This is a genomic window from Acinetobacter legionensis, assembly GCF_048552295.1.
Taxonomy (GTDB): domain Bacteria; phylum Pseudomonadota; class Gammaproteobacteria; order Pseudomonadales; family Moraxellaceae; genus Acinetobacter.
In genome coordinates, this window is record NZ_JBIMCW010000005.1 from 115,343 (window position 1) to 173,013 (window position 57,671).

Here is a 57,671-nt window from a genome sequence, read left to right on the forward strand (position 1 = left end):
TCAATACGGCTCCTCAAGGCTTTAGCTATCTTGAAGATATTCGTCGCATTTGTAATCAACATAATTGGTTGATGATGCTGGATGAGGTCCAAACAGGTAATGGCCGTACTGGTAAATACTTTGCCTATCAACATACCAATATTATTCCAGATGTTTTAACCACAGCAAAAGGTTTGGGAAATGGTTTTCCAATTGGTGCTGTGATGACACAGGGTCGTGGTGTTGGTGTTCTTGCTGCTGGGAATCATGGGTCTACTTATAGCGGCACACATTTAGGCTCACGTGTCGTCTACACTGTGATTGATTTGATCCAAAAAGAAAATATTGTCGCAAATGCTGCAGAAATTGGAACCTATTTAGTCGATCAGTTCCGTGCTCAACTTGCAGATCATGATGTGGTTGTGCGTGGTTTCGGTATGATGATTGGTATCGAACTATCAAAAGACTGTGCTGAATTGGTGAACATAGCACGTGATAAGTATCATTTAATCATTAATGTTACTTCAGGTAATGTGATCCGCTTACTTCCTGCGTTAAATATGAATCATGAGCAGGCAGATGACTTATTGAAACGTTTAGTGCCTGCAATTAAAGCATTTCTTGCTTAAACATTAACCAATACTTTAAGAGCTCAACCTGTTAATCTCTTTTAGTTTTATCGTCATTGCTTATAAAGTTAAAAATATAGAAAAGCCGCTTTAAAGCGGCTTTTTTATTAGAACTTATTAGAGTTAGAACTTTGGCTTTATGAGGCTTCTTGGAAAATTCTACCACCAGGTAACTGGCTAAAATATTGTTTCAAAGCGTCTAGACAACGATGAATTTTCATCGGTTGCTGTTCACGCTTTAAGGTCACAGCACTTAAAGTGAAAGTTGGTAACTTCCACTCTGGTAATACTTCAACCAACGTTCCATTCATCAATTCTTTTTGCACATCTAAATAAAGAATCCGAGCAATACCATGTCCATGTTGGCACAATGATTTTGCAACAAATACATTATTTGTCTGAAGACGATGCTTCATTTCTAAATTAACGACTTCACCTGTTGCACCATGCTGAAATGAAAAATGTTGAGAATTTTTCATGATATTTATCGGAATCAAATCATGATTCTGTAAATCTTCAGGTCGTGAAATAGGCGCTGTTTGATTTAAATAACTTGGCGATGCAACTAAGATTTGATCTACTCTTGCAAGAGGCGTACAACTCAAGTTATTCACATCTTCGATTTTTGAAGACATACGAATAGCAATATCTATACGTTCTTGGATCAAGTCGATATATTGGTTATCTGCTTCAAAATGAACCATCAAACCTCGATGTGCAGACATCCAATGCGATAAAGCAGGCACAACATGTGTTGCTCCTATTTCTGGGGTTGTCGCAATACGCAAATCCCCAACTAAATCATCGCGCAACTCATTAATGCGGATTTTTCCACGCTCTGCGGCAGCGAGCATTTCTTGACAACTGTGGAAAAAAGCTTGACCAGCCTCAGTTAAACTCAGCTTTCGTGTAGAACGATGTAGAAGCGTAACTTCCATTTCATGTTCTAAAGATCTAATTTGCTGACTAACCGCACTAGTCGTAATGCCAAGGTCACGCGCGGCACCACTAAAAGAACTTTTTTCAACAACACAAGCAAATACACCCATTGCCCGAAGTTGATCTAACATAAATTTCCCTCTGAAATTATGAGCTGTTTCACACTTTTTTGTTCAAAACAACTCATTGTATTATACGAAGAAAATTACACTTTGCATTAAAATATTTAATTTATTGGTAAAATATTTGCTGGGTTAATTGGTTTTCCATCTAAACGTACCTGAAACTCCAGCATAGTACTGGTGGCGCCTGAAGATCCCATCTCTGCAATCTTCTGTCCTGCTGTCACCGTTTGACCACTTTTCACCAACATTTTGCTGTTATGAGCATATGCAGTAATGTAACCATCAATATGTTTTACTAAGACAAGATTACCATATTCTTTTAATCCATCTGCAGCATAAACCACTTGACCATCCGCTGCGGCAAAAATTGGATCACCTTGATTCCCTCCGAAACGTATTCCTTTTATATTATTCGCAACATTATAATTTGCAATAACAGGCCCATTTGATGGTTTTACCCATCTCAATTGTGTTGATTGTACTGTCGTCGTCGTTTGCACAGGCGGCGTTGCTGGCTGAGCAGTTATTGTCCCAGTTGGTGGTGTTGGCTGCTGTGTTGGTAACTTAATCGTTTGACGTTGAATTTGCGGTTCATTGTTAGTTAACGCTTTCGTCGTAGATCGAGTGACATTGCCACTACCCTTTTTCAAACGTAATGACTGCCCCACATAAATTCGATAAGGCGCAGCGATATCATTCATTTCAGCAACACTGAGATAACTCAAACCATAACGCATTGAGATTGCACTTAAGGTATCACCAGAACGAACTGTGTAATAGTCAGGTGCAACAGCATAGCGTGTAGGATTATTTATTTGAGGCTTCGATGCACACCCAGTCACCAATATTGTAGAGGTGATTGCTATTGTGGACAAAATGATTTTTATCCATCGTTTAGGCATTTGAATTGGAAGTGTTGATCGAGCCAAAAGCATTGATTTCCCTCTCTACAATCTTAAAATTTAAAAATATTTGCTTAAGATTAGCAAAAAACACACGCATTTCACTGTTTAACAGTGCTTTTTCACAAAGTTATAACACTCAAACATCAAAATGACTATGTGAGAGTTGTGATTGTAGTGTTTCAAGAATCGTATAATTAGTCGCGTCCATTTGAATTGGTGTAATACTGACATACCCATTGGCAATTGCAAAAAAGTCAGATTGCAGGTTTTTTGAATTCTTTTTGGGGTCTGTCACTGCTTCACCCGCCAAACCAATCCAATAGACTTGACGACCACGAGGATCGACCTGACTGGTAATCGGTTTTGATTGTATTCGACGACCCTGATAAGTAATTTGAGCACCTAAAATATCTTCTACATCAGGAATATTGATATTTAAAATATGTCGTGGAGGCAGTTCAGGTAAGCCTTTGGCAATAAACGTATAAACCCAATTTGCGGCTTGCGCATAATCTTCAGGATTGTCATATGAACGCACATTACTGCCCGCTAATGAAACTGCGATGGCAGGTTGTTTCATCAAACGCCCTTCAAATGCCGCCCCTACTGTTCCAGAATAAAGTACATCGTCTCCTAAATTTGCCCCACTATTGATTCCGCTCACAACTAAATCAAATTCGAAATCGAACAAACCATTCATGGACAAATAGACACAATCTGCAGGTGTACCGTTTACTGCCCACATATCTGTTGCAATTTGAATTGGTCGAAGTGGTCGATCTAGAGTTAATGCACTTGAAAAACCACTGCGCTCACTTTCTGGCGCAACAATAACAACTCGACCTAATGGTCGCAACGCTTTTGCTAAAGCTTGAATACCTGGTGCAAAAACACCATCATCATTTGCAATTAAAATATTCACTAACGGGTTCTCTGATTAAAATTTATTAAATGACTACTGAGTTATTTAATTCAAATTTATTTAACAATTATATATAGTTACTTACTCAATTTTAAATCTAATTTGTGACTATAAAGATGATTACACGTTCTCTTACTCATACTATTTCTATTGCTCTCATCACACTTTGTGCACAATCTGCATTTTCAGAAACATTAACTTCACAAGAGTCTGATCGAATTGCGAAAGAAGATATTGCAGCAACCCAAGTGCTTGCCGAAGTTTGTCCAGTATTAATCGGTAACAATCCTGCATTTCAAACTAAAATTGAGAATTTAACCCAAATCTTATTAAAGGATCTCTCGAAAACTACAACATTAGTGCAGCTTCAACAAGATCCAGAATACCAAACTGTACTGAAAGAAGCACAAATAAGTGCCAAAGAAGTGGATCAAGCTGAACACAAAGCAGTATGTGCAGATGTACTTGAACTTTCACACTAGAACAGCATAAGAACCTCACGACCAATGCGATGTTAAAAAATACTTTTTTGACATCTTTTGCATTGTTAAGTTTGCGAAAATTTCAAATAAATCTACAACATCGATACACTTTCTCTATATTTTTCACAGTTTTTACGTTTAATCTATGCAAATTCTCAAATTAAAAATTGATTAGGTTATTTATGCGTATGACGTTAAAAATGCTGACATTAAGCCTTGTATCAGCAAGTAGTTTATTTATGACACATGCTTTTGCCGCATCTGACAAAATCGAAGTTACTCAGCAACAAGTATCTAAAGAAGAATTGGCTGCAATTTATGTATTGTCGGATATCTGCCCGAGTCTAATTAAAACAGATGCTGCGTTTAACAAAGGTTTTGATCATCTGCTTAAAGACTATATGCCAAATGACAAAGATCCTAAAGCAACCTTAAAATCACTTACCAAGCAAAAGGATTTCCAAAGAGCGTTAAAAGAAGCAAAAAGTGATGCAAAAAAAGCAGGTGATGCTGAAAATACAGCGATTTGTAATGACATTAGTCACTATCAGTCATAACGATTTGTACGATATATTCAACAAATATTGAATTAGTTACAATAAGTAAGAAATAAGCCGACTTTCCTTGTAGAAGTCGGCTTTGCTTTGCCCTAAAATGCTAGCCTGTTTGTGCTCATATAACGATTGGAACGACCTAGAATGACTCGAAAAAGCGCCATTGCTGCATTATTACTTTTACCTTCATTTTCTTATGCAGCAACCGTCTTAACAACTCCGCCAGAATTAAATAATAAATCGTATGTCTTAATGGACTATGAGACAGGTCAAATTCTTGCATCGAAGAATGAAAATGAAAAATTAGCACCTGCTTCGATGACTAAAATGATGACGAGTTACATCATTGAGCAAAAACTTCTTAAAGGTGAACTGACCGAAAGTGAAAAAGTTCGCATGAATGAGTCTGCATGGTGCCGTGGTAGCAGTACTGAATCTTGTATGTACGTACCTTTAAATGGTACTGCAACAGTTTTAGAAATGTTACGAGGCATTATTATCCAGTCAGGTAATGATGCATCTAAAGCTATGGCTGAACATATTTCCGGTAATGAGGGTTCATTTGCTTATGCGATGAACCAAGAAGCCAAACGTGTGGGCATGGTCAATACGCATTTTATCAATGCAACAGGTATGCCTGCTGAAGGTCATTACTCAACCGCAAAAGATATGGCGGTACTTGCTAAACATATCATTCATGACAGTTCAAAATATTATCCTATTTATTCGGAAAAAGAATTTACTTTTAACGGCATCAAACAAGGTAATCGTAATGCCTTACTTTATACTGACCCAAGTGTTGATGGCTTAAAAACAGGTCATACAGATGAAGCGGGTTATTGCTTAACTACCTCCTCAAAACGTGGTCCAATGCGTTTGATTTCTGTGATTTTTGGTGCGCCGTCTATGAATGAACGTGCGAGTCAAACACGTTCATTATTAGCATGGGGTTACTCAAACTTTGAAACTGTCAGTGTGCAACCTGCAAATCAAGTTCTTGCTAAAGCAAAGGTTTATTTTGGTAAAGAAAGTGACGTACAAATTGGTTTAGCTGAAAACTTCAATGTGACGATGCCTAAAGGTCAGGCTAATGCCATTAAAACTCAAGTTACTGTTCAACCCAACTTAAATGCACCATTAAAACAAGGTCAGGTTGTAGGTAAACTTACTGCAACTTTAGACGGTAAAGTCATTGCTGAAAAACCATTAGTGGCGTTAAAAGCTGTAGAAGAAGCAGGCTTCTTCTCTCGCTTGATCGATCATATCAAAATGTTCTTTAGCAACTTGTTCTAAATTATTCGCTTAAACCTAATATTGAGTTTATTAGACTAAAGCACAGGCATCCTGATCACAGATTTGGATGCCTTTTTAATTTATACTCGGTAAAAACACATTGGTTAAATTTTGCTTTTGACATGGAAGCCAACATGAAAAAAAATATTCGTTCGTATTTAGACCATCATCCTAAAATTGATTCAAGCTGTTATATCGATGATCTCTCGGTTGTAATCGGTGAAGTAACTTTGGCGGAAAATGTATCTGTTTGGCCTTTTGCGGTGATTCGTGCTGATGTCAATCACATTAAAATTGGGCGTTATTCTAATGTACAAGACCATTGCATGTTACATGTTAGTCATAAAAATGATGCTAAACCCAATGGTTCACCTTTAGTAATTGGGGAAGATGTGACGATCGGGCACCATGTCACTTTACATGGTTGTACCATTGGCAACCGTGTTTTAATTGGAATTAATACCATTGTTCTTGATGATGTGGTAATTGAAGATGATGTCATGATTGGTGCAGGCTCTCTAGTTCCACCAAGAAAGCGCTTGGAAAGTGGTTACCTCTATGTAGGAAGCCCTGTACAAAAAGTTCGCCCTTTAACCGATAAAGAAAAAGAATTTCTACCTTATTCAGCAAGACATTATGTCAAAGTGGCGAATCATCATTTAGAGACACACGATTAATCATAGGATTAAAGCAAATATCTAAGCATGCTTAAAAGCGTATTTTTTATTTGAATACATGTTGCTCAAGTAAATCTAATTCCACTAAACTACAGTGGAATTAGGCATTACATTTTGGATCAAACCGCTATTCAGAGACTTTGTAGTATTTGGTTAATTCTTCAAATACGGGTGCTTTGACATTGTCTTTTAAGATATAGCGGGTAATCACACCTTGATCTGTATGTATTTCCATAAAGATATTTTGCGAGCCTTTGAAGTCCCCCATTAGGTTGACTGGAATAAGCACACTGTTACGAGAACGATTTGCTTTAAATGCAAAATCAATTTCAGTTGGCCCAATCACATTAAATGAGTGACTTTTTGCACCATCACTAAATACAACTTTTTCAATATTATATTTGGTATAGGCGCTATTTAAGCTGAGTTTCACCTTTAAAAAGTCTTTATGTGTCTCATTCCACACCACAGTGACGATTTGACAAAGTTCACTTGGCTGGCAAATTAATAATCCCTGTGTACCTACATTTGAAGTGGCATCATTAGGATTTGAAGCACACCCAGTGATCAGTAATACACCTAAAGGTATACATAATAATTTCTTTATCATACTTTTTAAATCCTATTGTATGCCCAAGAATTGGAATGGCTAAGCGATCTTAAAACAAGAACTGGCTTTACCTGTATAAAACGTTGCTTGATCAAGCCCCAATTCAAGCTTTTTTGATTTGACTATCTCTTATAGTCAATGTCTTATAATTCTATCCAAAAAACATTCGACGATACAGTAGATTCAAACAAATAAAGTCTTTTATGTTTTAGTGGGGTACACCCGTAAATAGCGAATGTATCTAATTCTGTGTTCGGTATTAAGTCGAATAATCATACAGACATATTGCGTATTACACTTAACACATCTACACATGAATATTCCAGCGGTCTATTGAGTTAGATCGATAGAGCCAAATACATCAGTTTATATAGTAATTTTTATGTGAAACATTCTGACCTACAACAAGTTGGTATAAAATAATGGATTAATCAGTTAAAGCGCTGAGATTTCAGCTCCAAATGCAAGATAAGCAAACTTGCCCAGAAGTATTTTAAGCATATTATGGATACATGTCCGCTTAGGATGATCAAAGAAAATCCGCATGAACATAGCCACCACGTGCTAAATTTTGTAGAATAATGCTTTATCTCCCTTGGTGCTGGTCATGACCGCTTGGACACCCCACGTTACTGTTGCGACAGTTGTAGAAAAAGATGGAAAATTTCTTTTTGTAGAAGAATATACCGAAGGTGTAAGCCATACTGTGTTCAATCAACCCGCTGGGCATGTTGAATATGGTGAAACTATTATTCAAGCAGCGTTACGTGAAACCATGGAAGAGACAGGATATGCAGTAGAAATCAATTCATTACTGGGGATCTATACCTATACCCCACCCATGTTTCCAGACCGCACTTATTTTAGATTTTGCTTTTTAGCGCATGTGACTGAATACTTTCCAGACGCACAGCTGGATACAGATATCATTGGACCACAATGGATGACGCTTGAAGAACTGCTTGAATCTGCTCGCGCAAGAAGTCCTTTGGTCATTAAAGCTGTACAAGATGCACTTTCTGGGCAAAAATACCCACTTTCGCTCATCTATGAGCACCAAAACTCTCCTTTAATTTCAAATTTGGATGCCTAATCCTATGCAACAACGTGTCATCGTCGGTATGTCGGGTGGTGTAGATTCATCTGTTTCTGCTGCACTTTTACTTCAACAAGGATATCAAGTTGAAGGGCTTTTCATGAAAAACTGGGAAGAAGATGATGGCACGGAATATTGTACCGCAATGGATGACCTTGCTGACGCACAAGCGGTGTGTGACAAAATTGGGATCAAACTCCATACTGCAAATTTTGCAATGGAATATTGGGATCGCGTATTTGAACATTTCTTAGCAGAATATGCCGCTGGGCGTACACCAAACCCAGATATTCTGTGTAATAAAGAAATTAAATTCCGTGCATTCTTAGATCATGCTGTCAATTTAGGCGCTGATTTTATTGCAACTGGACATTATTGTCGTCGTGGTGAAACAACCACAAACTCAAAAGGTGATCAATATGCGCCTTTATTGCGTGGTGTAGACAATAACAAAGACCAAACCTATTTTCTTCACGCAGTCCATGGTCGTGAAATCAATAAGACCTTGTTCCCTGTTGGTGAAATCGAAAAACCACAAGTACGTAAAATTGCGGAAGAATTGGGTTTAGCCACTGCCAAGAAAAAAGATTCAACAGGAATCTGCTTTATTGGTGAGCGCCGTTTTAATGACTTCTTAAAACAATATTTACCGGCACAACCTGGAAAAATTGTCTTAGATACTGGAAAAGAGGTTGGTGATCATCACGGCTTAATGTACTATACGCTCGGTCAGCGTGGTGGTATTGGTTTAGGCGGTCTCAAAGGTGCTGAAGAAGGTGCTTGGTTTGTTCTACATAAAGACATTGAATCTAATCGTCTTGTAGTTGGGCAAGGTCATGAACATCCACTGATGCAGAGTACCATTTTATGGTCTGAAACTATTGACTGGGTTGCGGGTGAACAAGCAATTCCAGACACTGGTTTCCGATGCACGGCAAAAACTCGTTACCGTCAGCCTGATCAAGCATGTACAATTTATAAAGATACAAACACTCCGAATGGTGTTCGTGTCGAATTTGATGAAGCACAGCGTGCCGTTACTCCGGGACAAAGTGTTGTTTTCTATGTCGATGAAGTATGTTTAGGTGGTGGTGTGATTCATCATACCAACGCACCAAAACCAGATTTTATTGAGTAATGATTAAAAATTATTTAAAGGAATTTAGGCATGGTTGAGTTGCCCTTTCAACAGCCTCAGACTTTGAATCAACGCCAAAATCGAGCTTTGGCGTTAGCAGCTGTGTTTCAAGCAACACAGCTGACGCATATGACTGCAATGTCAGGACGTCAAAGTATTGGTGAAAGTGGTAATTTCTATTTTGAACAGCTCATCAAAGCTAGCCTCAATATTCGTCCTTCTGCCAATCTATCCGGTCAAACTTTAGATTTTTTCAATCAATTGGCAGACATTTCTTTAGGTTTAAAAGCTTTAGAAAGTAGTATTACACAACCTTTCTCGACATCACCGAAATCTAGAATTCCTAAAATTGCCAATGCAAAACTACCAATGACTTATGCAATGTCGTTATTGGCCTTGGAAAAAAAAGTCTATAGCAATTCAAAATTTGTTGAAATTATTGAACAATCTCAACAAAAAATATTAAAACAGCTGTCTTTTTTTGATAATAACTATTTACATCCAAGTATCATTGCCAATTTAGCACAAACCTATGTCGACACTGCTGGTCAAATTAATCCTCGAATTCTAGTTCGCGGCAATGCAGAGGCCTTTAAAGACTCTGCCCATACCAATCGTATCCGCGCCAGTTTATTCACAGGCTTACAAATGGCACACCTATGGCGTCAATTAGGTGGTAGTTCATGGAATATGATCTTTAGCAAACGCAAACTTCTTCAAGATATTCAAGATCTGGCTCGATTACAATATCAGGTTGTTTAATTTGATACTGTTCGGGTTACGCCATTCGCTCTAATTCCAAAATTTAAGGAATCTTTATGAACGCTTTAACCGCCCTTTCTCCACTAGACGGACGCTATGCAAGCAAATGCGATGCATTACGCCCTTACCTCTCTGAGTTTGGTCTCATCCATGCTCGTGTGACTGTTGAAGTGCGTTGGTTACAAGCGCTTGCAAATCGTCCTGAAATTACAGAAGTGCCCGCTTTTTCTGTTGCAACCAATACTGCTTTAGATGCGATTGTTACTCAATTTTCTGAAGATGATGCTAACCGTATTAAAGAGATTGAGCGTACCACTAACCATGATGTAAAAGCGGTTGAATATTTCTTAAAAGAAAAAATTGCACATATTGATGAGCTTAAAAATGCAGGTGAATTTATTCACTTCGCATGCACTTCAGAAGACATCAACAACCTTTCTCACGCTTTAATGTTGAAAAGTGGTCGTGAAGTATTAGTTGTTGCTATGCAACAAATTGTTGATTCTATTGTGGCTTTATCTGAAACACATGCTGAACAACCGATGCTATCACGTACCCATGGCCAAACTGCTAGCCCAACGACTTTGGGTAAAGAAATGGCCAATGTTGCATATCGTTTAGCACGTCAAATCAAACAGTTTAAACAAGTTGAATTATTGGGCAAAATTAATGGTGCAGTGGGTAACTACAACGCACACTACTCTGCTTATCCTGAAATCAACTGGCCTGCTCACTCGCAAGCATTTGTTGAATCACTCGGTTTAACCTTCAACCCTTATACAACTCAGATCGAACCACACGATTACATCGCTGAATTGTTCGATGCTCTACGTCGTTTTAATACAATTTTAATCGACTTTAACCGTGATGTTTGGGGCTATATCTCTTTAGGCTTCTTTAAACAACGTCTAAAAGAAGGTGAAGTCGGTTCTTCGACAATGCCACACAAAGTCAATCCGATTGATTTTGAAAACTCAGAAGGTAACTTGGGCATTGCAAATGCAGTATTAGCGCACTTAGGTGAAAAATTGCCAATTTCCCGTTGGCAACGTGACCTCACGGACTCTACCGTATTACGTAACATGGGTGTTGGCTTGGCACAAAGTTTAATTGCTTTTGAAGCATGTTCAAAAGGTATTGGAAAACTTGAACTTAATGCGACACGTATTCTTGAAGACCTTGATCATGCACAAGAAGTATTGGCTGAACCAATTCAAACTGTAATGCGTCGTTATGCAGTTGAAAAACCATATGAAAAATTAAAAGCATTGACTCGTGGTCAAGCGATGACACGTGACATGATGGTTGATTTTGTCAATGGTACTGAGCTTGAAGCTGTACCTGCTGCTGATCGTGCACGTTTGGCTGAAATGACTCCTGCTACTTACACAGGTAATGCTGCGGATCAAGCCAAAAAAATTAAAGATTTGATTGCTAAAATCTAAGCTTTTAATCATCTAAAAGACCTAAAAAATGCGAAGCCGATGCTTCGCATTTTTTTGCATTTTGATTACAATGCGCAGTAATAATTTTTAGAAAATACCATAATGATTTATCATGCCTTAACAAAAAAACATTGGCTTGTTCTTGCTTTGCTTGCAATCGCAATCATTCTTGCCAGTATCAATCCCTTAGAATACCCATCTTACATGCTGCATCAGATTGGCACCTTACTCATGCTGATTGTTCTATTTTTCTGTCTAAAGAAAATAGGACTGACATTTTCATCATTTTTATTGTACATCCTCTTCTTGGTGATTCATGTCATTGCTGCACATTATCTTTATTCTTATGTGCCTTATAATGATTGGTCAATCAAATACTTAAACTTTGATCTCAATCAAGCAATGGGGTGGACACGTAACATGTTTGACCGCTTTGTACACTTATTCTATGGCTTATTTCTTTACCCATTTTTCTACCGAATTTTCCAAGTGTGGTTACCAAACTTAAAGCCTAAAACCTTATTTTTATTAGTCATTCAATTTGTTATGGCAACCAGTTTATTTTATGAATGGATTGAATGGTGGATTGCCATTGGCCTATCTCCAGAAGAAGCTGAAAACTATAATGGACAACAAGGTGATATATGGGATGCGCATAAGGATATGTTCTTAGCCACCATTGGTGCAATCATGACAGGACTAGTCTCTTTAAAAGCTGCGGCAAAAGGGAATCATCCTCAATAATACGGACTTTCCTCTCAATATACTCACTCAGCGATCAAGTTGTTGGTGAGTATAGAATCCACTGAGTTTTACTTTTGCAATCTTTGTTTATTCTCTAAGATATCGGGCAAACTGCGCTCGATCCAACCAATCAAATAGTTTAATTTTTCAGCCGCTTGTGCACCTAAAATCGTCAATTGGTACTCTACTTTCGGTGGTACTTCAGGGTAAACCGTTCTCAATATAAAGCCATCTTGCTCAAGCACTTTTAATGTCTGTGCCAGCATTTTTTCGCTGATCCCCTCAATTCGATTGCGCAGTTCACTAAAACGTTGCACACCATCATTTAAACAACGTAAAACCAATACAGACCATTTGCTGGTTAAATGCTCCAATATTTCTCTAGATGGGCACTGACTGGATAAAACTTGACCAATTAAATCACTTGAAGCATAGATGCTCATAAATTCTCTCTACACAGTAATTAGCTTACTTTTAGGTACGTACTTACATATAGTAAGTTTAATGATTATGATAATAACATCAAGTTTAAAAAACATCCAATTTAAATCATATTTAAAGGTGAATTTATGAAAATCGCAATTACAGGCGCAACGGGTCAACTTGGACAATTGGTGATCCAAGCCTTACTTCAACATACTGCTGCTGAAAATATTGTGGCGCTGGTTCGAAATCTAGATAAAGCACAGTCGCTCAAACAACAAGGGATCGAAGTTCGTCTATTTAACTATGATCAACCTGAAACATTAATACCTGCTTTACACAATGTAGATAAATTACTTTTAATTTCAGCCAATGAAATTGGTCGTCGTACCCCACAACATAAAGCAGTTATAGATGCCGCAGTCGCAGCCAAAGTTGAACACATTGCCTATACCAGCTTACTCAATGCAACAGATAACCTACTCGGTTTAGCGCAAGAACATCGTGAAACAGAAGAACTTATTCTGCAAAGTGGTTTGAAATATACGTTTTTACGCAACAATTGGTATAGCGAAAATTATCTTGGTAACGTTAAGCATACTGCGGAAACAGGAACGCTTTACGGCAGTGCTCAAAATGGAAAAATCAGTTCAGCTTCTCGTTTAGATTATGCCGAAGCTGCTGCTAAAGTCCTTACTTCCTCAGATCATGAAAATAAAACTTATGAGCTTGCAGGTTCAAATCATTTTACCCTTGCAGATTTAGCCTCTTATATCACTTTGGCATCAGGTCAAACTGTACAGTATCAAGATATCAGCTCGGAAGATTATACTCAGTCACTTCTTACGGCAGGGTTACCCCATGCACTAGTAGCGGTTATTGTTGACGCAGATGTACAGACTGTAAATGGTGCAATGTATAGTGAAAGTAAAGACTTGGAACATTTAATTGGTCGTAAAACAACGCATATTCAGGATCAGGTTAGAGCTTTATTTTAGGCATTTTTAAAGATAAGCATGGGCTTAATACAAAATTTAAGCCCATGCTATACTGAGCAATTAAGGATGAATATTTTTGATAGGAAAATCGATATTCATCTCCAGATCTGCTAGGGACTGTCTTTCTGTGTTGTACATGGTTGCACGGAACACCGCAATTTTTCTCATCGTCATTGGATCATTAATATTCAGTATTGGCTTAAGTTTATGCTTCACATACAAATGAATCACTTCATCAAAATCTAAATAAACAGGTCCATCAAACATAATTTTGATTGGAACTTGATAACGTCGTTTTAACTTAAATGGCACCGAAAGTTTAATCGGAATATCCACTTTTAAAGGAAATTGAGGCAGTAGTTTATTTTGATAAACCAAATCCGTGGTTGTTTCTAATGGCATTAGCGTTTCAATCTGAATATCAGTCTCATAATCAAGCTCAACCTCAATCGGCGTTGTTACAACAAAACTTAAATTAGCCAAATATTTGCCTTTTAAAGGTAAAGCCAACTCACGGTCAATCGTCAACTCAGTATCTAAAGCACCTTGTGCATGTGTTTGTAAATAATTCCCCACATGGATTTTTGTCGGTAAAGATTCCGACAATTGAATTTGTGCCCTTTGCGCAGAAACCTGCATTGAGGCATGAATATTCAAATACAACCAAACGCACAGCGCAATGAGCAATACGACGCTCATAAAAGTGAACAACAAATTTCGTATAGATTTAAAGATCCACATTTCCATACCACCCTATTTTAAAGCTTCGGACTGTGGTTGTTGTGGTTTTACTGGCGGATGATCGCGGCGTGATAGCCTTAAACTATTGAGCGGAATTTTAAGTTGCCCTTTTTCAATTTTTACCGGTAATGTATTTTGAACATCTACTGTTGCTTGAAGTGCTGATTTAATTGGAACATTGAGGTGGCCCTGAATTGGAATATTGGTTTTTAATGTCGCATCAAGTGGCACATGTAAATTTTCTTTAAGTAACACCTTTACTGGGGCATCAAACTTTAAATGAATATTTTGGTTGAGTGGCACTTGTAAATTAATCGGCACATCCATATGAATCGGGATGTTCCCTTTTAATGGTAAAGTAATATCTTTACCTAACACAGTGACTTTAACCTTGGTATCAATCGGCATATCCTGATTGATTTTGATCACTTCATTCACAGGAATTGTGGTTTGAATAGGGACTTCATTATCAAAATACACATGTGGGGTTAAGGTTTGTGTAATCGGTAAGTTTAGCTTTTCATGAATAGGAATTTCAGCTTTCACTTTTCCTTTGACATCCACATCTAATGCGTCATGAATTTGTACTTTGGCTTGTAAAGGTTCTTTTAAATCGATACGCACAGCTTGATTTTCAAGTGGAATATAAATATTAAAATGTTTAAATACCCAGATTGCAATCAATACACCACACACCGTAGCAATAAGAATAAAGGCAACTCCCGCCATAACTTGCTTCAACTGCAAAATCCTGTCCTTAATTTTTATCCTTAATTATTTTTTATTTTAAATACTTATGTGAATTAATATGCGTTTTTATGTATAAAAGTCGAAGAATTTTGTTTAATTATTAAACAATTGATATCTAATCTACGGATTATTTCGAAAAATCAGCTAACCAATAGCACTGCACAATTGCTGTATTATTTTTATACTCAACACTCACATCGCCTTTTTCATGATTTTGATTGAATTTTAGAGTTTTAAATCGCTGCTTTGCTGTTGTAGCACTCAGATCAAAATATAAATATTGATTGTATTGTTGCGCGGGACGACCAAAACTAAATTCTATTTTGCGAATAGGAATGCCAGCATAAATGACATTTTTTAATTTATACGTGGTTGAGTCATAAACCTGTTTATCCACATATTTTACATCAATCGTATAGTGTTCAAGTGGTGCAATCAGTTCTGAATTTTCATTATGAAAATCGTATTGCTGCCGAATTGCACAGTTTTGTTCGAAGCGATCTTTTAATAAAGGACGTAGTTCTAAGGATTTGGCATGTGTAGCTCCCGTTAGCAGTAACATCATGCTCAGTAATATCTTTTTCTTCATGTGATTTTCCTTTGTTGCAAATTACTTTATATAAAATAGCTTTTATTAGACTTCTTGCGTTAGTCAAAAATGAGCATTTAATACTTGTATCGTTTTAAATAATGATGAAACCATAGATGGTCTTTCTATCGTAAGGCATCACCTAAGCAAAGCAATTTAAACTTTAAATGTGGCATTGCAAACTTGCTTTTCATACACCTATTTCTATGTGATAGTAAAAAGTTTCATCACTTTTAGAAATCATCCCAAAACTTAATTCACAATAACACTATTGAAGTCCATTTTTATCAGACCATAAACAGATAGCAATTGCATCACTCTTGCCCTTTCCAGCCATCACAAAATTTGCAGCTTTAGTTGGTTGCTGTATATTGCTTTTAATCTTATTAAATTGCTGTTTGGCTGAAGCCATTGGAAGATCAAAGTACAACGTCTCACTCAAAGTCAAACCGCCCCCATCAAAATTCAATTTTATTTACGACTAATCCCCTGTAAGTCGTATTTTTAAACTAAAATTTTTGCTGACGTAAGCCGCTTGCTCTTCTACTTCATCCTTAACTACCTGATTCATTAAAATTACCTGCATCTCATCATGAATATAAAAATCGAATTGTTGACCAATCGCACAATTTTGTTCAAAACGATCCTGCAATATAGGAGTTAAATCAAGACTTGTATGCGGAGTTGCGTGAATCATTGTTGATAAATTCAGCAAACTTAAAGCAAAAATTGATAATTTTTTCTTTATTTTTAATATTCTCTAAGTTTTAATTAGAATCATAAATTAAAACTTAAATAGAACCATAACTTTATAATATAAAAAAAGGAGCTCCATTTGAAGCTCCTTTTCGACGACTCTTAGAAATTATGCATTTGTTTCAGCTGGTACTTTTGGATAGCTTACACCACATACTTGTTCAGCAATACGCAATACTTGGCAGCTATAACCAACTTCGTTATCGTACCAAACGTAAGCTGTTAAACGGTTACCAGAAGTAATTGTTGCTTGTGCGTCAAATACACCCGCTGTACGCGAACCAATAAAGTCAGACGATACAACTTCTGTAGAGTTAGTATAGCCAATTTGACCTTGAAGGTTAGAGTTGATCGAGATTTGACGAATATATTCGTTCACTTCTTCACGATCTACTTCTTTCTCAAGTGTTAAGTTAAGAATAGCAAGTGAAACGTTTGGTGTTGGAACACGTACTGAATTACCTGTTAATTTACCTTGTAACTGAGGTAATGCTTTCGCAACAGCTTTTGCAGCACCTGTTTCTGTAATAACCATATTCAGTGTTGCAGCACGGCCACGGCGATCTGCTTTGTGATAGTTGTCAATCAAGTTCTGGTCATTAGTAAATGAGTGAACAGTTTCCACATGACCATTGATCACTTTGTATTTGTCTTCTAACACTTTTAAAACTGGTGTGATTGCATTAGTAGTACAGCTTGCAGCAGAAATGATTTTGTCTGAATCAATGATGTCCGCTTGGTTAACACCAAACACCACATTCTTCATATCACCTTTACCAGGTGCTGTAAGTACAACACGACTTACGCCAGGGCATTTAAGATGCTGAGATAAACCATCGATATCACGCCATTTACCAGTATTATCAATCACTAATGCATTGTCGATACCATAAGCTGTGTAATCAACTTCAGCAGGACTAGATGCATAGATCACTTTGATAAAGTTACCATTTGCAATGATTGCTTCATTTTCTTCATCCACAGAAATCGTTCCTGCAAATGGACCATGAATTGAATCACGACGTAACAATGAAGCACGTTTTTCTAAATCACCATCAGATGATTTACGTACAACGATCGCTTTAAGGCTTAAACCACGACCAAGACCTGATTGGCTAATGATCAGACGCGCTAAAATACGACCAATACGACCAAAACCATAAAGAACAACATCTTTAGGCTCAACTTGTGCGGGACGACCTTCTAAAGATTGAACAGCTTGAGCAACAAATGCATCAATATCGCCGCCCTTTTCTTTATATTCAACTGCAAGTTTACCTAAATCAACTTCAGCAGAACCGATATTATCTAATTTCGCTAAAGCTTCTAAAATAGGGAAAGTATGTACAACAGAAAGCTCAACATCCATCATACGTGTACGACGGTGTGCTTTAAGGATTTGAATTACTGAACGGTTCACTAAAGAACGACCGTACACAGAAGTCACAATGTTTTTTTCACGGTATAATTGACCGATTAATGCAATCATACGTTCCGCAATTTCTTCACGGTTTTTCCAGCGACCTTGGTGCTCTGCATGTAGGGCGATGATAGTGTCTTTGCTCACAGATACGTCCTCTATTTATGTATATCTAGACATGGATTTTTAAACCCCACAATTGTAATGTAATTCTCATTTAGTTGAAATCAAATCGTGATACATTTTTATAGAATTTTGTCATACTGGGTATTTTATTTTAAATTATGCCTTGATCTTTAAATAATATTTCAGTTCTATGTGGATTTTAGTCGTGATATTGACTTTATTAGAGTAAGAAGAAAAATAAAGATCATGTTAGATCTTTAAATTCCAAATTGCTACACTTAACCTGCTGTTAATAGTAAAGCTATCACACATCTAATGAGTTAGATCTTGTTAAAGTCACGATTCTAAATGACAATCCAACTATTATCGATCTTTGTTTTAACTAACGGATTCTTTCGTCCAATTTTTCAATATTCAATACTAAATTTTTCCGTTTATTGTTTTGTTGATAGATATGCCAAATCCCCTCTAATACCAAAATACTCACAGCACACCAAATTGGAATATAGGTAAACCATTCATCTGCAGAAATAGACTCTCCCAACGCCAACGAGGCTAGCGCCAACAAAACAGGTTCTAAATAACTTAATAACCCAAACAAAACCATCGGCAAATAACGACTGGCTAAAATATAGCTACCTAGACCAATTGCACTCAAAACTCCAAGCCCTGCAACCACAAGAATTAAAACGGGTGAGTTAGCAAATTGACTATATGCTTCTAATCCAGTTTGGGTGAAATAAATTGCAATAGGAATACAAATTAAAATATCCCACCAAAAGCCACCTAAATTATCGGTTTTGATGGTTTTTCGAATCAAGAAATAAAGAGAGTAACCTAATGCAACACTTAGTGTTTCCCATGCAATACTACCCAAACGCCATAATTCATGCCCCACACCAAGCACAGCAAAAGCAACGGCAACCATTTGGAATCTTGATAATTTCTCTTTATAAAATAAACTACCTGCGAGTACAAGGACCAAGGGTAATAGAAAATACCCAAGTGAAACTTGTAATCCCCGCCCATTCATTGGGCCCCACAAGAAAAGCCATAATTGGAAACAGGTCAAAATAGATGTAATGATTAATAAAAGTAATAAAGCAGGTTGTTTGAGGATTCGATAATAAATCGCTTTAACATGAACAAAATCACCACTCCATAGCATGAATAAAGTAAGGAACGGCAAAGTCGCAATAATCCGCCAACCAAAGGTTTGCTGACTATCTAGATCGCCCAACAATTTGGTATAAAAATATAAGACTCCAAACGTTACAGATGCCAATACAGACAATACGACGCCCTTAAACATCTGTGGCCTCACCATGATTTTCAAATAAACTCTTAGGCATTATAAACACCTTCACCCAAAATTAATTTGAATTCTCAATTATTTTCAAAATTAAGGATTTACAACTACTTTAATATTTAAAATATATCAACTTAAATTTTCTATCTTATTCTTGCGTATTCTGTTTGGTTCGAATCAGATCTTTTAAGTTAAAACCTACCGTCTGCGCATAGCGGAGAAATTCAATCACCTTTGCTTCATCTGGATGAGGATCTCTAGACAGTAACCACAAATATTTTCGTTTAGGTTCTCCGACCAAAGCCATTTGATAGTGTGAATCAATTTTTAAAATCCAATAATCACCACGGCCCACAGGCATCCAACGAACCGCTTCAGGAATAAAACTCACTTTAAATTTTGAATTAAAAGGCTCATTACTGATAAATGCTTCACCCAGTGAACGCAATTCTTGTCCATTTTGATCGACGCATCGATTATCTACTGCAACATTACCATATTCATTTACGGTATAACGTGCAGTGACATCTGACTTACAGTCTTTTTGAAAATACATTGGTTTACGGGCAATTTCATACCATAATCCTAAATATTGACCCAATTCCAATTTTGGAATCGCTGCTAAAGTCGAATTTTCAGCATAGGCTTTTGGATATAAAAAGCTCGAAAAAACCACCCCCAACACGATTATTAATTTTTTGAAGTCATATAATTTGGGTAATATTTTAAATGATTGCACTTTATACCCTCAGCATTACTTTTTACTATTTATTATAAAATAATCATAAATTTAAACTTAGACTGTAGCTTTATGTATCCTTGTTTGGCCTAAAGCTACAGCAAGTGCAAAAGTGAAATCACGTCAATAAAGCAATTATTTTAACATTCTATTTTTTAAACGCACAATTTCGTCTCGTAAACGCGCAGCTTGTTCAAATTGTAATTCTTTAGATGCTTTCAGCATTTCTTTTTCGAGTCTCGTAATATGCTTAGTAAACAGTTTTGGATCAGACAAAATGTGACGTTCATCAGCAGTTAAAGCTTGATGCTGATCATTTATGTTTACTTCAATTTGATCATCACTAATAACCTCACCCGTATCAATTTCTTTAATTGCTTGGCGTACAGCACTACGTGGAATAATACCATGCTCTTCATTAAATTGGATTTGTTTAGCACGACGACGATCGGTTTCATCTATAGCTTTCTGCATCGAATCGGTTATACGGTCAGCATATAAAATCGCTTTACCTTTTAAATGTCGTGCAGCACGACCAATAGTTTGGATTAACGATCGTTCAGAACGAAGAAAACCTTCTTTATCTGCGTCAAGAATGGCAACTAAAGAAACTTCCGGCATATCCAAACCTTCACGCAATAAGTTAATCCCGACCAGAACATCATGTACGCCTGTACGAAGATCATGAATAATTTTGACTCGCTCAACTGTGTCAATATCTGAGTGCAGATAAGCCACCTTCACCCCATATTCTTTTAAATATGAGGTTAAGTCTTCTGCCATACGCTTGGTTAAAGTAGTGACTAAAACACGCTCATCAAGTTCTTTACGGATATTAATTTCTGAAAGAACATCATCCACTTGCGTTAAAACAGGACGTATTTCGATTTCTGGATCGACCAATCCTGTTGGTCGCACCACTTGTTCGGCAACTTGTTCAGATTTTTCAAGTTCATATTTAGCCGGTGTTGCACTAACATAAATGGTGGTTGGGACGATACGTTCCCATTCTTCAAACTTCATTGGACGATTATCCAATGCACTTGGTAAACGGAAACCATAATTGACCAAGTTTTCTTTACGTGAACGATCGCCTTTATACATTGCACCAATTTGGGGTACAGTCACATGCGACTCATCAATAATTAATAAAGCATCATCTGGGATATAATCAAATAATGTAGGTGGCGCCTCACCCGCTGGACGACCAGATAAATGACGTGAATAGTTTTCAATACCGTTGGTATAGCCTAACTGTTGCATCATTTCTAAATCATAACGTGTGCGCTGTTCGATCCGCTGTGCTTCGAGTAATTTTTCATGGTCTTTAAAAAAAACTAATCGATCAGCCAGTTCATCCCGAATCGTTCCAATTGCACGTTGTAGATTATCTTTTGGAGTGACATAGTGACTTTTCGGATAGATTGTCACACGTGGTGCTTTACGTACCATTTTCCCTGTAATTGGATCAAACCATCGAATTGAATCGACTTCATCATCAAACAACTCAACACGAACTGCGTGTTGGTCTGATTCAGCAGGGAAAATATCGATAATTTCGCCACGAATACGATAAGTACCACGTAAAAATTCCAACTCATTTCGCGTATATTGCATTTCAACAAGTCTGCGAATAATATCATCACGACTAATTCTGTCCCCTTGTACAATATGCAATAACATACTCATATAAGCATTCGGATCACCCAAACCATAGATTGCGGATACTGATGCGACAATAATAGCATCACGGCGTTCTAATAAAGCACGCGTAGCAGAGAGACGCATCTGGTCAATGTGATCATTGATCGCTGAATCTTTTTCAATAAAGGTATCCGAAGATGGAACATAAGCTTCGGGTTGATAGTAGTCATAATAACTAACGAAGTATTCAACTGCATTGTTTGGGAAAAAGGATTTAAATTCACCATATAATTGTGCAGCAAGAGTTTTGTTATGTGCCATGACAATAGTTGGACGTTGCGTTTGCGCAATCACATTTGCCATGGTGTAGGTTTTCCCTGAACCCGTTACACCGAGTAGAAGTTGATCGTGAAAACCTTTATTTATGCCTTCGACTAATTTTGCTATTGCCTGTGGTTGATCTCCAGCAGGTTGATAATTTGTAACAAGTTCAAAAGGTTGATGTTCACTCACAATAATTCACTCTTTAACCAATCGGGAAGAAGCCATAATAGTTTAACAGAAACCAATTAAACCCATACATTGACACCTATTCTAGATGGGGCTTTTTACACAATATTCAACAAATACCTTGACCCTTTTTTATTTCAATAGCAACATGGAAACAAGCCAATTAAAAGATTGAAAAACATGACATATCACTATCATGATGAAAGCATAATCAAAACTTTGCCAGAAGATACTGTGTTTGTTTTTGGTAGTAATATGGCGGGTACTCATCAAGGCGGTGCTGCAAAAACAGCACATTTACATTTTGGCGCAACTAAAGGTGTTGGACGTGGCTGGGCGGGACAAAGTTTTGCTATACCCACCATGAATGAACATTTACAGCAAATGCCACTTTCGCAAATTCAACACTATATTGATGATTTTAAAATTTATACAAAAAATCACCCGAAGATAAAATATTTTATTACTTCTGTGGGTTGTGGTGTTGCTGGCTATAAAGTTGAAGAAATTGCCCCCATGTTTAAAGGTATTTCACGCAATGTGATCTTCCCTGCTTCATTCCGCCCATTTGTAGAAAAAACTTTGCCTAAGCTCACACAAAAATTGCTGCATAGCTTTATATCAGATGAGGTCATTTTTAGTTCAGATATAGAACAAAAAATTCAAAGCTTAGATTTAACTGAAGCTGAAAAAAGTCTCGCTACAATTATTCTCAATACACCCATGTATCCAAATGATAGTAATGGTCGAGATCGTATTTTTGAAATACAAGATATTCTTCACAATCTAAATGGAAAAGTATTTGAATTTCAGTCTGATTCAGAGGGTTCAATGATTTTTGGGGGAGCTATTTTAGCGCTTCTAGAACTCTATAATTTAAATGAAACAGACTTTATTTCAGTATGGACTGGCCAGCGTACCATTGCTGCACCAAAAGCAGAACATCGGGCTAAAAAGTAATATACTTCAGTGTGTGGTTATTTTTGATTGAACCAATCTATGTTTAATTTTTACTTAAGTCATATCGCTCGGAACAAGGTCTGATGACAGCCCGATTCTGTTTGAGCCTATAAGTCATTTTTAGACGATACAAGGCAAGTCATTTATAAAATGTCAACACCCCTAAACTAATAAGAGTGATATTGGAAAGCGTATGGAGCAAATGGATTTAACAATATTTGATTTGTCTCCAATTGCCATGTGGTTACAAGATTTTAGTGGTATAAAAAAAATATTTGATCAGTGGACGGCGCAAGGTATTCCCGATATTAAACAACATCTATTGGAGGATACTAGCCGTTTAAAACCCTGTTTGGCAGCGATCCGTACCATTCATATCAATCAAAGCACTCTGATTTTATATGAAGCTGATGATTTAGCGGAGATTTTAGAAAAATTTCCGGAAATGCATACAGAAAATACTGAACTATTACATATCCAATTTTTTTCAGCACTTTGGAATAAAGAAAAAGATTGCTCGATTCAAGTGGTCAACCTTAGCTGCAAAGGTAAAAAAATTGATATCCAACTTAGAGCCAATATTTTAACGGATGCGAAAGAAAGTTGGGATCGAGTTTTATTAACCACGGAAGATATCTCTCAGTGTCAAAATGCACGTCGGATTGCAGAATCCCTATTTTTGCATTCACCCACTGCCCTCTGGGTCAAAGACTATAGCCAAATAAAATCATTATTTAATCAATTGCTAGCGAATAATGTCACTGACTTAGATCAATATATTCAGCAAAACCCTGATTTTCTATTTCTTTGTTTTGAAAATATTCGATCAGTTGGTGTAAATCAAGCTTTACTGGATTTATTTAATGCCAACAATGAACAACATTTTTATCAGCATTTAAATCATATTTTCAGAGAGAATTATCAACAAAATTTTTATAAACAATTATTACATTTATGGGATGGCCATCATCAGCTTAAGCGAGAATGTGAGTATCGGTCAATCAACGGAGATTTGCTACATGTCCTCGAACAGTTTGTTATTTTTCCAGATTCAAAACATAACTGGGATACCGTGCAAATTGCCTTTACCGATTTAACAGAGCGTAAGAAATTAGAAGATCATCTGCTATATGCAAGCAAGCATGATCAATTAACTCAATTATATAATCGAACTTTTTTTGTAGGTGAAATTCAACGCTTACAAACTACCCCATTCAGTTCACTTTCATGTATATACTTAGATATCAATGGTTTAAAAAGGATTAATGATTTACAGGGCCATCATATTGGTGATTTGCTGATTCAACGTTTTGCAAATCTTTTAAAAAAATCCACCATAACCACCCCATATTCTGTTTCCCGTATTGGTGGTGATGAGTTTGTGATTCTTATGCCTGAATCAAATTATCAGCATATAGAGCTACTGCTTAAAATAATTAAGCAAGAAATAGAACTTGATCAAATTAACAATCCGCAACATCCACTTCATGTGGCGATTGGTTATGCAACAACTCACCATTATAAAAATATCGATGAGTTATTAAAAAAAGCAGATAAAATTATGTATCAAGATAAGCAAGCATATTATTTATTGAAGACCGATTAATAGTTTGACGGATTAAAAATATAATTTGAATTAAGTAACAGTTGTGCAAATCCAATTAAACGATAACCAGTTATCATAAAATACGATTAGTAATAAATATCATGAATTTTATTATTTTATATCCTCCTTTTTTAGGATATATTTCAAATATTCTAAAGCACCTCACATCGAACGAGAATCTTATAATGGAATTTTCTGATTCTTCTATTTTTGATATATCCCCTACCCCAATGTGGTTAGAAGACTATAGCGAAGTAAAAGAACAATTTAACCAATGGAAAAGTCAAGGAATCACAGATCTACAAAGCTTTTTAGAAGAAAATCCAGACCAGATCACAGCTTGTGCGCATAAAATTAAGATTCTTCAGGTCAATAAAAAAACCTTAAATTTATTTGAAGCAAGAACTCAACAACACCTCTATCAGAGCTTAGATATTATTTTTCAGAAAGAAATGCTGCATTCACATATTAAAGAGTTGGTTGCACTTTGGAATGGAGAAGCTGAATTTTCAAATACTACTGTCAATTACACGATTTCAGGTAAAAAGTTAGATATCAAATTACGCGGTATCATTTTGCCGGGTTCAGAAGTCAGTTTAGACCGAGTTTTAGTCACCACTGAAGATATTACTGACTATCAAAATGCGCGCCGTTTAGAAGAAAAAAATCGCCAACTGGCAGAATCTCGCTTTATTTATTCGCCAACTTCATTGTGGGTGGAAGATTTTAGTCGTGTAAGACTACGTATAGATCAACTCCGTGAAATTGGTATCGAAGATTTTCGTACCTTCTTAGATGTTCATACTGACTTTGTAAACCAGTGTATAGAAGATATCATCTTATTAGACGTCAACCAAGCAACACTGGATTTATTTAAAGCCAAAGATAAAGAGACCTTATTTAAAAACTTAAATAAAGTATTTGCAAAAGAGATGTACCAGACTTTCCGTGAGCAACTGATTGAGCTATGGAATGGTAAAATTCATCATCAACGTGAAGCTGTAAATTATGCATTAGATGGTTCAGTACGAAATGTATTACTCCAATTCACTGTTTTCCCAGGTTATGAACATGATTGGAGTCTTGTTCAAGTCGCATTGACTGATATTACTGCACGAAAAAAAGCAGAAACGTATTTGGAATATCTTGGAAAACATGATGTTCTCACAAAATTATTTAATCGTTCATTTTATACAGAAGAAATCAATCGTTTAGAGCGTGGCGTACTACGCCCGACTTCAGCAATTTTTATTGATATGAATGGTTTAAAAGCCATCAACGATCAGTTAGGTCATGATGTTGGGGATGAATTACTTCGACGTATGGGCAATATTCTGACTCGTACCATTACCAATACAAGTTATACTGCTTCTCGTATTGGTGGAGATGAGTTTGTAATTCTCATGCCTGCGGCAAATGAGCAAACCGTCGAATCAATGATCATGACTATTGAAGAATTACTCAATATAGATAACCAGTACTACTCGTCACAACCTATCAGCGTTGCAATTGGTTACGCAACAACAGGTGCAAATGAAAGTATAGATAATATGCTAAAACGAGCAGATTTACTGATGTATCAAAAGAAAAAAAAATATTATGAATATGTCACGGAAATGCTAAATGACGGTGCTTAACCATCAACAAAGATAAACAATAAGCTTGAAAAAATATTCTTTTGAACACTTAATATAAAAATAGGTGCATCAAGCACCTATTTTTATATTTTACACACTTAACGTTTTCCCATCGAACGACGTGTACCACGAGGTGGCATCCAAGTACGGTCTGCGTATTGCTCAGGTTTAGGGCGAACGTTGTTATGGGCAACATCATCATCATTTTCTAAAGATGATGGCATTGGAAATGGTAAATTCACCAATGGCTTCTTTTTGGGAGTATTTTGGGTGCTCATGTGATTCACTCAATTTTAACTGACTATATTGTACGTAAATTTCGGCTTTGATGCGAGTGCTCTTAAACTTTCACTTTTATTTGTATTCTCTTGATACATTAATTTTTGCTTTTCGTGAATATTTATTGAATTTGAATAGATATTAGACGACCAAACATGAAAAATTAGGCTATGATAATGTGCTTTTTATTTTTTTAATCCCTATAAGAAGGAATAATGCCGTGGACGTACGTCTCTCTGATCGTGTAAATGCCATCAAACCGTCTCCAACGCTTGCTGTTACCAACAAAGCTGCTGAATTAAAAGCTGCGGGTAAAAATGTAATCGGATTGGGCGCTGGCGAACCAGATTTTGACACCCCACAACACATCAAAGATGCTGCGATTACAGCGATTAACAACGGTTTTACCAAATATACCGCTGTTGATGGTACACCAGGCCTTAAAAAAGCAATTATTGCGAAGCTAAAACGTGATAACAATCTTGACTATGCTGCAAATCAGATTTTAGTCTCTTGCGGTGGTAAACAGTCTTTCTTTAACTTAGCACTTGCTTTGTTAAACAAAGGTGATGAAGTCATTATTCCAGCGCCATATTGGGTAAGCTATCCAGATATGGTGATCATTGCTGAAGGTGTTCCTGTCATCGTGAAATGTGGTGAAGAACAACGTTTCAAGATTACACCTGCTCAACTAGAAGCTGCGATTACAGACAAAACACGTTTGGTGGTTTTAAATAGTCCTTCTAACCCAACAGGCATGATCTACAGCAAAGCTGAACTTGAAGCTTTAGCAGAAGTGCTCCGTAAATATCCTCAAGTTTATGTTGCTTCTGATGATATGTATGAGCCGATCCGTTGGGATGATGAGTTCTACAACATTGCGACTGTAGCTCCTGACCTTTATGAGCGCGTTATCGTACTTAACGGTGTATCTAAAGCATATGCAATGACTGGATGGCGTATCGGTTATGCAGCAGGACCTGCAAAATTGATTGGTGCAATGAAAAAAATCCAATCACAATCAACTTCAAACCCAACTTCGATTTCACAAGTTGCTGCTGAAGCAGCGTTAAATGGTCCTCAAGATGTACTTCAACCGATGATTGAAGCATTCAAACGCCGTCATGATTTAGTTGTGAATGGTTTGAATGAAATTCAAGGGATTAGCTGCTTACCTGCTGATGGCGCATTCTATGCTTATGCCAATATTCGTCCTTTAATTCGTGCAAAAGGTTTAAAATCTTGCACAGAATTCTCAGAATGGTTGTTGGAAGAAACTGGTGTTGCTGTAGTTCCTGGTGATGCTTTTGGTTTAGGCGGCTATATGCGTATTTCTTATGCGACTGCTGATGAAGTACTTGTTGATGCACTTGCTCGTATTAAAAAAGCTGCAGATTCTATTGACGGTGTTGATGCAGCAATTGCTTCAATCGCAGCTGAAAAAGCAGCGCAATAACACGAGATTGGTTTAAATGAAAAATGGGTGTATTGATTACACCCATTTTTTTATCTTTATTTATATTACTTATCAACATGTCACTATTTTTATCAACAAGCTTCTATATTTTTTGTAAATTAATCTTTGAGGAGCAAGCCCGTGGTATTGTCTCCATCATTTCCAGTACCGTAATGATCTATACGTCCAGTATCAACTTGCACAGTAGATGTGTTTGCCGCATAGTACTTTTCATGATCGACTAATAATAACCCTGTGGTAGTGTCTCCATCATTGCCTGTGCCATAATGTTCAATTCTCGGCTCCTTATTTTGATCAAGCTTTAAATAAGGCACAAGTTTTATTGGCTCTTTCAATAAAAGACCTGACGTATTATCTCCATCGCTACCTGTACCAAAGTGATCAATGCGTATTTCTTGCGTATTTTGATGTGATGCAAAACTTAAACTTGAAACACTACAAAGACCAATAACAGCTAATCTGATTAAAGTTTTCATGTCATTCTTCCCATTGATGTATCACTTCATTCTAGAGGTCGAAACTATACAATTCACGGTCTTGGGAATTACATTTATGACATTAACCAATTTTTGTTCATCTTCAATAAAACCTGAAATCTAACCTAAATCTTTAAGTTTTATTGCTGTTCTGGATCAGTTTGGCTAAGTACGATTCAGTGTTAAAAAGCATTTAAAGCATAAAAAGCTACAGTTGATTATCTGTATTTATTGATGACTCTGCATCAATGATGCTCTAAATACTTTTGGTGCGCACCCATATGTTTGTGTAAAGGCACGAGTGAATGCTGCTTGTGAGCTATATCCTACTAATTCAGCAATTTGAAAAATATTTTTGTCTGTCTCTTTTAAAAACTGACTTGCCAGTCTCATCCGCCAATTTTTTAAATATTGAATTGGAGAAACACCGACCTGTTCAACAAATTTTTTAGCAAAACTTGAACGTGATTGATGGGTGGATTGAGCCAAATTTTCTACATCCCATGGATAAGCAGGACGATCATGCAGCAAAAATAATGCTTTACTAATCGTGGGGTCACGTAAAGCAACAATCCAGCTTTTATGTTCAATGGTTGCCTTTGCCAACCAAAACCGTATTGACCACACCAATAAAAGATCGATAATCCTTGAAAGCATCACTTGACTACCAAGGCTAGGATGTTCAAGTTCAAGCTTTATCGCAGCAACAGTCATTGGCACCCATTCTGCAATTTTATCCGTATCATTGTGCGATGGGACATGGATATAGCGAGGCAACCCTTCGATTATGGCTTCGCCATAAATCCCACAAAGTTTAAAAATACAGCTAATCACAGCGGCTGCTTGGTTTTCGGCATCCAACAATTCAATCGTGTGTTCTCCTACTGAAGGTAGAACAATAATATCCCCTGCTTTTAAAACGAGATCTAGGTTAGTGCATGCAACTTTAAGTCTGCATGTCGCCTGCTGAACGATATGGATATATGCATAATCCTGTTTAAAGCTTAACTGTTGTTGATCTGTAAATCGCGCGAAGTCATAGATCTCACCTGATATTTTTGCAAATTGATAAATATCAAAGAATATATCCGTTAAAGCACTTTTTTCTGCATATTCATCTCTCATTTTTTGTCACAATTCCTAAAAAGTGTTTCTGCAAAAACATTGGTGTTTCTGTTATTGTTAAATTGAATTTAAACATGAATAATCGTTTATAGAAGCTTTTTTGAGTATAAAAATTACATTCTGTATATATCCAATCTTTACACAAAAATTCTTCAACCATTTAGCTCAACAAATACAATAGCATTTAGCTAGGAGAGATACATGAGTAATAAACCGACAATTATATTCGTACACGGATTTTGGGGAGGCGCTGCTCATTGGAGTAAAGTCGTAACTGAGCTGTCTCACCGAGGTTATGGATCATTACGTGCAGTAGAACTCCCGCTTAGCTCACTGGCTGAAGATGTTGAACGAACAAGAAAAATGATTGCGCAAGTTAAAGGAGATGTCCTTCTGGTTGGTCACTCATATGGTGGCGCTGTAATTACTGAAGTTGGCAATCAAGCGAATGTCGTAGGCCTGGTTTATATTGCTGCTTTTGCACCTGACTCAAACGAAAGCCCTGGTGGCATTACTCAACAACATTTACCTGAGGCTGCACCAAACTTAGAACCAGACAGTGATGGTTATCTCTGGCTTAAAGCAGATAAATTCCATGAAAGTTTCTGTCAGGATTTAAGTAAAGATGAAGGGTTTGCAATGGGTGTCACCCAAAAAGCGCCAGTAGCAAGCACTTTTGGCGATACGATTTCCACACCAGCCTGGAAAACGAAACCATCTTGGTATCAAATCTCGACTCAAGACCGAATGATTCATCCTGAAAATCAAAAAGTCATGTCTGCACGCCTAAATGCAAAAAAAGTGATTGCGTTAGATGCAAGCCATGCTTCTTTGGCATCACATCCAAAAGAAATTTCAGACTTGATTGAAGAAGCTCTCAGCTTTCTTGCTCAATAAATGATGAATGAACAGAGAGAATCAAGGGATTTCCTCTATATCTTAGACCCATTTAAAACTTAGATTTATTGAAATTCAATTTGGCTATAGTCAAACCACCTAATCATACATACAAGTGATTTGCATCAAGTCATTGATCATAAATGAAGCTTATGTTTTTGTATGAACTTATGGAAGCTATTGGTTATCAATTCGTTTTTCGTATTTTTGAATAATAGATGGTTGTCCTACCGTGGGGCGACATGGATGTCGCCGTTGGGCGGGGGTATATGAGCAAAAATAAAGCACTGCTTTGTTTGCAGCGCAAGAGCCCTGTTAAACGAAAGATTTTTGTCATCTTTTCATCTCTGAAAAGTGAGGCATCGCCTAGGCAAAGCTATTTAAACTTTGAACATAAAGTGTGGCATTGCAAGCATTTTTATAATCAAACAATTTTATTTTTCCATGAAATTGATTTAATTATAAATATTAATTTCTTGTGTATGAATTTTTTGACAAGTTAACTATATATATGTCTAAATTAGAATTCAGTAAGAAGACCTCTTTGATATGCTTTCAATTCCTCAAATAGAAATAAAACCTCTACAATATTTTAAAACCGATGCTCCAGCTTTAAACTAACATTATGTTTATCATAAGAATATAGCCACTCTACATTGCTGTTATTTTGATTATATTGATAAGTGAGATTAGGTGTTAAACCATAAAAAACCCAGCGTGGTGCACTTAGAATTAAAGTATAATTTTGTTCAAAATCATGTCGTCTAGCCTCCAACACTGGAGTAAATTTATCAAATTGACGCCAACGAAAAGAACTAAATAAATTTGCGTTAAAACCTGACTCAAAGTTCTTGGAAAGCCCTAAACGTACACCTTGTTGTTGATAAGCCGTAAAATATTGTTCTTGGGTATTATGGTCAACAAAATCCAGTCCGCCAAATAGCGTCCAGTTTTTTGGTAAAATTTTCCAAAAGGTTGAATAGACTGAATATTCCACGCCATCTTGGCCTTTATACTGGGAATAATTTATATCTTTCATTTCGGCTTCTAACTTGACAGCTTTGTCGTTAGAGATAAAACGCATCCACTCACCCCTTAGCCCATAGGCACTATAGAGCGGATCATGGGCATAGTATTTATGTTCAAATACGGGTGCAACCAAAACTTGATTACGTTCATTGTAATAACTATAACCCGCATTTAAGTTAAAAGTTAATTCATTGTAATCAGTCTGCTCTGGATAAACTTGACCATAGAATAATCCACGCAATGCCATGCCATGTTGTCCAAAAAGCGACCACCGTTTAGTTAAGGTGGCTTCATAATCCAAACCTTGCGCACTGATCGCGTCAGGTGTGCCACGCTTTACTTGTTCAATAGGAACGACCTTCTTAGTCTCAGGGTCAATGCCATAATATGTAATGATGTCGTATTTATCGGAAGCATTATTAACATTACTGGCATAACGTGAACCAAAAGCCAATGAACCATGCCATTCATCTCGTTGTTTAAGCCCTTTGATATACATCTCTACGGTTTGACGAACACCTTGGGCAGCGGGATCTGTAGACAGATCCAATTGAGATTGAATCTGCTGAAATAACTGTTGACCTTGCTGATTTTTTTGTTGTTCCGTGTAAACACGAGCCAGTTCAAGTTGAGTCATTAAATTATTCGATTGAATCTCTAAACTGTGTTTTAGTTTGCTCTCAGCTAAACTTAAATTCCCCTGCGTGCGTGCCATGACACCCTCAGCAAATTCCGTCAATGCCTGATCATAATTTGGAAAATTTTTATATTTTTCAAGATAACGTAAAGCGACTTGCCATTGTTTTTGCATCACTGCCAAGTAAAGCGCATAAGCAACTTCCGCGGGTTCATCCTTCACCATATATTCCTGACCTTGTATGATCAGATTCGGCAATGCTTGGTCTTTTTGAGGATCATCTGATTTGAGTAGTTTCTTATCATTTTGATATTGCTGTTGGCTAATTTCCTGATTTAACCTGATACTGGTATCATCCGCTGCATAAACGCATTGTCCACACTGCAATACGGCACCAAGCAATACTATTTTTTTCATCTATAAACTCACCAAATAGAATAAAAAAGAAAGACTTACCGAAGTAAGCCTTTCTCATTCAAATCATTATTTCTTACCACCAAAAGCTACATCATATGTTCTATTACCAGCAAATGTTGCAATACCTGCTAAGCTGGTTTGACTATTATAGAACTGACCTGAAACATCACCACCAGAAGGACCACCTGTCCAAGATGCATTTGAACCACTAATCGTTGCATCATTATTAATGGTTGCAGTACCTAAATTAAAGGTACGTGAACTATCGCTCAATGAACCCGTTAACTGTTTAGTTGCAAAGTTAGCAGTAAACGTACCTGACAATAAATTAGAGCCATTATAATTATTGACACCTTGAACGCTATAATTTGCAGTACCTGTAGATGGTACGCTGGTATCCGCATCTTTACCGTTGTAATAAACAGTATGTGTCGCTGGATCAGCTGTACCTAGACGCTTACCGCTGGCATCTTTGGCTTCTGCATTCCACTCACCAAACCAAACGTCTTGTGTAGGCACTTGTTTATAGTTGGCATAACCAATTCCAGCATGAGACGCTGGAAGCCCTGGTAAGTACGGACTTAGACGTACCACACCATTGCCATCTGCATAGCCGTTAAACCCTGAAAATGCAACTATTGCACCGTTATAAAGGGTTTTAACACCAAAACCAACACCTGAGTTTGGATGATTTGGCCCAAGTGAACCAGTCGAACCAACCAAAACTTTAGTGCCATCACTCGTCTCACCGACTACGGCCGCTTGTGCAACACCGACTAAACCAACAGATAGTAAAACAGCCAATGAGATAGATTGAAGTTTCATTTTAAGTTCCTCGATATGAGTTTAAGGTTTATCATTAAGAATAAAAATAAAAAACTTAATGATTATCATTTAAAATAAAACATGTGCTGCACTGATTTTAATTTTTCAATTCAAGTGTAAAATCAAGGAGTACAAGTCTTATTCTTACCACACATTTATTGCCCACTAAGTGACAATAAATTCAGTTCATTACCTATAAATTCCTTTAAAACTTATGGCTAATGCTTAGCTTAAATGTTCGACCTGGTGCTGCAATTGCCGAACGAGTTAATGGATCAATATAGAATTCATCAGTGAGATTAGTCCCCACCAATTCAAATAAGGTGTCTTGTTTCAACCGATAATTAATATAAGCATCTAAAATGGTCATTGAATTCCATGCCAAAGGCGTATTCGCGTAATAACTCATCTCTAAATCGTTATAGTTTTTCGTTTCAGGATTTTCATACTTATGGTGATAACTTGCACGCGTTCCGACTTCGAGTTTTTGATCAAAGAATCGCCCACCGAGTGTCAAATTTACTGAATATTTTGGGGTTGCCATACTGACCAAATATCCCCCTACAAATCCATCATCTACACAACGATTTAATGAAAACTGGTGATTCGCTCCTAAAAGCATTGCTGAATTTTCATCACACACTTTATTCTTAAAACGATAATTGGCACTTAAGTCAGTAAAGAAACGCCCATTGTCAAAACGACTTTGCAGTTCCAAGCCTTCTGTAGTAAGACTATCGATATTACTAAATGCTAAAGTTGGACTACGCTCAATCGCATTCTTGGTTTTGTTATAGTAATAAGCCAATTTAATATCTGCATAGCTGCTGTTTTTAAATAACTCTGATAAATTATGAACGTAGGCAAGTTCATAATTCGATGCATGCTCTGGTTCTAACTTATAACCACTTAAGGTTCCAGAAAACCCGAGCGTACTTTCAAACATACTTGGCATTCTATACGCTTCGCTATAGCGCAAATACATTCTACTATTGGGGCTAAAGTTTACCGTTGCTGAAGCTGTCGGTGTCCAACCATGATCTTTGCTTTTTTGCACACCTGTTTTGGTTAAATCAATATCTTCATAACCACTTGGAGTGCCATCCGTATAATATCCATAATCCCTACCCTCCACCAAAGTACCATTTAAAAATGGATTATTGGCAATGGTTAATTTTCCACGACTATCCTTTTTATATTCGATCGTATTCTGTTTAGCGTATAGACTTCTTTTTAATTCCTGTTGCTTATATTCTTCCGTCCACCCCTGAGCCAAAGCTTCTGCATCAAACATTTCTCTTAATTGTTGTTCTCGTGCAGGGGTCATATTTGCTCTTTTTGTATAATAAGTCATGTTTAATGCTGTGGCTTTTTTAATCAGGCTGAATTGAGGATCACCCGCATTGACTCGTTCATTGAGAAAATCATCAAATGCCCAATAATTTTGATATCTTGCACCTGCACTTAAATTCAGCCATGAGATAGGTTGGTAGTCAAAGTTAAAATTAAACTCTTTCTCTTCTCGTTCGCCTGCTCGCGGTAGCATCCTATAGCCCAAATTTGTTCCGTTAATATTCGGATCTTTATAAATATCATCTGAACTGAGTTTTTCTTTTTGAAAACTTCCCCCTACTGTTAAGCCCAGATTAGACAGCAATTTAAACTTATTACTCAAGGTCATTCCTTGGCGGGTGTTGTCTGAGTTTGCAGTAGCACTGTTCACAAAAACACCTAAGTTTGTATTGGTATCATTGGGAAATCCACCTGAACTATAGGTATGACTCTTGGTATCTGTCCGCCAAATATTGCCGTAAAAATCGACTAAATTATTGTTTTTAGGTTGATATTTGTATTCCATATTATAGGCTTTAGAGTCGATATGACTTAAAGGCCATTGCGGTACCCCTGCTTTATTTTTTACCAGCTCACCCCAAGCAATTCGCGAAGGCAGAATTTCTCCATTGGTAATTGAACTGTCCCGATAACCAAACTCTAAACGCTGTTCATCTGTTGGTTTCCATGTCGCTTTCAACAAATAAGATTCAGTTTCAAGGGATGTATTGGGAACTTCTGTACCTCCTGGGTAAACTTTGGCAAGGTATGGAACGTAATTAAATCGTCCTGTGGCAGGTTTATCATAAAAATCACTGCCATTTTTCCCTGCAAAATGATTGCCTTTATTACGATAAGCATAAGCAGCCAAAACTTCAAAATTATCACTACGTCCTGCCAAAGCAATACGTGTTGCAACATCATCGCCTGAATAAATATTATTTTCTTTATTTTGTCGTGCTAATTTAAATAAGGATGGATCATAATAAGGCTCGAAAACTGGATTGCCTTGCCAGTCCGTTCCTGTAGCTGGATAATTTGGATTATCGTAAATGCTTTGACCGGTGAGTAATTGCGGTTCTCGAGGTTTCACCGCATTGCTGCTGGTCTCTATTTTTATTTCCCCACCAAAATTTTTGCCCTCTTTTAAAACATCATCTACAGCTAGAGTATGAATAACGACAGCGCCACCGACACCTGTATTTACATTGCGTGTGATGGAAGGCCCTTTAATCACTTGTAGCCCACCAATTAAATTAGGGTCAATATAGCTACGATTGTTTGCACCGTTATAGCCACGCCATACAGTGAGTGCCTGTTCTGTGCCATCAATAAGGACAGGAACGCGGCCCGGTCCTTGAACACCACGGATACTTGGATCTAAAGCACCACTATTTCGGGCATCACCACTGTATACTCCGACCATTCCCTTAAATAAGTCTGCTGGCTGAGCACCTTTATATCGTTCTATTTGCTCTTTGCTGGCATAGACGCTAGAAATATCTTGATCATAAACATCATTCTGCCCTTTTGTATCGCGACTGACTGTGCCAAAAACAGTCATTGGGCTAAGCTGTACGACATTTTCTTGATCTGATGTCATAGGCTGAGATTGTACTGGTATGGGTCTAATTTCAGCTTTATCCACATGCTTCAATATATAGCCATTTCCAACTTTCACCACAGTAAACTCGGTTGCTGCTAAAATATGTTGAAAGCCGTTTTCTAAATTATACTGCCCGCTTAAACCTAGACTACGTTTACCTTTGAGCTGATTTGCATCAATTGCAATCGAGGTACCCGCTTGCTCAGCAAAGGTATTTAAAACACTGGCAAGTGAACCCGCTGGAATATGATATGACTGCGTTTCTGTACTGAGCGCATAAGTGCTTTGTGTCGCGAATGTTGTTGCCACACCAACACAAACGAGATGAATCGCCAATGCCAATGATGTCACTTTGAAAGAATATTTTGGATGCTTTTGACCGCAAACAGCTTCACTCATTTTACGCCCCAGTAAATGTAAATAAGAATCATTCAATATATTAAATTAAATGTATTCCTAATATTTGCTTCTACTTACTATGACGTACAAGAAATGAAAAAGTGGAACCGTTTATTCAAAATAAATTTAAATTATCTATCTTTTATTTTCACAAAATTATTATTTGTCATATTTATCAATCATTTTTAAAAACGATATGAATTTTATCCTAAAATTTTAGGTCTAATTTAAAGCTAAACAGCATGATTCAAACCAAGTGCTTAAATCATGCTGTTTATTGCAAAGTCACAACTGTGAAATATGGGGTGATTTGATAGACATTTAACTGAGGGAACACACTGCTTAATAGTTGCAAGGCGCTTTCGGTATGATCTAAAGGCAATACAGCATTGACCTTAATTTGCTCTAACTTGGTAGCGTTAAATATAATTTTTTCTTTACTATTTCGATTCAACTCATTTAGCACTTTTGACAAAGACATATTTTCAACAATCAAATGCCGTTGATTCCATTTCTGCTGTTCATTGTATAAATTAAAAGTATGTATAGGTTGTATACCATTTCGATCAAGTATGACTTCTTGCCCTGCTGTCACAATCACAGAAGATGCTTTGGTTTGATCTTCGTCTTGTTTCGAGGACTGCACTTTCACTTTGGAATGTAGCATTTTAAGCCCAGTCGCGTCTGGCTGATATTGAACACTAAATGCAGTTCCCAATGCTTCAATTTGACCATGTTGGGTTTTGACAATAAAAGGACGGGTTTTGTCTTTGGCCACATCTACAAATATTTCCCCTTGAACCAACTCCACAACACGCTGATTTGCTGAGAAGTCTAGATTAACCGCACTCTGACCACTGAGTTTAAGTTGTGAACCATCTGCTAAAGTTTGGGTTGCCCATTCTCCCGCATGATTTTTAATATTAGCGGTTAGATATGACACTGGATGATAAATAAAATAACTATAAATACCCCCTACACAACACAATATCACCGTTAAAATTCCACCATAGCGCATATTTTTTTGCTTACGGGCACTATGTAAACCTGTTTTTAAGACAGATTGGGTCATTTTCTGTTGTTGTGGATTCTGTACCAATTTTTGAATCGAAGTAATATATTGCTCGATATCTTGAGCAATTTTTTGGCGTTGTGGACTCTTGATTTTCCAAGCATCAAAATCTGATTGCGCTGTTCTTTTGAGTAAATCATCATCGCTACTCAGCAGCACAATCCATTCCGCTGCTTCTTCGATTAATTTTTGCTTACTCTTCTCTTCTTCAATCATTTACTCAAACAAATCCTTCTCTTGTTTCAGTGCGTAGCATTGCACAAGGCAAGTTGCTAGATATTTTTGAATCATCTTGGTTGAAACACCAATGATTTCTGCAATTTCTTTATGGGTTAAACCTTCAAAATAATGGAGCACAAAAGCTTGTTGTGCTTTTTCAGAGACGCGTATCAAAGCCTGACAAATCTGGTCAATCGCTTGAACAACTTGAAGCTGATCTTCTGGTGAAGGAATTGTATCCAGCATATATTCCATCTGGCTTAATTCATTCAGATAGGCTTGCTCTATGCGCTTACGGCGTACCTGATCAATCATTAAATTTCTGGCAATAGTCACCAGATATGCACGAGGTTCTTTTACTCCAAAAAGTTCATCACGCGTTTGCAGAATTTTAATAAACGTATCTTGTACCAAATCTGCGGCTTGCTCACTATTGCCTACTTTTTTTCTAAGCCATTGATGCAACCAAGATTGGTGGTTACGGTACAATTGATCTACAAATGCAGGATTTTTGTTCACAATAGGATCAACTCTTTGATGGTCTTTTAAATGATAATAATTATCATTTAAATGTCAAGACACCCTGAGAGAAAATCCCCGTATATATGATTATTTTTTAGTTTATGTACATCCTTATGTTCTATTTGATCATTTAATATACTTAAAAAATAAAGCTAAATTATCAATCGTTAATACACATTGAACCTCAATATCTTGGTTATCATTCAGTGTAAATTCCGATTTATTATTTAATTTTATGGATATTTTTATCATAAAATAATCTTCCCCTTTGACATGTTGTTTTAATGACTACAATAAGGACAAGAGGGTTTTTCTATAACCAGATGATATGAACTTGCACAATGTTCTAAAATAAGTCCTCGAATTTGCTGCTCTAAAGCCTCATCATTAATTTGTTGCAACTGACTACACTTTTTACAATATATTCTCATATTGGTTTGACTTCCCTTGAATGAATATAATGCTTGTTCACTGCCCAGCTTAAATTTAACCAACAATCCTGCTTTAACAAGCTGTTTCAGGGTTTGATAGACACCAGCAAAAGATAATTTTTTCACTTTTAAATCTGGACTATACAAAATTTCGGCTGCTGTCAGCTCTCGTTGTGCATTTCTTAAAATATTCAGTACAGTTAATCGTGTTGTGGTTACTTTTAAGTTTGCTTGCAACAGCAAGCGTTTAAGTTCTTCAGTATTTTTATAATATTCAAAGATTTCCATCCTGAGATTATCCTCATTTATGCTTTTAACCACATCCACAATTGCACACAAACCATCATCAAAACAATGGTCCCTACTGCCCATGGATGAGGCACAGTCCAAATTAAAATGCCAGCAGCCACACTCATACTGGCCAAAGAAAATAGTTTTACTTTTACGGGCAAAGTTCGTTTGAGTTGCCATTGCTGTAAAATCGGAGCAATGACTTTATTATTAACAATCCACTGATGCATTCGTTGCGAACCCTTTGCAGCAAACAACGTTGCCAAAAAATAAAAATCAAACGTAGGCAAACCAGGAACCACCAAACCGATCGTCCCTAAGACCAGACATAACCCCGCCAGTGCAATACAGATCCAGCGAACCAACCATGACTTCGCAAGTCTCGGCTCCGACATAGAAATACTGGTATTTAGATTGGTCTCTGACCCCGTTTGCTTCATTGCTTGATTTCCTTTATCCATCATCAATTATTTATTTCAGTGTTTTTAATTGTGCTAAAAGTTCACCAAAACGATGAAAGCCTTGCATAGCCCCCTCAATAATCAATTGCTGTTCCTCTAAACTAAAATTTGCATCATCTAGGGTTTGCTTGAAACGCTTCCACACTAAACCACGCCCCTCTGGATATGCTGCTAAGTTACGTGCAGCAAAATCAGCATTAAAGCCAAATCTAGCCTGAGCCTCTTTGAGTAAAAATGCTGCGCCTAAGGTTGAACCTTCTGAAACATAAATCCAGCCCAAAGATTGTGGAAAACTAATTTCATCGGTTGCAATACCCTGCTGCTGAGGCGTTAAACCTAAATCAGCCAAGTCTTGTAAAGCTGCATCGGAACGCCCACGCACATCTAAATCGGGAATCAATTGTTCAACCTGTGAATCTTGATAAAGATGTTCAACATCTTTCTGAAAATAATATTGCGACAGGGTGAATTGCGCATAATTTTCTTTACTCTCAAACGCGCCTGATTGCTGCATCAAGATTTCCATACGTTCATGCTCTGCCAGTGTTTCTTGTTTCAAGCGTTGCATTAAACTACTGCTGATCACTTTTTCTGTTGATGCGTTCATAAAAACTCCTAAATAAACCTTTTCATTGTTTAATGATCCAATCAGCGATTACGACCAAGCTTAAGCTGAATGGGAAAATCCACCACGATTGCCAATGCTTCACCATTGACAATATGTGGTTTAAATTTTGCTTTTTGTGCAGCTTGTATAGCTCTTTCGTCCAAACTACTCATGCCTGAGCTTTGCTTTACTCTGACATCTATCGGCTGCCCTTGTGGATTGATTTTGATGGTGAGAACCAACAAGCGCTGCTGGTTTTGCAATTCGCGATCATCGTAATTAAGCTTGCCAAAGCTGAGTACATCGACCCGACTCACGGGAAGCGGTTGCTGTGGTTGAGAAGTAGAGGCAGCGTTTTGTTCTTTTTTATTGTCTTTGCCTGCTTCACCGCCTGCACGTTTGGCTATCTCATTTGACTGACCTGTAACAGTCTGTTCACTATTCGTAGATGATTTCGTTTCCGTGAATGTTTGCGTTGACTGACGATTTGATTCAGATTTACTTTCCGTCTGTTGATCGGTTGGTTTTTTTTCTTGTGCTTTTGTTGTCTGTTGTGTTGTTTGATCCATCTTCAACTTTTTTGACTCAGTACTGTGTATCACTTTTACCTGTTGTTGATGTTGTACCGCTGTTGCTACTGTAGATTGAGGCTGTGCTTTTGATTGCGTTGCAGCTTGCTCTGATGCCTTCTGCAGCTTGGTACTGCTCTGTTGTACAACATCGGTTTTGTTCAAGCTGATAAAACGAATTTGAATCGCATTTTCAACTGAATGTGATTCAATACGAACATCTGTTTTTAAATAAGACAAATACCATAACAACAATATATGACTGATCACTACCCCACAAAGCGTAGAGTATTTTTGCTTATCATTTGAAGCGAGAATTACAGCAGACATAGGCTTAGATACAGCGCAAATAAATGTAGCGCATTTGCTGAGTGCTGAATAAGACCCTATGCTTTTCTTGTCTGCTCAATCTATTGTATTGCGTTGTACTGTTCATGAGTCCTTCCTGCTTCGTCTATCAGATCAATTGCTGTGAATTAAAAAACACTGCCTTTATCTATATAGACGAATGAGAAGGCAAAAATGCCTAATGAGAAATGTAATTAAATGTAAATAAGAATGGTTTAGAAGAGGCAATTTGACGATAAAACAGTGGGCCACTGAACGTATTTATTTAAATGAAAAAAATAAACTTATATAAATAATGCAGTTAAAACAACTGAACCGTATATCTAAAAAAAACTATAAGAGATAAAAATAATAGGAAGAAAAATTAGGTCATCTAAATAAATGCATATCATAAATGCAATGGATGGCTTAGAAATATTGTAGAGGACAAATACTTCATCCTCTACAAAACACAAAACTACAAGCTTAACGCAGAGCGCTTAAGGCAGTTTTCCTACAGATAAAACTTTACCACGTAATTTCTCAACTGCGCTGAGAATAAACACAAAAAATACTGGGACAAAAAAGATTGCAAGTATCGTCGCACTGACCATACCACCAAAAACCCCTGTACCAATCGCATGCTGAGTTTCAGAACTTGCACCTGTAGCAATCACCAATGGAATCACGCCAGCGGTAAAAGCCAAGGATGTCATCAAGATCGGTCTTAAACGAAGTTTAGCAGCTGCGACAGTGGCTTCGATCAAAGTCATTCCCTCTTCTTTGAGCATTTTGGCAAATTCAACAATCAAAATGGCATTTTTTGCAGATAATCCAATGATGGTAATTAAACCCACTTTAAAGAAAATATCATTGGGAATCCCTCGAATCCATACTGCAACCACTGCACCAATCATACCTAAAGGTACAACCAGCATCACCGACAATGGAATCGACCAGCTTTCATAGAGTGCAGCAAGGACGAGAAAGACCACTAACATTGACAAAGCCAATAAGAAATTGGTTTGCGCTTCTGACTGTTTTTCCTCCAAGGATTGCCCGGTCCACTCATAACCAATGCCTTGTGGTAATTGCTCAATCAGTCGCTCCATTTCCTTCATCACTTCCCCTGAAGAAATCCCTTCTGCGCCTGCCCCTGCAATACTCAATGATGGTCGTCCATTATAGCGATTGTATTGCTGCGGAGACTGTGTCCACACAGGTGTTACAATCTCAGACAGTTTAACCAGTGCTCCAGTTTTATTAATCACATTCAAATTTAAAATATCAGTGACTTTCATCCGTGAATCGGCATCAACTTGAACAATCACTTGCTGCATTCTTCCTTGATTTGGAAAATCATTGACATACATCGAGCCCATTGAAGATGAAATGGTATCTGTCACATCAGCAAAATTCACACCTAAAGCTTCTGCCTTATTGCGATCAATTTTTAAATCGACATTACTACCTGGTGGTAAACCCTCTGGATAAACATAAGCCAGTTTTTTACTGGTTGCTGCAAGACTGATCAACTGCGCTTGTGCCTCATTCAAAGCTTGCATTCCAAGGTTACCGCGATCTTGTAAACGTAAAGTAAAGCCCGAAGTTGTTCCCATTTCTTCAATTGCAGGCGGTAAAACAGACATAATCGTACCTTCTGTACTTTCTGCCATGGCCGCATTTACAGCGTTAACCTCATCTGCAGCGGAGGTATTTCTGTCTTTGAAATCTTTTAAATTTGTAAAGGCTATGGCAGTGTTATTGCCAGAACCACTAAAGCCAAACCCGAGTACAGAGACATTTTCTTTAATACTTTCTCTGCTTTTTAAATGTTCCTCAAACGATTTTACAATGGTCAATGTACGCTCTTGACTGGCATCTGCAGGCAATTGAAATGAGGTAATAAATGAGCCTTGGTCTTCTTCAGGTAAAAAAGCGGTTGGGATCGATTTAAATGCAAATAATAAGAAACCTGTCAGGACAAAAAATACAATCATCACAGTAAAAATGTGTTTCAACAATTTCACTAAAATTGCTTCATACTTTTTATTGACGCGGTCAAAAAAGCGATCAAACCACGCAAAGAAGCCCTTTTTCTGATGATTTACTTCAATCGGTTTTAACAAGGTTGCACAAAGTGCAGGGGTTAAAGTCAGTGCTAAAAATGCTGAGAAAGCAATGGATACCGCCATCGTCACTGTAAATTGTCTATAGATAATCCCGACCGAACCACTGGCAAAGGCCATCGGTAAAAATACCGCCACCAGTACCAAGGTTATCCCGATGATTGGACTGGTTATTTCTTGCATTGCTTTAGAGGTAGCATCAACAGGAGATAAGCCTTCCGTTGCCATGATGCGTTCCACATTTTCAATCACCACAATCGCATCATCGACAATAATACCGATAGCTAAAACCATACCAAACATGGTTAAAACATTGACCGAAAAACCACTGATCAGCATCACCGCAAATGTACCTAAAAGTGCAATCGGTGCAACAATTGAAGGAATCAAGGTGTAACGAATGTTATGTAAAAATAAATACATAACAAGGAAAACTAACACCATTGCTTCTAGCAAAGTCATGATTACTTTTTCAATCGAAATCTTAACAAACGGTGCAGTATCATAAGGAATTGAATATTGCATTCCCTTTGGTAAAACCTTGCTCAACTCCTCAACTTTTGCTTTGACCGCTTCAGATGTCTTGACTGCATTCCCCCCTGGGCTCATTTGAATCGCCAAAGCGGTTGCTGGCTTTCCATTTTCTAAAATAGAAAAACTATAGGTTTGCGCCCCAAGCTCCACCCGTGCAACATCTTTCAGTGTGACTTGTGCGCCACTCTGATTGGCACGCAAAGTAATATTTTGAAATTCTTCGACTGTACTTAATTGTCCTTCAGCCGTTAATGGCAGTGTAATCATCTGTCCTTGGACCGCAGGCAAACTCCCGACACTTCCCGGAGATATCGGCGTATTTTGTGCTTGAATGGCATTTGTGACATCTTTTATCGACAACTGATAAGACACCAGTTTGTTTGGATCTATCCAAATACGCATGGCTTTTTCAGATCCAAAGGATTGGATACGACCGACTCCTTCAACTCGTTTTAATTCTTCAACCACATTTCGAACCAAATAATCACTTAAATCAATTTCTTTAAATTGATCATTTGGTGAGTTGATTCCGACCATCATCAGAAATCCAGAGGATGCCGCTTCAACAATTAGGCCTTGCTGTCTAACAGATTGTGGCAATCTCGGTTCGATAGACTTTAATTTATTTTGCACATCCACCTGAGCCAACTCTGGATCAGTCCCCGGTTTAAATGTGGCAGTGATACTCGCTTGACCACTGGCATCAGAGGTGGCGCTGTAATAAAGTAAATTCTTTACTCCCGATAACTCTCTCTCAATCAAGGTGACAACACTATCATTCAAGGTTTCTGGTGTTGCTCCGGGATAAGTTGCATAGATGCTAATCGAAGGTGGTGCAACTGAAGGAAAACGTGAAATCGGCAACTTTGGAATACTTAAGACACCAAACAGAATAATAAAGAGTGCAATCACCCAAGCAAAGATTGGCCGTTTAATAAAGAACTGCGATATCATAATTTTTCTCCTGTATTCGGAGAAGACTGACCTGCCGTGCTTTGATCACTGCCCTTATTTTGCGTTTGTAAAGTCCCAACATCGGTTGTGTATTGCGACTTCCACTGGGTTATTTTTAAAGGCTGTTCTGGCTGTTGAATTCGATCATGTCCTTCAACAATGACTTTTTCACCTGCTTTAATTCCACTATTCACCACATAGAAACCTTTGTATAACTGTCCTAAACTCACTGGACGTGTTTCTGCAGTCTGATTTGCTTTTACAATCATCAGTTGTGCTTGACCTGAAATATCTCTTTGCACGGCTTGTTCTGGGACAAGTAAGGCATTGGGTTGTGATGCTCTGTTTAAACCAACTCTGACATACATCCCTGGCAATAATTTCCGTTGAGGGTTATTTACTTCAACACGGATGGTGACATCACCCGTATTAGGATCTACGCTGGTATCTGAGAATAAAATCTTTCCAGTCACTGGATATAATTTACCCTGACTATTGGATATGCTGACCTCAGCACCGCCACGTTGTAACAACGAACCATCACTCAAACGATCTTGCAATTGCTCATATTCAGAGATTGATTGTTTAACATCAACATAGACTTTATCTAACTGATGCACCAAAGCCATTGGATTGGTATCGCTGCTGCTGACCAATGCACCTTCGGTTACCAGCAACTTACCAATTTGACCTGAAATCGGGGCGCGTACAGTCGCATAGCGTAAGTTTAAATTTTGTCGTGCCAATGCCGCCTTGGTTTGAGCAACTTCGGCCAAAGCCTGTTGATAAGCAGCTTCCGTATTATTAAATTCCTGTTTACTAATTGCGTTGGAAGGAAGCAGTTGTCGATATCGCTCTTGTTGCGTTTTTAGACGCACCACTTCGGCCTGTGCTTTTGCCAATAAAGCCTGATTACTATTGACATCTGCTTGAAGAATTTCCGAATTGATTTTAAATAAGGGTTGTCCAGCCTTAACTTCACTGCCTTGGGTAAACAACACCTTTTCAATAATTCCACCAACTTGTGGGCGAATTTCTGAAATTCGAAAGGCTTGTACACGTGCAGGTAAATTTTCAATCAAATGAATATTTTGCTGTTGAACGGTATAAATACTGACTTTGGCTGGCGCTACCTGCTGTGCTTGTTCTGCTTCAGTATTTCCTGAGCGATTACATCCAGTTAACGCACTCCCACTTAAAACAAACAATAAAATAATAAAAAAATAAGGCTTAGGCATCATCTGCACCCAGAGTTCTAGATATGACGATTATTGGCAATATTTGTGTACTTAGCGTCACTAAAGTGTGGAGATTGTGTGGATATAGCCACTAAAAATAAATTATGATGGTTCTATATCCATTTTAAAGTATCCAGCAATGGGCAATATTTCTTTTGCGTCTGATCCAGCCAGTAAACAAATTTTAGTCGTTGAAGATGATTATGATATCGGTGATATTGTGGAGCATTATCTGAAAAAAAACGGCTTTAATGTGCTTAGAGCGCTTAATGGACAGCAAGCCATCGAAATACATGCGCAGCAGCAGATTGATCTGGTGATTCTTGACGTGAAATTGCCAATCTTAAATGGTTGGGAAGTTTTAAATCATATTCGTCAATCCAAACAAACCCCTGTGATTATGCTGACCGCATTAGATCAAGAAGTGGATAAAGTCACAGCACTTAGAATCGGCGCAGATGACTTTGTGGTAAAACCATTCAATCCAAATGAAATTATTGCCAGAGTTGAAGCAGTATTGAGAAGAAGTGCGATGTCATCTCAGACGAAAGCCCAAATCATTAGCTTTAAATCAATTGAAATTAATACAGAAACACTTTGTGTATACATTATCAACGAACATTCGAAAGCACTGTTAAACCTTACCTTAACGGAATTTAAAATCCTTGCGTTGATGTCGCAAGCACCCTACAAAGTTTTTACCCGATCAGAATTAATGAACCATTGCTTGCCTGATGGTGATGCCTTAGAGCGTACTGTAGACAGTCATATCAGTAAATTACGTAAAAAACTGGAAGATCATCATCAAACCGACTTATTGATCAATGTCCGTGGTGTTGGCTATCGTTTAAGGCAAAATGATGAAACATAACATTGGAATTAGCCGACAGCTGATTATCACCATGGCCAAAGTGAGCTTATTGACCACATGTTTTTCCTTGATTTTTGGCTATTTAACTTATTTTGTTGCCATCGAGTTTAAATTGGTCTCGCTAGAACAGTTAAATTCTGAAGATTGGTCATTTAATTTGATTGATCTGATCTGGATTTTACTGGTGACTTTATGCGGTTCATTAACCTCTGTTTATTTAGGATTAAAATTAGCGCAACGCTTTATCGCCCCGCTAAATTCTTTAGCCATTGCAGCAAGAGAAATTAGTTTGGGTAATCTTTCTGTAAGAGCGCAATTGGACAATCCCTCTTCTGTCGCTGAAATCACAAAGATGATCAATGATTTTAATCGTATGGCGGAAAAACTGGAAATCTCAGTCAACAATGCATCTATTTGGAATGCCGCAATTGCACATGAATTAAGAACTCCTGTGACTATCTTACAAGGTCGCTTACAAGGCGTGCTTGACGATATATTTACCCCAGATAAGGCCTTATTAAAAAATTTGCTCAATCAAGTTGAGCAGTTGTCATTTTTAATCGAAGATCTAAGAACCCTAAGTCTGGCGGATAATCAACAAATTCGACTTAACCTAGAATCAGTTTGTCTATCTGATGTCATTACACAATCTGTGAACTTACTTCAAGACCGTTTTGATCAAGCAAAATTAATCATTGAAACCAATTTATCGGATCAAGCCTGCTTTTTTGACCGACAACGGCTTGAACAGATCTTAATTGCATTATTCGAAAATGAAATTCGTTATGCACAGGCAGGGATTTTACGGATTAGCACCCAAAAAAAATCAGAAGGATTGGTTTTAACCATTGAAGATCAAGGACCCGGTATCGCAGATCAGCATATTCCCTTTATTTTTGATGCATTTTATCGACTTGAAGAATCCAGAGGCAAAAAGAATGGTGGTAGTGGTTTAGGTCTATCTGTTGTCAATGCAATTATGATCGCGCATGAAGGTCGCATTGAATATTCCAAGTCACAAGCTTTAGGGGGAAGTTGTTTTAGTATTTTATTTAAGCCCGACGATTTAAATAAAATATGAGATCAACATCCAAGTATAAAATCGACTTCATTTAAACAAACATTCAGCTAATCTATTTTAAATTGACAACTATAGACAGATCACATAGTGGCCAAATGCTGATCAAAAAGCAATCTAAGCACATTTCTATGGCTATTGGTCTATAGTTATTGGGAGCAAATTCGATTTTAGCCTAGCGTAATTTTCTTTAAACGGTAATCCAATGTTGCCCGACTAATTCCAAGCATACGTGCAGCTTCTGATACATTCTGCTGGCTTTTATCCATTGCACTACGAATAATATTTTGTTCAAGTTGATCTAAAGAGAAATTCTCGCTAAATAAATCCTCTACATTGATCGCCGATTGTGCAGTTTCACCTACTGCATCTAAATCTTTATGTTGTGGAAACAAACTTTCCAATTTAATTTCCTGTTGATGATCGGTCAGTAATGTGGCTCTTTCCAACAAGTTTTCCAGCTCACGAATATTGCCAGGCCAATCATATTTCATCATAAAATTTTTCGCTTTATCACTGAGCCCTTTTAGGGTTTTGCTATACATATTTTCAAAGCGTGCTAAAAAATGATTAATCAGCAAGGGAATATCTTCTCTTCGCTGACGTAAAGGCGGAATAATCACAGGAAAAATATTTAAGCGATAATATAAATCTGCACGGAATTTACCATCTTTAACGGCTTGCTCTAAATCCTCGTTGGTCGCAGCAACCAGTCTGACATCGACTTGGCGGGTGCGACTATCTCCTACCCGTTCAAATTCACCTTCTTGCAGCATACGTAATAACGCAGCTTGCGCACGTGGTGAAAGCTCGACCACTTCATCTAGAAAAATTGTTCCGCCATCGGCACGTTCAAATTTTCCCATTCGGGATTGCACCGCACCAGTAAATGCGCCTTTTTCCACCCCAAACAGTTCTGACTCAATCAAATCTGGAGGAATACAAGCACAATTCACTGCCACAAATGGCTGCGCTTGGCGCTGACTGCCATTATGAATACCACGTGCAAATGCTTCTTTGCCAACGCCTGTTTCACCCTGTAATAAAACTGCGACTTTACTCCCTGCTGCTTTTTTAAGTAGATCACAGACTTTGCGATAGGCAACCGACTCGCCTACCGCATTAAACATGGTGTAATCACTTTCAGCATCGGTATAAATATTTTTCTTTAATTGATTGAGTTCCGCCTGTAAGGCAATGATTTCGTCCGAGACAGCATCGGGTGACATAAAGCGAATCAACTCATCGGCATTTTCCCATTCACTCAACGGCTTTCCAATGATTCGACAATGTTCATCACCTTGAGCAACGCAATGTGTTTCCTGATAGATAATGGTCTGCCCCATGACAAAGCTGCTATAGCCACAGGCATAGCCCAATAACATCCAGCAAGCAGGTTGATCCGAAGCACCAAATTCACTTAAATGCACTTCTGCTTCAAATGAATTAAGCCAATTAAAATCAGCATAAAATTGTTTTAAATCATGGCTCAAATGCAGTTCATTGACTTCAACCTGCACCATGCCACGGATGCCATGCATTTGCGGTCCAGCCATAAAAGCTTCTGCTTCATTTAAATTTGGTCGTAGTTTTGAGGTTACTTCTGCATCGCGCATGCCAGCTTGATAACCACAACGAATAAAAAAGCGTTTGGTGCGTTCAAGCCCCAACATCTGATAAAGATCTTTTCTTAAAAAGCCCAGAATACTGGTATGCATCAACAACATCCGATTTTCATCAAACCAGATTTGTCCGTGTTGAGCATCAAAAACGATTTTATCGAGTAAATCTTGAATATCTTTGTTCTGTTCCAGTATTTTTTTATATACCTTCACATCTTTGGCTGGGGGCATGCTATATCCATCCTTGGCTATATTTCGTTGTAAATACGATCTTGATATTACCTAATTTTGATCCAAAAGCTTCACTACCTATTCTTATATTTTCATACCTTTAAGGTATATTGTTTTAATTTTAATCGATATCAAGTCTTTATTGGTTTTTTATAAGCATTAACTCGACCTTACCTATCAAAATCACTGTTTCATCTTTTGATGAAATCAGCATCTCTTTATGTTCATTATTTGATGAAAATAATGCTGCCATTGTTCATAAAATTATCATCAATAAATATTAAGCATTTGAATTTTAATTAAATTTTAATATTGGCACGACTTTTGAAATATCTAGAGCAAACCTAGCACATGAGCATGAAGCTCTACATCGAAATCTTTTTGATGTTGATAAAAGGATAAGCACATGATTGACGCTAAACAACCTACCGCATTGGTTAAATATATCCGTATTACAGGTGAGCGGAATGCCAAATTTGTAGAGTTCGATTTTGCCATTCAAGACCCGACGCTTTTTGTGGAACTAATTCTCCCCCAACAGGCTTTCCAGCATTTTTGTGAAATTAATCACGTCATTGAAATGACCGCAGAACAACAAGCTTGGAACGATGCGCAGGAAGATAAATGGCGTTATGGCATTGAACCGACTGTTTTAAATCATGTTCGCCAACATTCTGATCAAGAAGATCAGGCTTAATTCTACAAGGAGAAGCTAATGACTTTAGAAATTAAAACATCCAATTTGGAACCGATTCGTCAGACTTATGCGTATATCGAACGCCGATTTGGAGCCAAGCCCGCAACACGCTATCAAGAAGTCAGCTTTGATATTCAAGCTTCAACAAACTTTCACTATCGCCCATTATGGAAGCCAGACAAAACCTTAAATGATAAAACCCATACGGCTTTGCAAATGCAAGATTGGTATGCATTTAAAGACCCTCGCCAGTTTTATTACGGCGCTTATGTACAACATCGTGCACGTCTGCAAGATACAGCTGAAAGTCATTATGCTTTTTTTGAAAAACGTCAGTTGGTCAATAATCTCAGTGATGAAGTAAAACAAAAAATCATCCAGTGTTTATTACCTTTTCGCTATGTCGAACAAACGGCCAACTTACATATGATGTCAGGCAGTGCCTATGGTTATGGCACAGTCATCACCCAGGCATGTATTTTTGCAGCAATGGATCGCCTCGGTATGGCGCAATATATTTCACGTATTGGCTTAATCCTCGATGGCAATACAGGTGAATCCTTACTGCAAGCCAAACACGCTTGGCTAAATAATGAAACTTGGCAACCCTTACGTAAACTTTGTGAACAAAGTCTAACCGAACAAGACTGGTTCAAACTTTATATTCTGCAAAATCTGTTGATTGACAGCATGTTACAAGAGCTGGTTTTTGGACAGCTGGATGAATGGCTGGTTGAAAATGGTGGGCGTGATATTGCCATTCTTACTGAATTTATGAAGGACTGTTTAACTGATTTAGCGAAGTGGTCAGACAGTGTTTTAAAAACTGCGATTTTAGAATCTGAAGACAATAAAACCCTGATTCAATCATGGATCACGGAATTACTACCCCAAGTTAAACAAGCCTTTAGTGCTTGGGCACAAACCGCACTCACGGATTCTGGGATTGATTCCGGTCTAAATAAGATCTCTGAACGTAGCAAAAAAGCCGGCAACATTTTACTCGATTTAGCAGCATAAGGATTTGCCATCATGACCTCTAAAGTTTATTTAGCATTGCAAGACAATGACACCTCACGCTACATCATTGAAGCGATTGAACAGGACAATCCTGAAGCAACAATTCAATATCTTCCCGCCATGATTCGGGTAGAAAGCACTGGCGAACTGGTGGTACGTGCAGAAACAGTATCAGAAAAACTTGGGCAAAACTGGGATATCCAAGAACTACAACTCAACATGATTACCTTGGGTGGCAATGTTGATGAAGATGATGACAGCTTTACCTTGAAGTGGAACTAAGCTGCGCTTCCCCTAGATTTAAAGCATAAATAGCAGGCAGCTGCATGTAAGTTAAAGGATGATCAAAATGAATAGCCAAGCCAAAGTAAACAATAAAAAACTCAATGCCAAAGAACGATATCGGATACTCACCCGTGATCTAGATTGGGACTTTTCCTATGCAGATCGTAAAGATGCCTTTCCGTATGAAGAGTTTGAAGGCATCAAAATTACCGACTGGTCGAAATGGGAAGATCCTTTCCGTTTAACCATGGATAACTATTGGAAATACCAAGCAGAAAAAGAAAAGAAGCTATATGCCATTTTTGATGCTTTTGCACAAAACAATGGACAAATGAATGTTTCAAATGAACGTTATGTCAACGCGATTAAACTGTTTTTAACCGCGGTAACCCCGCTTGAGTATCAAGCGTACCAAGGCTATGCCCATGTTGGGCGTCAGTTCAGTGGCATCGGTGCACGTATCGCCTCGCAAATGCAATCGATTGATGAATTACGTCATGTACAAACCCAGATTCATGCCATGAGCCATTACAACAAGTTCTTTGATGGCTTCCAAGACTGGGCGCATATGCATGACCGTGTCTGGTACTTGTCTGTACCTAAATCATTCTTTGAAGATGCACGTTCAGCGGGACCTTTTGAGTTTTTATTGGCAATCAGCTTTGCCTTTGAATATGTCCTAACTAACTTATTGTTCGTTCCATTCATGTCGGGAGCAGCTTACAACGGTGATATGGCAACCGTAACATTTGGCTTTAGTGCACAATCAGACGAAGCACGCCACATGACGCTAGGACTGGAAATTGTAAAATTCTTACTGGAACAGCACGAAGATAATGTGCCAATCGTACAAGAATGGATTGATAAATGGTTCTGGCGAGGAACTCGCCTGCTGTCCATCGTCGGCATGATGATGGATTACATGTTGCCAAATAAAGTCATGTCATGGAAAGAAGCTTGGGAAACTTATTTTGAAGAAGCAGGTGGCGCTTTATTTAAAGACTTAAGTCGCTACGGGATTCGTATGCCGAAATATAGTGAAGTGATTAGCAAAGAGAAAGAACATGTTTCGCATCAAGCATGGTGGATTTTCTATAACTTCGGTCATGCAGCAGGCTTCCATACGTGGATCCCAACAGATGAGGAAATGGATTGGCTCTCAGAAAAATACCCTGACACGTTTGATAAATACTACCGCCCACGTTGGGAACTTGCTCGAAAAATGGAAGCTGAAGGTAAACGCTTCTATAGCGCAGGTTTACCTCAATTGTGCCAAGTGTGCCAAATTCCAATGACCTTTACTGAAATGGATGGTGACCCAACACTATTTAGCTATCGTGATTCAATTTACAAAGATGAGCGTTATCACACTTGCTCTGATGGTTGTCATGACATTTTTGAACGCGAACCTGAGAAATACATCCAAGCGTGGTTGCCTGTACATCAAATTTTGCAGGGTAACTGTGGTGGTCCAGATTTAGAAAGTATTTTAAGGGATTACTACAACTTTAATGTCGGTGCAGACAATCTCGATATTGAAGGTTCACCTGACCAACAGCGCTGGAAAAAGTGGAAAGGCAACGCAGCTTAAACCCTCATCCAAAAATTAAAAAATAAGCAATGGATGTTGTCTAACTCGACAGCATCCGCTCAAGGATTTATTCAAAAGTTTAAGGAAATACACCATGACTGTACAAGCGATTGTTGAAAAATATCAATTTGAACCACTAGATCTACAACAAAATTACGGCGAAAACATGTTGTTGTTTATTGGTTGGGATCATCACACCTTATTTTGTTCGGCACATGCTTTTGTGGTTTCACCAAAACAAAGCTTACAAGCCTTGATTGATGGGCAAATTCAGGCGGGTTTTGAGCAACATCCCGATTTTAAACATATTGATTGGTCTAAAGTTGAATTCCGTTTAAACCGCAATCTTTTACAGGCTGATTTTTCTAAGTCCCTAGAAGATTTGGGTTTTGATCATAAATCTCTCCTGCGCTTTGTAACGCCTGATTTAGCAGGTTACCAAGGCACACATGTTTAAGGAGAACACAGATGAGCTATCAAGTCACGATTGAACCAGCAGGAACCATCATTCAAGTTGAAGAGGATCAAACCATTTTAGATGCAGCATTGCGTCAAGGTATTTGGTTGCCCTTTGCATGTGGACATGGCACTTGTGGTACATGTAAAGTTCAAGTCACAGACGGCTTTTATGATGTAGGTGAAGCCTCGCCTTTTGCGCTTATGGATATTGAACGTGAAGAAAATAAAGTGTTGGCTTGTTGTTGCAAGCCAGAATCTGACATGATCATCGAAGCGGATGTGGATGAAGACGAGGATTTCTTAGGCTATTTAGTCCAAGACTACCAAGCCAAAGTCATTGAAATAACGGATTTATCGCCGACGATTAAAGGTGTTCGACTTCAACTTGATCGACCAATGCAATTTCAAGCAGGTCAATACATCAATATCCAACTCCCCAATATTGAAGGAACCCGGGCATTTTCAATCGCCAATACACCGAGCGAAGCAAATCTGATCGAATTACATATTCGTAAAGTGCAAGGGGGTGCTGCAACACGCTATGTGCATGATGAACTGAGTGTTGGTGAAGAAATGGCGCTTTCAGGACCTTATGGACAATTTTTTGTGCGTAAGTCTGATCAGCAAAATGTCATTTTCATTGCAGGTGGTTCAGGTCTTTCAAGCCCTCAATCGATGATTCTGGATCTTTTAGAACAAGGTGACACCCGTATCATTTATTTGTTCCAAGGTGCACGGGATGTTGCTGAATTATATAACCGTGAAAAATTCGAACAGCTTGTCAAAGAATATCCAAATTTCAGATACATCCCTGCTTTAAATGCGCCTAAGCCAGAAGACCAATGGACTGGGTTTACAGGTTATGTACATGAAGCGGTTGCCAATTATTTTGAAAATAAATGCAGTGGTCACAAGGCATATTTATGTGGCCCGCCACCGATGATTGATGCCGCCATCTCCACCTTGATGCAAAGCCGCTTATTTGAAAAAGACATCCATACCGAACGCTTTTTAAGTGCTGCAGATGGTGCAAATGGGCAATCACGTTCGGCACTTTTTAGACACATCTAAAGTTGAGTGGTTGAACCCTTAAATTATCCAATATACCAACACCAGTTTGAGTGATCTGCACCGATTCCAGATCGCTCTCAAGATACTCATGCCAAATACTCATATCAATCAAAGGAAGATGATGATGAATAGACAACAAATCGATAGCCTCGTTCAGCAAATGAATGTCGCGACAGCAACAGGTGAAGTCAATCTGCGTGTTCAGCAAATCGTTGTTCGTTTACTTGGTGATTTATTCCAAGCCATTGAAGACTTAGATATGTCTCAAACCGAGCTTTGGAAAGGCTTAGAATATTTGACAGATGCAGGTCAAGCCAATGAACTGGGACTTTTGGCAGCAGGTCTAGGGCTAGAACATTACTTAGATTTACGTGCAGATGAAGCAGATACTAAAGCCGGTATTACAGGTGGAACACCACGAACAATTGAAGGACCGCTTTATGTTGCAGGTGCGCCTGAGTCCGTTGGCTTTGCTCGTATGGATGATGGCTCTGAATCTGCGCACGTCGATGCCTTAATCATTGAAGGCATTGTCACTGACACTGCTGGACAGATTATTCCCAATGCAAAAGTAGAAATCTGGCACGCCAACAGTTTAGGCAACTATTCATTCTTTGATAAATCTCAGTCTGCATTTAATTTACGCCGCAGTATTTTCACCGATACACAAGGTCAATATATTGCTCAAACCACCATGCCTGTCGGTTATGGCTGTCCACCTGAAGGTACAACACAAGCTTTACTCAATTTGTTGGGTCGACATGGTAACCGTCCTTCTCATGTTCACTACTTTGTCTCTGCGCCGGGTTATCGCAAACTGACCACTCAATTTAATATTGAAGGTGACAAATACCTTTGGGATGACTTTGCCTTTGCTACTCGTGATGGACTGATTGCTACTGCGCTGGATGTAACGGATCTCGCAAAAATTAAACAATACAATTTAAATAAAGCCTTTAAACACATCAAATTTAATTTCCAATTGGTCCAAGACGCTGATCAAGCCCCCTCTACAGAGGTTGATCGTCGTCGAGTAGCCGCTTAGTCAACAATGTAGTGATGCTTAATCCGTTTAACTACAGCTACCTGCAATAAAAATATCATTGAAAAGGATTTTCTATGAAACAACTGATGTTCAAACTTTCAGTTCCATTGATGCTCGGTTTAACCAGTAGCATTGCCTGTGCCACAGAAAATGGGGCTGACTCATTTGCCCTCGGTGCTGAAGGTATGATGGCAGGCGCACTACCACCTGCTGGCGTGTATCTATTAAGTTATTATCAAAATTACCATGCTGGAAGTTTTGATAATGGCCCAGCGAATTTTCATTTAGATGTAAATGCCTTTATACCCCGTTTGGTCTGGATGACAGAACAAAACTATTTCGGTGGTCAACTGGGTTTCTATGCCATACAGCCTATGGTTGATCTCAGATTATCTGCAGCGGGGATGTCAGATCATAACAGTGCCTTAGGTGATTTAATGTTGGGGTCAATGTTAGGTTGGCATCAAGGAGATCACCACTGGATTGCCGCGGTAGAAACAGTACTCGCCACAGGTCAATATGATAAGGCCACAGCACAACAGCCTTTGGTCGCCAATATTGGCAAAAACTACAATACTGTTCGACCGATTTTTGCTTACAGCTATGCCCCAAAAAATGGTTTAGATATTTCAACTAAAATTTCATATAGCTTTAATACTGAAAATGATGATACCCAATACAAATCTGGGGAATATTTTGCTGGTGATTATAGTCTTGGATATAAACTTACTGATCAGATTAAAGTGGCTGTTGAAGGCTATGCTTTTAAGCAAACCAAGTCCGATAAGCAACAGGGTGAAAATATTGCGATGCGTGGACAAGTTTTGGCAATTGGTCCTGCAATACAATATCAAGATAAAAACTGGTCAATTGAAGCAAAGTATTTAAAAGAAACTCATGTTGAGAATCGCCCTGAAGGTCATACGAGTGTATTAAAATTTGTGTGGGCTTTTTAGTGGGTATGCTTTCCACTCAGCTGTATTTGGTTTTTTGTGCTGATGCTCAAATGTAGTCGCTAAATCATATTCTTAATCAGTCATTAACGCCGAATGAAATTCATTCGGCGTTAATTTAGAAACCGTCAATTCAGGTTAAAATAAAGCTGTAATATATAGTCAACCTGTCAAAAAACTCTGACACAAAAATATAATTTTTTATAATCGCTATTTTTAATTAAATCAATTGTATGGGGAAATAAATTGTTTGATTATAAAAAAGTTTGCAATGCCACACCTTACAATAAAAGTTTAAATCACTTTGCGTAGGCGATGCCTCACTTTTCAGAGATGACAAAAATCTTCCGTTGGGCGAGGGGTACGTCCTGTACCCCCGCTCAACTG

Annotated in this window: 55 protein-coding genes (1 of these 55 cut by a window edge); 26 read left to right on the forward strand and 29 right to left on the reverse strand. The window is 37.8% G+C overall.

Annotated features, from left to right (window positions below; genetic code table 11):
* On the forward strand, positions 1-608 hold the 3' portion of the coding sequence (locus tag ACG916_RS05875) for an aspartate aminotransferase family protein (RefSeq protein ID WP_419328289.1). 604 nt of this gene lie to the left of the window's left edge; the window shows 608 of its 1,212 coding nt (coding positions 605-1,212); the start codon falls outside the window, past its left edge; its stop codon occupies positions 606-608.
* 137 nt (positions 609-745) lie between these two features.
* Here ACG916_RS05875 and ACG916_RS05880 read toward each other — a convergent pair whose 3' ends face one another.
* From ACG916_RS05880 to surE, 3 genes are all read right to left on the reverse strand, one after another.
* Positions 746-1,678, reverse strand: a complete 933-nt coding sequence (locus ACG916_RS05880) for a LysR family transcriptional regulator (RefSeq protein ID WP_419328288.1) — start codon at positions 1,676-1,678, stop codon at positions 746-748.
* A gap of 95 nt (positions 1,679-1,773) precedes the next feature.
* Complete coding sequence (locus tag ACG916_RS05885; protein ID WP_336953206.1) at positions 1,774-2,607, reverse strand: peptidoglycan DD-metalloendopeptidase family protein; 834 nt, start codon at positions 2,605-2,607, stop codon at positions 1,774-1,776.
* Between the two features lie 106 nt (positions 2,608-2,713).
* Positions 2,714-3,499: a 5'/3'-nucleotidase SurE gene (surE, locus tag ACG916_RS05890; RefSeq protein WP_419328287.1), complete on the reverse strand. Its 786-nt coding sequence runs from the start codon at positions 3,497-3,499 to the stop codon at positions 2,714-2,716.
* Between the two features lie 116 nt (positions 3,500-3,615).
* Between surE and ACG916_RS05895 the strand changes: the two genes are divergently transcribed.
* The 4 genes from ACG916_RS05895 (at position 3,616) to ACG916_RS05910 (ending at position 6,505) form a co-directional block, all read left to right on the forward strand.
* Positions 3,616-3,981 (forward strand): MCR_0457 family protein, encoded by a 366-nt coding sequence (locus ACG916_RS05895; protein WP_419328286.1) that lies wholly within the window; start codon positions 3,616-3,618, stop codon positions 3,979-3,981.
* A gap of 182 nt (positions 3,982-4,163) precedes the next feature.
* Positions 4,164-4,538, forward strand: coding sequence for an MCR_0457 family protein (locus ACG916_RS05900; protein WP_336953211.1), 375 nt, complete (start codon positions 4,164-4,166; stop codon positions 4,536-4,538).
* A 141-nt stretch (positions 4,539-4,679) separates the two neighbouring features.
* Positions 4,680-5,828, forward strand: a complete 1,149-nt coding sequence (dacC, locus tag ACG916_RS05905) for a D-alanyl-D-alanine carboxypeptidase PBP5/6 (protein WP_336953213.1) — start codon at positions 4,680-4,682, stop codon at positions 5,826-5,828.
* A 134-nt stretch (positions 5,829-5,962) separates the two neighbouring features.
* Complete coding sequence (locus tag ACG916_RS05910; RefSeq protein WP_419328285.1) at positions 5,963-6,505, forward strand: gamma carbonic anhydrase family protein; 543 nt, start codon at positions 5,963-5,965, stop codon at positions 6,503-6,505.
* 127 nt (positions 6,506-6,632) lie between these two features.
* Here ACG916_RS05910 and ACG916_RS05915 read toward each other — a convergent pair whose 3' ends face one another.
* The gene (locus ACG916_RS05915) at positions 6,633-7,115 is read right to left on the reverse strand and encodes a hypothetical protein (protein WP_419330212.1); all 483 of its coding nucleotides are present in this window, start codon (positions 7,113-7,115) and stop codon (positions 6,633-6,635) included.
* 607 nt (positions 7,116-7,722) lie between these two features.
* On the opposite strand from ACG916_RS05915, the gene ACG916_RS05920 reads away from it, so the two are divergent.
* The 5 genes from ACG916_RS05920 to ACG916_RS05940 all read left to right on the forward strand — a co-directional run bounded on the left by ACG916_RS05920 (position 7,723) and on the right by ACG916_RS05940 (position 12,300).
* Complete coding sequence (locus ACG916_RS05920; protein ID WP_419328284.1) at positions 7,723-8,208, forward strand: NUDIX hydrolase; 486 nt, start codon at positions 7,723-7,725, stop codon at positions 8,206-8,208.
* 4 nt (positions 8,209-8,212) lie between these two features.
* On the forward strand, positions 8,213-9,349 hold the full coding sequence (gene mnmA / locus ACG916_RS05925; protein WP_419328283.1) for a tRNA 2-thiouridine(34) synthase MnmA: 1,137 nt from the start codon (positions 8,213-8,215) through the stop codon (positions 9,347-9,349).
* Positions 9,350-9,379: 30 nt separating this feature from the next.
* Positions 9,380-10,111, forward strand: coding sequence for a high frequency lysogenization protein HflD (hflD, locus tag ACG916_RS05930; protein WP_336953223.1), 732 nt, complete (start codon positions 9,380-9,382; stop codon positions 10,109-10,111).
* A gap of 56 nt (positions 10,112-10,167) precedes the next feature.
* Positions 10,168-11,556 (forward strand): adenylosuccinate lyase, encoded by a 1,389-nt coding sequence (purB, locus tag ACG916_RS05935; RefSeq protein ID WP_336953225.1) that lies wholly within the window; start codon positions 10,168-10,170, stop codon positions 11,554-11,556.
* Between the two features lie 102 nt (positions 11,557-11,658).
* Positions 11,659-12,300, forward strand: coding sequence for a DUF2238 domain-containing protein (locus ACG916_RS05940; RefSeq protein ID WP_419328282.1), 642 nt, complete (start codon positions 11,659-11,661; stop codon positions 12,298-12,300).
* 68 nt (positions 12,301-12,368) lie between these two features.
* Here the strand turns inward: ACG916_RS05940 and ACG916_RS05945 are convergent, their stop codons facing one another.
* A complete protein-coding gene (locus ACG916_RS05945; protein WP_004721299.1) occupies positions 12,369-12,743 on the reverse strand; it encodes a winged helix-turn-helix transcriptional regulator in 375 nt (124 codons plus the stop codon).
* A 126-nt stretch (positions 12,744-12,869) separates the two neighbouring features.
* Between ACG916_RS05945 and ACG916_RS05950 the strand changes: the two genes are divergently transcribed.
* The gene (locus ACG916_RS05950) at positions 12,870-13,721 is read left to right on the forward strand and encodes an SDR family oxidoreductase (protein WP_419328281.1); all 852 of its coding nucleotides are present in this window, start codon (positions 12,870-12,872) and stop codon (positions 13,719-13,721) included.
* A 60-nt stretch (positions 13,722-13,781) separates the two neighbouring features.
* Here the strand turns inward: ACG916_RS05950 and ACG916_RS05955 are convergent, their stop codons facing one another.
* The 9 genes from ACG916_RS05955 to uvrB form a co-directional block, all read right to left on the reverse strand.
* On the reverse strand, positions 13,782-14,462 hold the full coding sequence (locus ACG916_RS05955) for a hypothetical protein (RefSeq protein ID WP_336953231.1): 681 nt from the start codon (positions 14,460-14,462) through the stop codon (positions 13,782-13,784).
* A gap of 12 nt (positions 14,463-14,474) precedes the next feature.
* Entirely contained in the window at positions 14,475-15,209 is a 735-nt protein-coding gene (locus ACG916_RS05960) for an MFS transporter (protein ID WP_336953232.1), read from the reverse strand.
* A 130-nt stretch (positions 15,210-15,339) separates the two neighbouring features.
* The gene (locus ACG916_RS05965; protein ID WP_419328280.1) at positions 15,340-15,801 is read right to left on the reverse strand and encodes a hypothetical protein; all 462 of its coding nucleotides are present in this window, start codon (positions 15,799-15,801) and stop codon (positions 15,340-15,342) included.
* Positions 15,802-16,069: 268 nt separating this feature from the next.
* Positions 16,070-16,249, reverse strand: a complete 180-nt coding sequence (locus ACG916_RS05970; protein WP_336953234.1) for a hypothetical protein — start codon at positions 16,247-16,249, stop codon at positions 16,070-16,072.
* A gap of 33 nt (positions 16,250-16,282) precedes the next feature.
* Complete coding sequence (locus tag ACG916_RS05975; RefSeq protein ID WP_419328279.1) at positions 16,283-16,498, reverse strand: hypothetical protein; 216 nt, start codon at positions 16,496-16,498, stop codon at positions 16,283-16,285.
* 168 nt (positions 16,499-16,666) lie between these two features.
* Entirely contained in the window at positions 16,667-18,124 is a 1,458-nt protein-coding gene (locus ACG916_RS05980) for a glyceraldehyde-3-phosphate dehydrogenase (RefSeq protein ID WP_336953237.1), read from the reverse strand.
* 361 nt (positions 18,125-18,485) lie between these two features.
* On the reverse strand, positions 18,486-19,415 hold the full coding sequence (gene rarD, locus ACG916_RS05985) for an EamA family transporter RarD (protein ID WP_419328278.1): 930 nt from the start codon (positions 19,413-19,415) through the stop codon (positions 18,486-18,488).
* 145 nt (positions 19,416-19,560) lie between these two features.
* Positions 19,561-20,151, reverse strand: coding sequence for a lipocalin family protein (locus tag ACG916_RS05990; RefSeq protein ID WP_336953240.1), 591 nt, complete (start codon positions 20,149-20,151; stop codon positions 19,561-19,563).
* 135 nt (positions 20,152-20,286) lie between these two features.
* Positions 20,287-22,308 carry an excinuclease ABC subunit UvrB gene (gene uvrB / locus ACG916_RS05995; RefSeq protein ID WP_336953241.1) on the reverse strand — a complete coding sequence of 674 codons (2,022 nt, stop codon included), beginning with the start codon at positions 22,306-22,308 and terminating at the stop codon, positions 20,287-20,289.
* Positions 22,309-22,485: 177 nt separating this feature from the next.
* Between uvrB and ACG916_RS06000 the strand changes: the two genes are divergently transcribed.
* The 3 genes from ACG916_RS06000 to ACG916_RS06010 all read left to right on the forward strand — a co-directional run bounded on the left by ACG916_RS06000 (position 22,486) and on the right by ACG916_RS06010 (position 26,508).
* A complete protein-coding gene (locus ACG916_RS06000) occupies positions 22,486-23,265 on the forward strand; it encodes an A1S_2505 family phage non-structural protein (protein WP_336953242.1) in 780 nt (259 codons plus the stop codon).
* 202 nt (positions 23,266-23,467) lie between these two features.
* Positions 23,468-24,871 carry a sensor domain-containing diguanylate cyclase gene (locus ACG916_RS06005; RefSeq protein WP_419328277.1) on the forward strand — a complete coding sequence of 468 codons (1,404 nt, stop codon included), beginning with the start codon at positions 23,468-23,470 and terminating at the stop codon, positions 24,869-24,871.
* 185 nt (positions 24,872-25,056) lie between these two features.
* Positions 25,057-26,508 carry a sensor domain-containing diguanylate cyclase gene (locus tag ACG916_RS06010; RefSeq protein WP_336953244.1) on the forward strand — a complete coding sequence of 484 codons (1,452 nt, stop codon included), beginning with the start codon at positions 25,057-25,059 and terminating at the stop codon, positions 26,506-26,508.
* 98 nt (positions 26,509-26,606) lie between these two features.
* Here the strand turns inward: ACG916_RS06010 and ACG916_RS06015 are convergent, their stop codons facing one another.
* The gene (locus tag ACG916_RS06015; RefSeq protein WP_004721316.1) at positions 26,607-26,786 is read right to left on the reverse strand and encodes a hypothetical protein; all 180 of its coding nucleotides are present in this window, start codon (positions 26,784-26,786) and stop codon (positions 26,607-26,609) included.
* Positions 26,787-27,007: 221 nt separating this feature from the next.
* Between ACG916_RS06015 and ACG916_RS06020 the strand changes: the two genes are divergently transcribed.
* Entirely contained in the window at positions 27,008-28,243 is a 1,236-nt protein-coding gene (locus tag ACG916_RS06020) for a pyridoxal phosphate-dependent aminotransferase (protein ID WP_004721317.1), read from the forward strand.
* A 119-nt stretch (positions 28,244-28,362) separates the two neighbouring features.
* Here ACG916_RS06020 and ACG916_RS06025 read toward each other — a convergent pair whose 3' ends face one another.
* Entirely contained in the window at positions 28,363-28,740 is a 378-nt protein-coding gene (locus tag ACG916_RS06025; protein WP_419328276.1) for a hypothetical protein, read from the reverse strand.
* 228 nt (positions 28,741-28,968) lie between these two features.
* Positions 28,969-29,865, reverse strand: a complete 897-nt coding sequence (locus ACG916_RS06030) for an AraC family transcriptional regulator (RefSeq protein WP_419328275.1) — start codon at positions 29,863-29,865, stop codon at positions 28,969-28,971.
* Positions 29,866-30,066: 201 nt separating this feature from the next.
* Between ACG916_RS06030 and ACG916_RS06035 the strand changes: the two genes are divergently transcribed.
* A complete protein-coding gene (locus ACG916_RS06035) occupies positions 30,067-30,762 on the forward strand; it encodes an alpha/beta hydrolase (protein WP_419328274.1) in 696 nt (231 codons plus the stop codon).
* Positions 30,763-31,354: 592 nt separating this feature from the next.
* On the opposite strand, the gene ACG916_RS06040 is transcribed toward ACG916_RS06035, so the two are convergent.
* The 11 genes from ACG916_RS06040 to ACG916_RS06090 all read right to left on the reverse strand — a co-directional run bounded on the left by ACG916_RS06040 (position 31,355) and on the right by ACG916_RS06090 (position 46,364).
* Positions 31,355-32,845, reverse strand: coding sequence for a surface lipoprotein assembly modifier (locus ACG916_RS06040; RefSeq protein ID WP_419328273.1), 1,491 nt, complete (start codon positions 32,843-32,845; stop codon positions 31,355-31,357).
* Between the two features lie 66 nt (positions 32,846-32,911).
* Positions 32,912-33,670: a Slam-dependent surface lipoprotein gene (locus ACG916_RS06045; protein ID WP_336953251.1), complete on the reverse strand. Its 759-nt coding sequence runs from the start codon at positions 33,668-33,670 to the stop codon at positions 32,912-32,914.
* A gap of 205 nt (positions 33,671-33,875) precedes the next feature.
* Positions 33,876-37,007, reverse strand: a complete 3,132-nt coding sequence (locus tag ACG916_RS06050) for a TonB-dependent receptor (protein WP_336953253.1) — start codon at positions 37,005-37,007, stop codon at positions 33,876-33,878.
* Positions 37,008-37,281: 274 nt separating this feature from the next.
* Complete coding sequence (locus ACG916_RS06055) at positions 37,282-38,295, reverse strand: FecR family protein (protein WP_336953254.1); 1,014 nt, start codon at positions 38,293-38,295, stop codon at positions 37,282-37,284.
* A complete protein-coding gene (locus tag ACG916_RS06060; protein ID WP_004721334.1) occupies positions 38,296-38,817 on the reverse strand; it encodes a sigma-70 family RNA polymerase sigma factor in 522 nt (173 codons plus the stop codon).
* Positions 38,818-39,101: 284 nt separating this feature from the next.
* A complete protein-coding gene (locus tag ACG916_RS06065) occupies positions 39,102-39,578 on the reverse strand; it encodes a Fur family transcriptional regulator (RefSeq protein WP_336953255.1) in 477 nt (158 codons plus the stop codon).
* Positions 39,557-39,982: a YbaN family protein gene (locus tag ACG916_RS06070; protein WP_004721341.1), complete on the reverse strand. Its 426-nt coding sequence runs from the start codon at positions 39,980-39,982 to the stop codon at positions 39,557-39,559. Before ACG916_RS06070 ends, ACG916_RS06065 begins: the two co-directional genes overlap by 22 nt.
* Before the next feature lie 31 nt (positions 39,983-40,013).
* On the reverse strand, positions 40,014-40,610 hold the full coding sequence (locus ACG916_RS06075) for a biliverdin-producing heme oxygenase (protein WP_004721344.1): 597 nt from the start codon (positions 40,608-40,610) through the stop codon (positions 40,014-40,016).
* Between the two features lie 41 nt (positions 40,611-40,651).
* The gene (locus tag ACG916_RS06080) at positions 40,652-41,509 is read right to left on the reverse strand and encodes an energy transducer TonB (RefSeq protein ID WP_419328271.1); all 858 of its coding nucleotides are present in this window, start codon (positions 41,507-41,509) and stop codon (positions 40,652-40,654) included.
* Between the two features lie 497 nt (positions 41,510-42,006).
* The gene (locus tag ACG916_RS06085; protein WP_419330215.1) at positions 42,007-45,123 is read right to left on the reverse strand and encodes a multidrug efflux RND transporter permease subunit; all 3,117 of its coding nucleotides are present in this window, start codon (positions 45,121-45,123) and stop codon (positions 42,007-42,009) included.
* Entirely contained in the window at positions 45,120-46,364 is a 1,245-nt protein-coding gene (locus tag ACG916_RS06090) for an efflux RND transporter periplasmic adaptor subunit (RefSeq protein WP_419328270.1), read from the reverse strand. The genes ACG916_RS06085 and ACG916_RS06090 overlap by 4 nt, the downstream gene beginning before the upstream one ends.
* Positions 46,365-46,500: 136 nt before the next feature.
* Here ACG916_RS06090 and adeR point away from each other — a divergent pair, with 136 nt between their 5' ends.
* Positions 46,501-47,232, forward strand: a complete 732-nt coding sequence (gene adeR, locus ACG916_RS06095) for an efflux system response regulator transcription factor AdeR (protein WP_419328268.1) — start codon at positions 46,501-46,503, stop codon at positions 47,230-47,232.
* Positions 47,222-48,313, forward strand: a complete 1,092-nt coding sequence (adeS, locus tag ACG916_RS06100; protein ID WP_419328267.1) for a two-component sensor histidine kinase AdeS — start codon at positions 47,222-47,224, stop codon at positions 48,311-48,313. The genes adeR and adeS overlap by 11 nt, the downstream gene beginning before the upstream one ends.
* A 167-nt stretch (positions 48,314-48,480) precedes the next feature.
* Here adeS and mobR read toward each other — a convergent pair whose 3' ends face one another.
* Positions 48,481-50,163: a phenol degradation transcriptional regulator MobR gene (mobR, locus tag ACG916_RS06105; RefSeq protein ID WP_336954769.1), complete on the reverse strand. Its 1,683-nt coding sequence runs from the start codon at positions 50,161-50,163 to the stop codon at positions 48,481-48,483.
* A 406-nt stretch (positions 50,164-50,569) separates the two neighbouring features.
* Here mobR and ACG916_RS06110 point away from each other — a divergent pair, with 406 nt between their 5' ends.
* The 8 genes from ACG916_RS06110 to ACG916_RS06145 all read left to right on the forward strand — a co-directional run bounded on the left by ACG916_RS06110 (position 50,570) and on the right by ACG916_RS06145 (position 57,287).
* Entirely contained in the window at positions 50,570-50,860 is a 291-nt protein-coding gene (locus ACG916_RS06110) for a phenol hydroxylase subunit (protein ID WP_336954770.1), read from the forward strand.
* 18 nt (positions 50,861-50,878) lie between these two features.
* Entirely contained in the window at positions 50,879-51,880 is a 1,002-nt protein-coding gene (locus ACG916_RS06115) for an aromatic/alkene monooxygenase hydroxylase subunit beta (protein ID WP_419328266.1), read from the forward strand.
* 12 nt (positions 51,881-51,892) lie between these two features.
* Positions 51,893-52,162, forward strand: coding sequence for an MmoB/DmpM family protein (locus tag ACG916_RS06120; protein ID WP_004721361.1), 270 nt, complete (start codon positions 51,893-51,895; stop codon positions 52,160-52,162).
* Between the two features lie 67 nt (positions 52,163-52,229).
* Positions 52,230-53,756 carry an aromatic/alkene/methane monooxygenase hydroxylase/oxygenase subunit alpha gene (locus ACG916_RS06125; RefSeq protein WP_004820631.1) on the forward strand — a complete coding sequence of 509 codons (1,527 nt, stop codon included), beginning with the start codon at positions 52,230-52,232 and terminating at the stop codon, positions 53,754-53,756.
* Between the two features lie 94 nt (positions 53,757-53,850).
* Entirely contained in the window at positions 53,851-54,213 is a 363-nt protein-coding gene (locus tag ACG916_RS06130) for a phenol hydroxylase subunit P4 (RefSeq protein ID WP_004721365.1), read from the forward strand.
* 11 nt (positions 54,214-54,224) lie between these two features.
* On the forward strand, positions 54,225-55,286 hold the full coding sequence (locus tag ACG916_RS06135; RefSeq protein ID WP_419328265.1) for an NADH:ubiquinone reductase (Na(+)-transporting) subunit F: 1,062 nt from the start codon (positions 54,225-54,227) through the stop codon (positions 55,284-55,286).
* Positions 55,287-55,410: 124 nt separating this feature from the next.
* Positions 55,411-56,331 carry a catechol 1,2-dioxygenase gene (gene catA, locus ACG916_RS06140; RefSeq protein WP_419328264.1) on the forward strand — a complete coding sequence of 307 codons (921 nt, stop codon included), beginning with the start codon at positions 55,411-55,413 and terminating at the stop codon, positions 56,329-56,331.
* Positions 56,332-56,405: 74 nt separating this feature from the next.
* The gene (locus ACG916_RS06145; protein WP_419328263.1) at positions 56,406-57,287 is read left to right on the forward strand and encodes a SphA family protein; all 882 of its coding nucleotides are present in this window, start codon (positions 56,406-56,408) and stop codon (positions 57,285-57,287) included.
* Positions 57,288-57,671 lie beyond the last annotated feature (384 nt).

Coding starts and splice junctions, on each gene's coding strand:
- ACG916_RS06080 (WP_419328271.1), bottom strand. CDS start 41,509: ATGTCTGCTGTAATTCTCGCTTCAAATGATAAGCAAAAATACTCTACG.
- catA (WP_419328264.1), top strand. CDS start 55,411: ATGAATAGACAACAAATCGATAGCCTCGTTCAGCAAATGAATGTCGCG.
- ACG916_RS06135 (WP_419328265.1), top strand. CDS start 54,225: ATGAGCTATCAAGTCACGATTGAACCAGCAGGAACCATCATTCAAGTT.
- rarD (WP_419328278.1), bottom strand. CDS start 19,415: ATGTTTAAGGGCGTCGTATTGTCTGTATTGGCATCTGTAACGTTTGGA.
- ACG916_RS06075 (WP_004721344.1), bottom strand. CDS start 40,610: ATGAACGCATCAACAGAAAAAGTGATCAGCAGTAGTTTAATGCAACGC.
- ACG916_RS06085 (WP_419330215.1), bottom strand. CDS start 45,123: ATGATATCGCAGTTCTTTATTAAACGGCCAATCTTTGCTTGGGTGATT.
- ACG916_RS06000 (WP_336953242.1), top strand. CDS start 22,486: ATGACATATCACTATCATGATGAAAGCATAATCAAAACTTTGCCAGAA.
- adeR (WP_419328268.1), top strand. CDS start 46,501: ATGGGCAATATTTCTTTTGCGTCTGATCCAGCCAGTAAACAAATTTTA.
- ACG916_RS05900 (WP_336953211.1), top strand. CDS start 4,164: ATGCGTATGACGTTAAAAATGCTGACATTAAGCCTTGTATCAGCAAGT.
- ACG916_RS06005 (WP_419328277.1), top strand. CDS start 23,468: ATGGATTTAACAATATTTGATTTGTCTCCAATTGCCATGTGGTTACAA.
- ACG916_RS06120 (WP_004721361.1), top strand. CDS start 51,893: ATGACCTCTAAAGTTTATTTAGCATTGCAAGACAATGACACCTCACGC.
- ACG916_RS06015 (WP_004721316.1), bottom strand. CDS start 26,786: ATGAGCACCCAAAATACTCCCAAAAAGAAGCCATTGGTGAATTTACCA.
- ACG916_RS05945 (WP_004721299.1), bottom strand. CDS start 12,743: ATGAGCATCTATGCTTCAAGTGATTTAATTGGTCAAGTTTTATCCAGT.
- dacC (WP_336953213.1), top strand. CDS start 4,680: ATGACTCGAAAAAGCGCCATTGCTGCATTATTACTTTTACCTTCATTT.
- ACG916_RS05950 (WP_419328281.1), top strand. CDS start 12,870: ATGAAAATCGCAATTACAGGCGCAACGGGTCAACTTGGACAATTGGTG.
- ACG916_RS06035 (WP_419328274.1), top strand. CDS start 30,067: ATGAGTAATAAACCGACAATTATATTCGTACACGGATTTTGGGGAGGC.
- ACG916_RS05880 (WP_419328288.1), bottom strand. CDS start 1,678: ATGTTAGATCAACTTCGGGCAATGGGTGTATTTGCTTGTGTTGTTGAA.
- purB (WP_336953225.1), top strand. CDS start 10,168: ATGAACGCTTTAACCGCCCTTTCTCCACTAGACGGACGCTATGCAAGC.
- ACG916_RS06010 (WP_336953244.1), top strand. CDS start 25,057: ATGGAATTTTCTGATTCTTCTATTTTTGATATATCCCCTACCCCAATG.
- ACG916_RS06130 (WP_004721365.1), top strand. CDS start 53,851: ATGACTGTACAAGCGATTGTTGAAAAATATCAATTTGAACCACTAGAT.
- mnmA (WP_419328283.1), top strand. CDS start 8,213: ATGCAACAACGTGTCATCGTCGGTATGTCGGGTGGTGTAGATTCATCT.
- ACG916_RS06110 (WP_336954770.1), top strand. CDS start 50,570: ATGATTGACGCTAAACAACCTACCGCATTGGTTAAATATATCCGTATT.
- ACG916_RS06050 (WP_336953253.1), bottom strand. CDS start 37,007: ATGAGTGAAGCTGTTTGCGGTCAAAAGCATCCAAAATATTCTTTCAAA.
- ACG916_RS06145 (WP_419328263.1), top strand. CDS start 56,406: ATGAAACAACTGATGTTCAAACTTTCAGTTCCATTGATGCTCGGTTTA.
- ACG916_RS05955 (WP_336953231.1), bottom strand. CDS start 14,462: ATGTGGATCTTTAAATCTATACGAAATTTGTTGTTCACTTTTATGAGC.
- ACG916_RS05965 (WP_419328280.1), bottom strand. CDS start 15,801: ATGAAGAAAAAGATATTACTGAGCATGATGTTACTGCTAACGGGAGCT.
- ACG916_RS06070 (WP_004721341.1), bottom strand. CDS start 39,982: ATGAAGCAAACGGGGTCAGAGACCAATCTAAATACCAGTATTTCTATG.
- hflD (WP_336953223.1), top strand. CDS start 9,380: ATGGTTGAGTTGCCCTTTCAACAGCCTCAGACTTTGAATCAACGCCAA.
- ACG916_RS06040 (WP_419328273.1), bottom strand. CDS start 32,845: ATGAAAAAAATAGTATTGCTTGGTGCCGTATTGCAGTGTGGACAATGC.
- mobR (WP_336954769.1), bottom strand. CDS start 50,163: ATGCCCCCAGCCAAAGATGTGAAGGTATATAAAAAAATACTGGAACAG.
- ACG916_RS05975 (WP_419328279.1), bottom strand. CDS start 16,498: ATGATTCACGCAACTCCGCATACAAGTCTTGATTTAACTCCTATATTG.
- ACG916_RS05920 (WP_419328284.1), top strand. CDS start 7,723: ATGACCGCTTGGACACCCCACGTTACTGTTGCGACAGTTGTAGAAAAA.
- ACG916_RS06030 (WP_419328275.1), bottom strand. CDS start 29,865: ATGAGAGATGAATATGCAGAAAAAAGTGCTTTAACGGATATATTCTTT.
- ACG916_RS06125 (WP_004820631.1), top strand. CDS start 52,230: ATGAATAGCCAAGCCAAAGTAAACAATAAAAAACTCAATGCCAAAGAA.
- ACG916_RS05940 (WP_419328282.1), top strand. CDS start 11,659: ATGATTTATCATGCCTTAACAAAAAAACATTGGCTTGTTCTTGCTTTG.
- ACG916_RS05895 (WP_419328286.1), top strand. CDS start 3,616: ATGATTACACGTTCTCTTACTCATACTATTTCTATTGCTCTCATCACA.
- ACG916_RS05910 (WP_419328285.1), top strand. CDS start 5,963: ATGAAAAAAAATATTCGTTCGTATTTAGACCATCATCCTAAAATTGAT.
- ACG916_RS05915 (WP_419330212.1), bottom strand. CDS start 7,115: ATGATAAAGAAATTATTATGTATACCTTTAGGTGTATTACTGATCACT.
- ACG916_RS06045 (WP_336953251.1), bottom strand. CDS start 33,670: ATGAAACTTCAATCTATCTCATTGGCTGTTTTACTATCTGTTGGTTTA.
- adeS (WP_419328267.1), top strand. CDS start 47,222: ATGAAACATAACATTGGAATTAGCCGACAGCTGATTATCACCATGGCC.
- ACG916_RS06025 (WP_419328276.1), bottom strand. CDS start 28,740: ATGAAAACTTTAATCAGATTAGCTGTTATTGGTCTTTGTAGTGTTTCA.
- ACG916_RS06115 (WP_419328266.1), top strand. CDS start 50,879: ATGACTTTAGAAATTAAAACATCCAATTTGGAACCGATTCGTCAGACT.
- ACG916_RS06090 (WP_419328270.1), bottom strand. CDS start 46,364: ATGATGCCTAAGCCTTATTTTTTTATTATTTTATTGTTTGTTTTAAGT.
- ACG916_RS05885 (WP_336953206.1), bottom strand. CDS start 2,607: ATGCTTTTGGCTCGATCAACACTTCCAATTCAAATGCCTAAACGATGG.
- ACG916_RS06055 (WP_336953254.1), bottom strand. CDS start 38,295: ATGATTGAAGAAGAGAAGAGTAAGCAAAAATTAATCGAAGAAGCAGCG.